The sequence below is a fragment of the Desulfitobacterium elongatum genome (assembly GCF_055378975.1).
In genome coordinates, this window is sequence record NZ_AP038772.1 from 115,343 (window position 1) to 173,013 (window position 57,671).

Genomic DNA, 57,671 nt, shown 5'->3' on the forward strand with positions numbered 1-57,671 from the left:
GATTCCAACTGCGAAGGTCGGGCATATTGGGCTTTATCGTGATCCAGAGTCTCTCAAGCCGGTTGAATACTATTGCAAGCTCCCAACCGATGTAGAAGAGCGTGACTTAATCGTGATAGACCCGATGCTTGCTACAGGTGGTTCGGCATCTGCCGCGATAACCTTCTTGAAGGAGCGGGGAGCCCGTAATATTAAGCTCATGTGCTTAATTGCAGCGCCGGAAGGAATAGAAGCGGTTCACTCTATCCATAATGATGTGGACATTTTTGTAGCAGCTGTGGATGATCATTTGAATGACCATGGATATATTATACCTGGCTTGGGAGATGCTGGAGATCGGTTATTCGGGACAAAGTGATGAACAAGGAACGACCAACCTGGGATGAGTATTTCATGCAGATGGCGCAGGTCGTGGCAGGACGCTCGACCTGTCTGCGGCGTCAAGTCGGTGCGGTCATCGTTAAGGATAAGCAAATTTTGAGCACAGGCTATAATGGAAGTCCTTCCGGGCTTACTCATTGTGTTCAGACCGGTTGCTTAAGACAGCAACTTGGCATACCTTCAGGTGAACGTACTGAGATTTGTAGAGCAGTTCACGCCGAGCAAAATGCTTTGGTGCAAGCTGCAAAGCACGGGGTAGCCATCAGTGGGGCAGATATCTACACTACCGTTCAGCCCTGTGTCCTGTGTACTAAGCTAATTATCAATGCAGGGATTAAGCGGGTATTTTACGCTTATACCTATCCGGATAAACTCGCTTTGGAAATGGCAACAGAAGCTAATTTGGAACTTGTTCATCTCATTCCGAACGATGTTACAGAGGGCTAGGGTTCCCCTAGCCCTTCTTGGCAAAAGGAGAGTATTTTAAGGTGAAAGAACAACAAAAGGTCATGGTGGTGTTTGGAACTCGCCCTGAAGCAATCAAAATGGCTCCGGTAGTTCAAGCATTCAAGAAAAGTACCTTGGAGTGTCAAGTTGCAGTGACAGCGCAGCATAGAGAAATGTTAGATCAGGTTTTGACGTTGTTTCAGATTGAACCTGATTATGACTTAAACTTGATGCAAGCGGGACAGACCTTGACAGATATTACGACCCGAGCCTTAAACGGACTAAAGGAAGTATTCCAGCAAGCAAAGCCTGATCTCGTCCTTGTTCATGGAGATACGACAACGACCTTTGTAGCCGCTTTAGCTGCTTTTTATGCCCACATCCCGGTAGGACACGTTGAAGCAGGTTTACGTACTGGAAATAAATACTCACCTTTCCCGGAAGAGATGAATCGGAAATTGGCCGGAGCCTTGACGGACTTGCATTTTGCACCGACGGAAACGGCAAAGAATAACCTTCTGCGTGAAGGGGTAGTAGAAAATAAAATTTTTGTAACTGGAAATACCGTGATCGATGCACTACTCGCCACCGTTCGCGCAGAGTATACTTTTTCCGATCCTGAGCTTCATCAGATTTTGATGAAAGAACAAGGAAGTCGGATGATTCTTGTGACGACTCATCGGCGTGAAAACTTGGGAGAACCGATGCGTCAAATCTATCGAGGGTTAGCGTCGGTCTTAGAAGAATTTCCAGATACCTATGTTGTTTTTCCTGTACATAAGAATCCTTCTGTTCGTCAGGTTGTCAATGAGGTCTTGGGGCATAATTCCCGTGTTCATTTAATTGAGCCCATGGACTACGAACCTTTCGTAAACCTGATGGCAAAGGCGAGTATCATTATGACAGATTCGGGGGGGATTCAAGAGGAAGCTCCTTCGTTAGGAATTCCTGTTTTGGTCGTTCGGGACACGACCGAGCGTCCTGAAGCAGTAGAGGCAGGTACCGTATCCTTGGTCGGAACCTCTTATGAGAAGGTCGTTGAGAAACTGAGCCATCTCCTTTCTGATCAGGATGCCTATCATAAAATGGCACATGCGATTAACCCCTATGGAGATGGGAAGGCTTCAGAGCGAATTGCGAAAATCACGGAAGAATTCTTTGGACAATTAAACCGTGGAAAATAATTCGCTACGAGGCATTATTGTATTTCCTGATAGCTTTATTTCGTCTGGTTGTTGCTAGAATGACCAAAATAATGTTATTATACTGAATAAGGCTACAATCTGGTAAAAAGCTAGACAATTTGACATTATTTTACAAAAACCGGTGACGAAGAGGAAAGCTGTAAATGAGCGAAAACCGTATGACATTAGTCAAAGCGATGGCTTTCGGAACCAGCATTGCAACAACCCTGGCTGGTCTGGTCGGAGGAGGATATTTTCTCGGACGTTTCTTGGATCACCGTTGGGGTACACAGCCATGGTTGCAAATTCTTTTAATGCTACTGGGTTTGGTTCTAGGAGGTAGTTATTTGATCGTTACTCTAAGAAAGTTTGGCGTTTCGGATGACAAAAAGTAATTCTATTCCCCTGCTTATAGGTACTTCTCTCCTTCTTCTAGGAGTTGCATTTACAGGAAAATCAAATCTGCTGGGTGCTCTTCTGGGATATTGGTTAGGATTTGTGTATACTCAATGGTTACATCGAGATACTCTGCGCAGCGTGGATGATGAAGTTTTTACTGCGATAAAACGCATGCGTCGGAGTTTTTTCGCGCGTTTAGGAATGATAACACTTGTTGTCGCCGCAGTCGGACGTTTTCAAGCGGACTGGCTGTTTACATTAGCGATAGGGATTGCTCTAGGACTGGTGGTTTCTCTTTTTTTTGGCGCCAAGCAAATTGTAAAAGATAGAAAGGGGGGAATTTAAACGAAATGCATGAAGAAACCGTAATGTGGCATCTATGGGGAATGAGCTTTAATGCGAAGACACTTATAATGACCTGGATGGTAATGGCCATAATCATTGTTCTCGTACTTCTCGCTGTGCGAAATCTTACGAGCGGCAAACCGGGTAAGGGTCAGAACATACTGGAGTGGGTTATCGACTTTGTCCGGAAGATTGTTGCGGATAATGTAGAGGATTACGAAAAGGCCAAACCGTTACTGGGCTACTTATTAACTCTGATTTTATTTGTTTTTGCATCAAATATGTTTGGGCTTATACCTAACTTGACCTTCAACCTTCTCCATAATGTCCATTTCGCTGAGCTCGACAAGATCTTCGAGGGACCTTCCTTCATGTCCCCAACGGCAGACATTAACACAACCTTAGCCTTGGCTCTAATGACGATTATTATCGTTTTAGCCATGGGGATTAAGCATAAAGGAATCCATTATTTTAAGCACTATGTAGAACCATTTCCGGTGTTTGTGGTTATTCATCTAATTGACCTGATATCAAAGCCGATGACACTTGCTTTCCGTCTTTTCGGAAACATCTATGCGGGTGAGATTTTGCTTAAGGTAATTCTTATGCTCCCAGGAATATGGGTACTTCCGGGTATCTTGCCTGATACTATTTGGCTTGCATTTAGTATTTTCATCGGGGCAATCCAATCCTATGTATTCACGGTGTTGACTACTGCCTACGTGGCTCAGGCGATCGCAGAAGATCACTAAAGCCAAACCAACCAAAATTTCAATGCTGATTTTCGGTGGACCTAATGGGTACACTGAGGGAATAATTCTTAAAAATTTATGGAAAAAACGAAAGGAGGAAACTCTGTGGACGTATCTGCTGCAGCTGCACTTGGTGCAGGAATTGCTGCTGGATTAGCAGCCTTCGGAGCTTCACTTGGTAATGGGAGTGTTATTTCAAAGACAATTGAGGGAATCGCTCGTCAGCCAGAGGCAAAGAGTACTTTACAATCAACAATGTTTATTGGCGTCGGCTTGGTTGAAGCATTGCCGCTTTTGTCTTGGGTCGTTGCCCTACTTCTTATGTTCACGAAATAATCCGTCCAAATTGGGCTTGAGTCTTTAGTTCCAGCCCGTCAGGAACAAGGGGGAACGGAAGTTCCCCCTTGAAAAAAATCATTCACAGGTGGACAAGACTTGAGAGGGGGGTAAACTGTGAATCCCATTAACATTAATTTTACGATGATCGCCCAGGCCTTATCTTTCTTACTGCTTGTTTATATTCTCAGAAGGTATGCTTGGAATCCACTCATGAATATCATGGAAGAACGCCGCAGCCTTATTGAGTCGAATATTGCACAAGCCGAGAAGGAACGTCAACAGGCGGAACAAATAAAGCGTGAATATCAAGAAGAGATGCGTAAAGCTCGTCAAGAAGCCCAAGAGGTGATTGCAAAAGCGACAAAGTTAAGCGAAGAACGAGCTGCTGAAGTTCTTTCTGGTGCCCATGAGGAAGCAGAGAAAATTAAGAAATCTGCTCTTATGGATATCGAACGCGAACGTGATCGTGCGGTTGCCCAGGTACAAGCTCAAGTTGCTGGCTTATCTGTAGCTGTTGCCGAGAAAATCATTCGCAAAAATCTGGATGTTAAAGGCCAGGAAGATATGATTGAGCAATTTATTCAAGAAGTAGGGGAATTGCCATGTTAAAGGGAGCGCTAGCCCATCGGTATGCCCAAGCCTTATTTGAAATCGGGGTTCAAAGCGATTTGAATACGATTGAGGCTGAACTTCAGGATCTTACGAAGTTAATCGAACAGAATACTGAGGTCGCTCATTTCCTTTACCATCCGCATATTTCTCTGACAGAAAAAAAGTCGCTCATGGAAAAACTGTTCGCCGGACAATTAAGTGTGACCGTGCGAAATTTCCTCTACTTACTTATTGACCGGAGACGCCAGAATTATCTCCCGGACATCACTCGGGAGTTTAGTTTGCTTACCGACAAAGCTCGGAATGTTGTAGAAGCGAAGGTGGCTAGCGCCACACCCTTGAACGAAAGTCAAGAAGAGCGTCTGCAAAAAGAGTTAGCTCGGATGACCGGGAAAGAAGTACGGTTAGTTAAGGAAGTCCGCCCGGAGCTTATCGGTGGAGTGCTCGTTCAGATTGGAGACCGAGTGATGGATGGAACTGTGGCTTACAAGCTTCAGCGTATTCGCCAAAGCCTTAGCCACGCTTAAGAAGGTATGGAAAAGACCTCAGAAAATAGGGGTGAAAAGACAGGATGAATTTACGTCCAGAAGAAATCAGTTCAATCATTAAACAGCAGATCGAACGATATGACAGTGCAATTGAAGTCGTGGACGTGGGTACTGTAATCACCGTTGGAGATGGAATTGCCCGTGTTCATGGATTAGAACAGGCAATGGCAGGAGAACTCCTGGAGTTTCCAAACGGAATTTACGGGATGGCCATGAACCTAGAAGAAGATAACATTGGTTGCATTATTTTAGGGCCTTTTACCTCAATTAAGGAAGGAGACCAAGTCAAGCGTACAGGACGGATTGTGGAGGTCCCTGTAGGGGAAGCCATGATTGGACGTGTCGTAAATGCACTCGGTCAACCTGTCGACGGAAAAGGGGAAATCAAAACCGAAAAGTTCCGTCCGATTGAGTCTAATGCCCCAGGGGTTGTCTATCGGAAATCTGTTCATGAGCCCTTGCAAACGGGCCTAAAGTCAATTGACGCGATTGTACCCATTGGCCGGGGTCAACGGGAACTTATCATCGGCGACCGTCAAACCGGTAAGACTGCGGTTGCAATCGACACGATTATCAACCAAAAGGGCCAGGATGTCATTTGTATCTATGTAGCTATTGGTCAAAAGGCCTCTACTGTGGCTGGAGTTGTAAAAACTCTTCAAGACCATGGCGCAATGGATTACAGCATTGTCGTTACGGCGACAGCATCTGAGCCTGCTCCAATGCTTTACATTGCCCCGTATTCGGGCTGCGCAATGGGTGAAGAATTCATGTATAATGGCAAGCATGTTTTGATCATTTATGATGATCTCTCCAAACAAGCGGCTGCCTATCGTGAATTATCCTTGCTCCTGAAGCGCCCACCAGGCCGTGAAGCATACCCTGGTGACGTTTTCTATCTACACTCCCGTCTCTTAGAGCGGGCTGCGAAATTATCCCCCGATCTTGGAAGCGGTTCGATGACGGCACTTCCGATTATTGAGACACAGGCAGGGGACGTATCCGCATATATTCCAACGAACGTGATTTCTATCACGGACGGTCAGATTTTCTTAGAGACTGACTTGTTTAACTCAGGTTTCCGACCAGCTATTAACGTCGGTATATCCGTATCCCGTGTTGGGGGAGCGGCTCAGATTAAGGCCATGAAACAAGTTGCTGGACAATTACGTTTGGACCTTGCACAGTATCGTGAGCTCGCGGCCTTCGCTCAGTTCGGGTCAGATCTAGATAAAATCACCCAAATGCGGCTATCTCGTGGAGAGCGGACGATGGAAATTCTGAAGCAACTCCAGTATCAACCGATGGTGGTTGAAGAGGAAGTCGTAGTCATTTATGCCGCGGTTAAAGGGCTCGTAGACGACATTGAAGTGGACAAGCTTGGTCAGTTTGAAGAAGAGTATCTGCGTTTCATGCGCTCCGTTAAATCCGATCTCCTCACTAGAATCCGCACGGAAAAGGCGCTTTCGGATGAGTTGAACGCTGAGATTGAAAAGGCAATCAACGAATTCAAGCAAGGTTTTTTGGGGTAAAGTAAATTGGCTTTAGTTGAGCTTTATCCAGCGGAAAATATTAGGGGGTAGGTGAACGAGGTGGCAGGAGTACGCGATATACGTCGCCGGATTCGTAGCGTACGTAATATGCAGCAGATTACAAAAGCCATGAAGATGGTCGCTGCGGCGAAATTGCGTAAAGCTCAGGAAAAGGTCATCGCTGCCCGGCCTTATGCCCGTCAATTGCAAGAAGTCTTGGCTCGCCTTGCTCAGGCCCATGTGGATGTTACACATCCATTGTTGGAAAACCGGCCTGTGCAACGAGTGGGCTATGTCATCATCACATCTGACAGAGGCTTATGTGGTGGGTATAATGCGAACCTAATCCGGATGACCAATGGAATGATTTCTGAAGAAACACGAGAGGTGAAACTCGTTGCGGTAGGACGTAAAGGACGAGATTTCTTTCGGCGTGGAAAAGTAGAGACGATAGCAGAGTTTGTTGGTCTAGGGGATAATCCATCATACGCCCAGGCCAAAGAGATCGCGAGTGAAGTCATTAGTCTCTATGAAAATGGGGAGCTTGATGAAGTCTACCTGGTTTATACTGAATTCGTCACCGCGATTTCCCAGCGTCCGACAAAAATCAAGCTTTTACCAATTGAGCAACCGAAGGGAACACCTGGTAAAGAATACATTTTTGAGCCCACTCCTGAGGAGATTCTCACGACGTTACTCCCTAAGTATGTCGAAACGCAAGTTTTTCGAACATTGTTAGAGGGTAAGGCGAGTGAGATGGGAGCAAAGATGACGGCGATGGGTTCTGCAACGGATAATGCCAAAGAATTGATTGATCGGCTAACGTTACAGATGAATCGTGCGCGTCAAGCAGCGATTACAAAGGAAATTTCCGAAATAGTTGGGGGAGTAGCTGCCCTCGAATAGGCTACCGGAAATAGGCAAAAAGGAGGTTTCTCGCCTGTGAATATCGGCAAGATTGTGCAAATCCTGGGACCGGTAGTTGACGTTGAGTTCGCTTCCGACGCACTGCCGGAGATTTATAGTGCAATTCAAGTCACTGTACCCGAGAAAGAACTTGATCTCACGCTCGAGGTCGCTCAACACTTGGGAAATAATACGGTTCGTTGTGTTTCTATGTCCTCAACGGATGGGCTACAACGGGGAATGCAAGCCCTCGATACAGGGGCACCCATTACGGTTCCCGTCGGACCGGTAACTTTAGGGCGGATTTTTAACGTCCTAGGGAAAGCAATTGATAATGGACCAGAGGTTCATGCGGATACGAGCTATCCGATTCATAGACCCGCTCCTGCCTTCGTAGACCAAGACCCCTCGACCAATATGTTGGAAACAGGGATTAAGGTCATCGACCTACTTGCGCCTTACTCAAAGGGTGGAAAGGTCGGTCTCTTTGGTGGTGCAGGAGTAGGTAAAACTGTACTCATTCAAGAGCTCATCAATAACATCGCCATGGAGCATGGTGGACTTTCTGTTTTCGCAGGGGTTGGAGAGCGCACCCGTGAAGGGAATGACCTTTGGAACGAGATGAAAGAGTCTGGAGTTATCGATAAGATGGCCATGGTTTTCGGACAGATGAATGAGCCCCCAGGTGCACGTCTTCGCGTGGGCCTATCGGGACTAACCATGGCGGAGTATTTCCGTGATGTTCAAAATCAAGACGTCCTTCTCTTCATCGATAACATTTTCCGCTTCACACAAGCGGGTTCTGAAGTTTCAGCACTCCTTGGACGTATGCCTTCTGCAGTAGGGTATCAGCCAACTTTAGCAACTGAGATGGGAGCTTTACAGGAGCGGATTACCTCTACACGGAATGGTTCTATTACCTCCGTTCAAGCGATTTATGTACCGGCTGACGACTTGACGGACCCGGCACCTGCCACAGCATTTGCTCACTTGGATGCGACCACAGTATTAAACCGTGCTATTTCCGAGAAAGGGATTTACCCAGCAGTTGACCCGCTGGACTCCTCTTCACGGATTCTCTCTCCGCAAATTTTGGGAGAAGAGCACTATGAGGTCGCTCGGAGCGTACAGCAGATTCTCCAGCGGTATAAGGAACTTCAAGATATTATTGCAATTCTTGGTATGGACGAGCTCTCAGAAGATGAGAAACAAGTCGTGGCCCGTGCCCGTAGAATTGAGCGCTTCCTTTCCCAGCCGTTCCACGTTGCTGAAGTCTTCACAGGCTCACCGGGTAAGTATGTTCCGGTTAAAGAGACTGTACGAGGCTTTAAAGAAATCGTGGAAGGGAAACACGATAACTTACCGGAAGCAGCCTTTCATATGGTGGGTACCATCGAAGAAGCAATCGAAAAAGCCAAAGCATTGGGGGCATAAACATGGCAGGGACGTTTACACTCCGTGTCGTTTCCCCGGAAGGCAATGTGCTTAAGGAAGAAGCAGAATTTGTGGTATTACCCGGGGAAACCGGTGAAATCGGAATTTTGCCGAACCATACACCGCTGATTACAGCGATGAATATCGGTGTCATACGCTATACGGTAAATGGGACGATTCATAGAATCTCGACCTCAGGTGGATTCGTAGAAGTAGCCGATAACAAAGTCACGATTTTAGCGGATACAGCTGAACCGGGGGAAGTAATTGATCTCCAACGTGCCATAGCGGCGAAGGAAAGAGCAGAAAAGCGTTTGAATCAGAGGACTCAGGATATAGATATTAAACGCGCGGAATTAGCTCTCCATCGTGCTTTGGCTCGAATCAACGCCGCACAGAATAAGTAGTACTCCATGATAATTATGGATATTGCTTGGTAAAATCTGCTCATTATTATTCATTACAAAGAGGTTGTCTCTAAGTTGAAACTACGCCCGCGAGGGTTTAGTTACATTAGGAGACAGCCTTTTTTTTGCGCGTAAATTTTTCATCGAGTTGGAACAAATAACCGTTATCTTTTGAAGGCTTTGGCAAAACTAGTCATAAGAAAGAAAAGTAGAATAGAGGGATGTTATGAGCGCAGATGCTCATGGAATTGAAAATAAAATAACGAAGCATTACCCCTATAAATTACTCTGGATGACCGTATTATTTTTGTGCACTCTTTTTACCTATGGAGTTCTTGCGCCAACAAACAAGTTATTTAAAGATCAATCGAACCCCTTACTCCTTAATTCAGGCTTTACAAAGGCCAGCGAAGCGGAATTGAGAGTTGTCTTATGGTTTGAAGTAGAAACGCCACCTGTAAATTTAAGGACGGGCCTTCCCCAAGAGGGCTGGGAGTGGAAAGAGTCTTTTAGAAATACATCGAATGGAAGTGCCTACACATTATCAGGATATACGATCATCCAATCAGAAGAAGAAAAAGAGCTTTATCCATGGTTCCAGAAGCTTTCAAAACAAGTAAAGGAGCTTGGAGGGGTTGTATATTTAGATGAAAAAGTGTCGGAAGGAATAGATATTGCAAATTACTCTGTTCAGCAAGGGATAAATCCGATACAATGGTCTTTGTCGGAAAGCACAATCTCTGTCGCAGGACAGATGAAGGAGCTATATCCAATGGTGAGAGCCGGGGGAGATTTTGTTAATATCCAGGTGATAAGCCAGGCTAATGCCGGGAAGGGAAAAACGGCTGTTGCGATCCCTGTATTACTGGAAGAATTTTAGTATGACTAAAATTGTAATAAAAGCAGGAAATTCGGGTGTCTAAGGAGAATAAAAGCTAGTCGAATAGAAATTGACCAAACTATGATTTTCCAAGACTATTCATAGAAAATTGAGACAAAAAGGGGGTGCCTCAGCACTTGAGTAAACTATTCGTTACCGGCGGTGGTTCCTTAGAAGGAACGATTACCGTCAGCGGAGCAAAAAATGCAGTATTGCCTATCATTGCGGCCAGCCTGCTTTCTCCAGAACCTGTACGCATAGATGATGCCCCGCACTTGCTGGATGTCACTGTTATGTGTCAGGTGATTGGGGCTTTCGGAGCGTCTGTTCGGCGGGAGGGTTCGCAGTTATTTATAAACACACCTGAAATTACGAGTTTTGAAGCACCACATGACTTAGTTTCCCAGATGCGAGCTTCAATTGTTACTATGGGTCCAGTACTCGCACGGACTGGGAGAGTTCGGATTTCTCATCCAGGGGGCTGTGCTATTGGCTCTCGCCCAATCAATTGGCATCTCAAGGGGTTAGAAGCCCTAGGCGCTGAGATTCGAATGGATCATGGTTACCTCGATGTGAGTGCACCTGTTCTGAGAGGAGCACGGATTTATTTAGATTTTCCGAGTGTCGGAGCTACTGAGAACATTATGATGGCAGCAGCAGGTGCACAGGGAACAACATTTATTGAGAATGCAGCACAAGAACCGGAAATTATTGATCTGGCAAACTTCTTGAATCAGATGGGCGGAAAAGTTCGTGGAGCGGGGACAAGTGTCATTCGCATCGAAGGAGTTCAAGAGTTCCATGGAGCGATTCATACAGTCATTCCAGATCGTATCGAAGCAGGGAGTTACCTTCTGATGGCCGCTGCTGCTGGAGGAGATATTTTTGTCCAGAATGTTATCGCGGATCATTTAAAGCCCTTGCTCGCTAAAATGGATGAAGCAGGAATTTACTTCCGTGAAGAAGATGATGGAATTCGAGTGGTCGGTGAAGGGGTGTACAACGCGGTTGATATTAAGACCCAAGTTCACCCGGGCTTCCCTACTGACTTACAGGCCCCGTTCTTGGCCTTCCTAACACGCGCAAATGGCACAGGAGTAGTTACAGAGACTGTATTTGAGAATCGATTCATGCATGTTGATGAGCTCAAACGTATGGGCGCAGATATTAAGATCGAGGGCCGAAGCGCAATCATCCAAGGAGTCAATCGCTTAAATGCTGCTCCGGTGACCGCGACAGACCTACGAGCAGGTGCTGCCCTAATCCTTGCAGCTTTGACGTCTGAAGGGGAGACAGAGATTCAGGGTGTTCATCACATAGACCGTGGCTATGAACATATCGTCGAGAAATTGACGCGAATCGGAGCTCAAATACGGAGACAAGAGTAGCTTGCAGTTTTCATTAACGTAACGAATATAAAGTGTATAAGGTTGAAAGCAAATTCCATAAAGCAAGATTTCATGAGCAGAGATTCAGGCTGATAAAACACAGCAGGAGTCTCTGCTTTTTCTTCAGCATATTGTCCATTTCTTCTGCATAGTGTTTAGCGAAGGCTTGACCTATTGAGAGGAGGAGTGCATTTGAAAAAAGAAGGGATCACCATTTTGATACTCACGGTGATTATCATCATACTTATTCCCTGGACTATCTTGCGTTGGCAGGACGAGAAAGGATCGACCGAGGACTTTCAGATACGCATCAAAATGCCTAATGGCCAGGTTGATCAACTTCCCCTCGAGGAGTACCTCATCGGGGTAGTCGCTGCAGAAATGCCGGCTGAATTTGAACCGGAAGCCCTCAAAGCTCAAGCAGTAGCTGCCCGTACCTTTGCCGCTAAACGGTTAAGCCAACATCCTGTGCCTGATCCTGGATTTGATGTAGATACAACGGTGAATACGCAAGCCTGGATATCAGAAAATCAGATGAGAGACAAGTGGGGATGGGTTGGATTTTGGCGATACCATGGGCGTATAGAAAAGGCAGTAACAAGTTCGAAGGGTCAGGTGCTCGTAGCAAGTGGACAGTATATCGATGCCTTTTATCATAGTAGTACCGGTCGGAAACAAACGGAGCGAGCAGAAGATGTATGGAGCTCCGCCAGGCCTTATCTGCAAAATGTTGATTCTGAGGAGAAAGAGCCGAATCGTTATATCAAGAATTACACCTTTACTCCGAATACTCTTTATCAGAAATTAGGCATTTCCGGAACGGTGAAGGCCTTTACGGGAACTGACTTTGTAATCTTGAGCCAAACTGCTGCGGGAAGGGCAAAGACAGTCCGTGTAATGGGTAAGAATTATTCAGGAGCCCAGCTCCGGGCGTTGCTCGGATTGGCCTCAACAGATCTCGAGGTGATCATTAAACCAGAGGAAATTCAGCTCAGAACCTATGGAAATGGGCATGCTGTTGGAATGTCCCAGTATGGGGCCAATGATTTGGCCAAGAGCGGAAAGACCTTTGAAGAAATCCTGGAGCATTATTATCCAGGAGCAAAGTTATTGGCTTTAAGTAAGGGTTCATGAGAAACGAGTTTACTTTATCACCGCTTAGTTGTCTAAACCCGGCTGCTCTGGGTAAGGATATCTCTTGAGGTGATTTTTTTATGAATTCATGGAGATGGAGAACCGTTATTATTTGTTGGGTTTTAGGAGTTGTACTTTTTGGAGCCAGCTCGTTCTTTTTTGGGGAGCAGAAAAACGTCGATAATCTGCCAACGGGTACTGAGGTCATTGGACAAGCATATGAGGAGAATCCTCAAGTCACTGAAGACGTAGAGAAGGCTAAGGAATTAGAAGTGTCAAGTGCCTCTAACCACTCGCTTACGTCGGAAGAATATAGAATTAAGTCTGAATTAGCACTTGTCGGCATTAAAAGTGAAGGAAGTGCTACGAATGATTTCCGTTCAAAGGAGGATGCTTCTAAGAACGATACTTCTAAGAATGGAAAAGCAAAGACTATAAAGGATTTTCCAAGCCCCGTTCAGGGCGTACTGATTAAATCAGCAGGAAATTATTACTCAGAATCCTTACAGGCTTACCTCTTTCACGCCGGGACAGACTATGCTCAGGCGGAGGGAGCGGTCATTCGAGTAAAACAATCAGGTAAAGTAATCTATGCAGGGCCTGACCCCATTCTCGGCCAAAAAGTTGAGGTGGATTGTGGAGAGGACTGGAACGTAATCTATGGTGGACTCGAAAATCTCCGGGTTAAAGAAGGAGAGCAGGTAGAGGTTAATCAGGCCATAGGACAAGTGGGATATTATCCTGGCGCGGATGGAGTGAAGGATCAGCCGCAGCTTCATTATGAAGTTTGGCATGGGGATCAAGTACAAATTCCGAGTGTGGGAGACTAAAAAAAGAGGTCGAGTAGGCTCATAGCAGCTCGGCCTTCTTGTAAATTGGATTGCCAGGATTTTTCCAATCCAAATTAGACAGGATGCTAAGAGAAAGAGAGCGGGAATTTTTAAAGTTCCCGCTCTCTTTCTCTCAATATAGACCTATTCTCCCTTAGGACAAGGAATTCGTATCTACCCATTCCTTGGCTTCAAGTACGGATTCTTCGCTTGGAATGGGTACATTCGATTCAGGCTTCGCACTTTCGATATGCCCGCGCCAGGCAGCTGTGTCGTGACGTTCTATAGGGTTAGCTTGAAATTTTTCTTTCGACTTATTTTCTTCGTTCATAAGAAGACCTCCTTGGATAACTTTTTTAGCTCAAGAACACTCATTCTGACTTAATATTGCATCTCCGAGAAGCGCTTTAAGGTCTGATATTTTTCATGGGCATGTTTCTCGGCCACGTCGAACATCTCTTGGGCATGCTCAGGGAAGACGGTCTTGAGGGAGGAGTAACGAATTTCACCCTTTAAGAAGTCTTGGAAGCTCCCCTTGGGTTCTTTGGAGTCGAGGATAAAGGGGTTCTTTCCTTGGTCCTTAAGGCGTGGGTCATGACGCCAGAGATGCCAATAGCCAGCATCGACCGCTTTTTTCATCTCAATCATGCTCGTACCCATACCGGATTTGATCCCGTGGTTGATACAAGAAGCGTAGGCGATAATGATGGACGGACCGTGATAGCTTTCCGCTTCGGTGATCGCTTTAATCGTTTGATTCATATTAGCTCCCATAGCAATCTGGGCGACGTAAACATAGCCATAGGTCGTGGCGATGAGTCCGAGATCCTTTTTACGGACTTTCTTTCCAGCAGCCGCAAACTTGGCGATAGCGGCTGTCTGAGTCGCTTTCGAGGACTGACCACCGGTGTTGGAATACACTTCGGTATCCATAATAAAGATGTTGACATCATCCCCACTGGCAATGACATGGTCTAAACCATTATAGCCGATGTCATACGCAAAGCCGTCCCCGCCGAAGACCCAGACGGAAGGTTTAATGAGATAATCTTTTTTCGCTTTAATCTCCGATAGAATCGGGTTGCCAGCAACATCTTCATTTTTCATCGCTACGAGCACACGAGCTGAGGCCTGCTTTGAACCTTCCCCATCATTCATATTTTCAATCCAATCACGGAAGGCTTCTTTGAGATTATCACCTAGGGAGCTCTCTAAGCCTTGTTGCATTAGTTGAGCAATTTTATCACGTATTTGTCTCGAACCAATATATATGCCGTACCCGAACTCCGCATTATCCTCAAAGAGCGGGTTCATCCAGGCTGGTCCTTTGCCATCTGCATTGGTGGTATAAGGAATCGAGGGAGCACTGCCTCCCCAGATGGAAGAACACCCTGTTGCATTGGCAATAATCATCCGTTCACCGTATAGTTGTGTAATGAGTTTTGCATAAGGTGTCTCGCCGCAGCCGGGGCAAGCTCCATTAAACTCAAGCAGCGGTCTGGCGAACTGGCTACCGACAAGTGTTCTCACATCCATGAGATCACGTTTTTCAGTAACATTCATCGCAAATTCCCAGTTTTCCGATTCCATCTCAATCTCATGATCCGCAGGCTTCATAACTAGAGCTTTGCCAGGTGCTGGGCAGATATCTGCGCAGTTGGCACACCCGGTACAATCGAGCGGAGAGACCTGAATCCGATAATGGTAGCCTTCGAGTTTCTTAGCCGTTGGCTTCTTCGTCTTAAAGGTATCAGGGGCTTTGGTGTACTCATCCTCATCCAAGAGGAAGGGTCGAATGGTGGCATGGGGACAGACATAGGAGCACTGGTTACACTGGATACATTTATCAATTTGCCATTCGGGAATATAGACGGCAATTCCTCGTTTCTCGTACTTCGTGACGCCGAGTGGGAAAGTCCCATCCTCAATCCCGACGAAGGCACTCGTCGGAAGGTCATCCCCTTCGTGGCGGGCCATCGGTCGTTCAATGTTTTTAATAAAGTCAGGGAGTTCTTTGACCGGCATAGCTTCATCAGGGGCATCTGCCCAAGAAGCAGGAACCTCCACTTTATGTAGGGCTTCGATCCCGCGATCGACCGCTTTTTGATTCATCTCTACGATATTGGAACCCTTTTTGCCGTAAACTTTTTGAATGGAATCCTTCAGGTAGCGGATAGCATCCTCGACGGGAATCACGTTAGCAAGCTTAAAGAAAGCAGACTGCATGACCATGTTAATCCGACCACCGAGCCCAATCTCCCCGGCGATGGAAATCGCATCGATGATATAGAAGTTAATATTGTTTTTGGCAATATAACGCTTTAGCAAGGCTGGAAGGTGATCTTCCACTTCCTCAGGCTTCCAAGGGCAGTTTAGGACAAAGGTTCCATTCTCCCTTAAACCTTTTAAGAGATCATAATTATAGATAAAGGATTTATTGTGGCAGGCGATGTAGTCGGCATCGAAGACAAAGTAAGAGGACTTAATCGGCTTTTTACCGAAGCGCAAGTGGGAGATTGTCGTTCCGCCGGACTTTTTACTGTCATATTCAAAGTACCCTTGAACATTGAGGTCCGTGTTATCCCCAATAATTTTAATGGCACTCTTATTGGCACCGACTGTACCATCTGAGCCTAGTCCCCAGAACTTACAACGAATCGTGCCTTCTGGAGAGGTATCAATAATCTCATCCAAAGGCAAGGAAGTGTGGCTTACATCGTCGATGATTCCGATTGTGAAGCGGTCTTTGGGCTTAGCTTGTTTTAGATTCTTATAAACAGCCAAAATCTGAGATGGAGTAGTATCCTTTGAACCCAGACCATAACGCCCACCGACAATAATCGGTCGTGTAGTTTCATGATTAAACGTCTGTACGATATCTAAGTAAAGAGGTTCACCGGTAGAGCCAGGTTCCTTCGTCCGGTCGAGAACTGCAATTTTCTTAACGGTCTTCGGAAGAACGTCGAAGAAATATTTTGAGCAGAAGGGACGATAAAGGTGAACTTTAAGAAGTCCTAATTTTTCCCCTTTTTGACCTAGGAAATCGATGGTCTCTTCTATCGTATTGCACACCGATCCCATGGCAACGATAATGTTTTCAGCCTGAGGATCCCCGTAATACTGGAAGGGGTGATATTCCCGTCCAGATATTTTCTTAAACTCTTTGAAATAATCCTCGACGATATCAGGAATGGCTTCGACGAAGGGGTTAGAGACCTCACGTCCTTGGAAATAAATATCTGGATTCTGTGCGGTTCCTCTTAGCACGGGATGCTCTGGGTTAAGGGCACGGTCTCTAAACTCTTGAATTGCATCATAATCGACGAGTTTGGCGATCTCTTCATAAGGGGTGACCTCAATTTTCTGAACTTCATGGGAGGTTCTAAACCCGTCGAAAAAGTGGAGGAACGGTACCCGTGATTTGATTGCTGAAAGATGTGCTATAAAACCTAGGTCCATAGCTTCTTGAACATCATCCGAGCAGAGCATAGCAAAACCGGTCTGACGGGCTGCATTAATATCTTGATGATCTCCAAAGATGGATAGGGACTGTGTTGCTAAGGCCCGAGCACTAACATGAAAGACTGCTGGAACTAGATTTCCAGCCATTTTGTACATTTCAGGAATCATGAGTAATAATCCTTGGGAAGCTGTGTAGGTCGTCGTTAAGGCTCCAGCTTGAAGGGAGCCATGTGTAGCGGCAGCTGCGCCCGATTCGGATTGCATCTCTACAACTCTCACGGGCTGATCAAATAAGTTCTTTTTACCATGAGCCGCCCATTCGTCGACGCCCTCAGCCATAGGAGATGAGGGGGTAATCGGGAAGATGGTTGCAACCTCAGTTAGAGCATAAGATGCCTCAGCTGCGGCTTGGTTCCCATCCATCGTTTTCATTTTCTTTGCCACTAGAGAACCTCCTTTAAAAAGCGTTGAACATTAAAGTATAGGCTTAGTATTCGTTATTGAAAGACTCTCATACCTATTTTTATATTTTAATTTGAAACCGATAAGGGAAACTGAAATTGAGACAAGGGATATTGAGTCGTACCTTATACATCATTTACCAGTTAAAGACATCTATTAAGGATGTCTTTTTTAAATTTTCCGTGCATATAAATGTATAAAATTTTGGTGCAGAAGGAGGGCTCAGCGTGCAAGAATACATTCGCAAGCGGGTACTCGATATTGGAAATTACATCATGGAATCGAGCGCCACAGTAAGGCAAACCGCTGATATTTTCGGCGTCAGTAAATCCACTGTGCATAAAGATGTAACGGAGCGATTGCCCCTAATCAATGAGAAGCTCGCAATGGAGGTTAAGCAGATTCTCGAGAGTAATAAAGCCGAGCGACATATTCGCGGTGGAGAGGCGACTCGGAAAAAATATCAGGAGAACTAGGGAAAAGGTTATTATTTTCGCATATCGGGAAGCATAATATAAGGGTGCATAAGTGCAACAGCTAAAGCGCGATAAGTCGCACTGTGACTTATCGAGGCTTCTGCCTTCGCGAACTCAGCACAAGCCAAGTTTTCTTTAGAAAAAAGGGTAAATACTTAAAGGAATTAGTCTATTTTTAGCGAATAAGAGAATGTGGTATATTATGTATAATCTCCCGCAGGGGAGATTGTACTTTTGCTTTAAGGGGATTAAGTCGTACTGGTTTTTCCAGAGAGCTATGAGTGAAGGCTGACGTGTTCATGAAAGCTGGACAAGCCAGAGAGAAAGAAAGGGGCACCTCTACGAATGTTCGGGATTGATTTAGGAATTGATTTAGGGACGGCGAGTGTTTTAGTGTACGTAAAGGGAAAAGGAATTGTTATGCACGAACCCTCCGTAGTTGCGATTGATAAGAATACGAATAAGCGGATCGCGGTCGGAGAAGAAGCTCGGATGATGCTCGGTCGTACTCCGGGTAATATCGTAGCCGTTCGCCCGATGCGGGATGGCGTCATTGCAGATTATCAAACGACGGAGTTAATGCTCAAATATTTCTTAGAAAAAGCGGGCGCTCGGCGTTGGCCCTTCTTTAAGACCCGTGTTGTTGTATGTATCCCTTCTGGTGTTACAGAAGTTGAAGAACGCGCTGTGAAACAGGCGGCTTATCAAGCGGGAGCAAAACAGGTAAAGGTTATTGAAGAACCTTATGCAGCAGCGCTAGGAGCGGGACTGGACATCGCTGGGCCGACGGGGAACATGGTCGTGGATATCGGCGGAGGGACCTCGGATATCGCGGTACTTTCCCTTGAAGGAATCGTAACCAAACGTAGTTTGCGCGTAGGTGGAGATAAATTTGATGAAGCGATTATTCGGCATATTCGCCGCGAATATAACTTGATGATCGGAGAGAGAACCGCCGAAGAAGTTAAAATAGCGGTCGGAGCTGCTGTTCCTGAGGGTCGTCCGGATCATGCCGAAATCGATGTGCGCGGAAGAGACCTCGTAACTGGGCTTCCCAAAACAATTAATGTGAATTCGAAGGAATGTTATGTTGCCCTCGAAGAATCGATTGAGGCGATTGTCGGAGCGGTCAAGGAAGTCCTAGAGCGGACGCCGCCTGAGCTTTCTGCAGATATTTTGAATAAAGGGATCGTCATGACAGGTGGGGGATCACTTGTTTATGGTTTCGATGCCCGAATTTCCCGAGAGACAGGCTTGCCAGTAACTCTAGCGGATGATCCTATTTCCTGTGTCGCTTTAGGGACAGGGAAGGTATTAGATCACAGTTTTTAAGTCTTTGGCATAGATATCTGGTTCCATATGCTTGATGATCATAGGCCCGAGGAAAGAGGCTGATATCCGGTTGAAAATGCCGGGATAAGCACCCGCCTCGGTTTCTTTCTTTTTACCTACCCGATGACTAAGTCTAAGAAGACTTTCTTATTAATCGAGAAAAATAGCGCTAACATCTTGAGTAAGGTAGTTAGCATGTGCAAAAAGTCTTAGCGGGCTTTTGGGAATACGGATCAACTGCCTAATGAAAAATTTGCTTAATGTGGAGGGCTCAAAGGTGAGAGTCGATATACTTGGGGTAAAGATTGACCGTGAATCCATGCAACAGACGGTAACAAAAATCCAAGATGCCATCGAAAAGCATCAAGACATCCAAGTGATTACAGCAAACCCTGAGTTGATCTATGCTACGGGTAAAGATGCCCGGCTCAAGCAATTAATCAATTCTGCCCAGATTGTTACTCCTGATGGAGTAGGAGTCGTGTGGGCTGCGAAGCGTTTAGGCTACCCGGTGGCCGAGAGGGTTACTGGAATCGATCTAGTAGAAGCGTTATTTCCCGTGGCCGCAGAAAAAGGGTGGCGGGTATTTTTGTTAGGGAGCAAGCCAGGAGTCGCGGAACTGGCAGCGCAGAAAGTTGAAGAGAAACATCGGGGTTTTGTCTGGCAAGCGGAGGATGGCTATTTTAGCCGTGAAGAGGAACCCGCCTTGCTGGAGAAAATTCGTAACTTCAAACCGGACCTACTCCTAATAGGATTAGGTGCACCACGGCAGGAATTCTGGATGTTTTCCCACTTGAATTTAGCAACGGTCAGCATGGGGGTAGGAGGCAGCTTTGACGCACTTGCTGGGTTTAACAAACGCGCTCCGAAGTGGATCCAAGATATTCGCCTTGAGTGGCTCTATCGCCTCGTAAAGCAGCCACAGCGCTTTAAACGCCAACTTGTACTGCCTCGTTTTGCCTGGGCAGTGATTCGGTCCAGTAAGGAGCAAGTGAGGTCACGGAAAGCACGGTAGAGCTGATAAATTCTGAGAAAAGTACCTTGTAGAGTACTTTGCTAGTTGAGTTATGTTACAGACGCTCGGGAGAATTAGGCTTGCAAAGCAAACTTAGAAAACAAACCAAGGATTTTGTTTTGCAGGAGTGAACGGCTTCTAAGCCAGCGGTAACCAATCTTCGCGAAAAGTACGCAGCGGAGACGGGTTGGAAACATGGACGTTTCCAACCGGCCACGAGGCAAACAAGTGCGATAGTCTACTACGACTATCGGGAAGCCGATTTGGCCACGAAAGCCTCCAGTGACGAAAGCCTCCGGTGGAGGGTTTCGCCCGAAGCCGCATGCTCAAGAGATAGCTAAACGGCTGAAGGTGGGTTTTGCCAAAGCCGCAAGCTTGTGATGATTCTAAACGGCGAAGGATGTACCCGTAGTAGCGGAGAACTTGAGCGTTAGATTGGTCCGCGCAGCTTACTGAGTACGAAAGTGTCCGTGGACATTTTCGCCCGAAGCCGACTGCTTAAAATGAATTCAATACGGCGAAGGTCCGGTGTAAAACAGAATCCTGGAGATATTATTCTGAAAAAAGTACCTGGAATATTTACCAGCGAAAAAAGCTCACCAAGACCGACTAAAACGCTACGCTCTAAAACGTACTTAGGAATGGGAGGTTGGAAAATGCCTGAGTGGGAATTCAAATGGTCCTGGGAGAAGATTACGCTTGATCCACAGGCCAGGGAGGACTTCTTGCAGGAATCCCAGCCTTTTATTCGCCATGTCTCCGTTCAGACGTGCCGCCGTGCCTTAGAATGGGGTAGGGATGAGGAATTATCCGAGGCTTTGATCGCATTCAATGAAGCCATTGGACACTATGAAGAAGATCGTGGGGTTCCTTTTCTCGCCTATGCTCGACTTCTTATCAAACGACGCTTAATTGATTATTACCGAAAGCAGCGTCTGCGGGAAGCTTTACCGATGGATCAGGATGAGGTAGGGCAAGCCGTGGAGATTCACGTGGGAGTTCATGAGTTCAGAGAACGGCAACAGAACCAAGAACGGGCGGGTGAAATTCAGGAATTCGCTAAGGCCCTTGAAAAATATGGCTTATCTTTTCAGGCACTGGTGGAGGTATCCCCAAAACATCGGGATACCCGAGGAACACTTTTAAGGGTTGCCCGCACTCTTGCTTCTGACAAGAAATTATGGAGTCAAGTCGAAAAGACAGGGAAACTCCCTATGCAAGCATTGACTCTGAAGACACAAATTCACCCTAAAGTTCTTGAACGGGGAAGGAAGTTCATTTTGGCAGTGGCCTTGCTCATTGTAAACCAGCATGATTATATCTATCTAAGGGAGTATGTGCTCCCGAGTGAAAGGGGGGATGAGGGATGAGTGGGTTTAAAGCGGTTGTCTTAGAAAAAAATGGGACACTGCTGACGGTGCTCACTTCAGATGGGGCGTTTCAGAAGCTTCGCTATAAGGGCGCTGTGGTCATTGGAGAGGAAATCGAAATTCCCGCGGTACAAAAAACGCCAATTTGGCGGATCGTCGCAAGTATCGCAGCAATTTTTCTTATGGTTTTCACGGGAGTATTCGGGTGGAACGCTTATCAACCCAGGACCGCAGTTGCTATGCTTTCTGTAGACATTAACCCCAGTCTTCAGCTTACCTTGGATCAAAAGGGAAGGGTGCTTGAGCTGGAATCTCTTAACCCTGATGCTGAACAACTACTCTCAGGACTTCCGCTTAAAGGAGAGCCGTGGGAGAAAGCCCTTTCACAGATCATTGAGCAGTCCGTGAATTTGAACTATCTGAATGCTGACCATACTTGGGTGCTTGTAGGCTATTCGCCTATAAAAGCAGACAGTGATCTTTCCTTGAAGGAGATCAATGAGGGTGAGATAACGAAACAAGTTGAGGGAGCCGCAAAGGGGATTTCTCCTCAAGTGGCTGTCTACGAGCTGACAGCTGAAGAAAAGGTTCAAGCTCAGGAAAAAGGCTTAACGCTAGGGGAATATGCCTTGGTGAATACAGCCGAAAAAGCGGGAGTTAAAGTTGAACCAGAGGCTATTAAGAAGACGGATGAACGTGCATGGTTACTCGAGAAGCCTGAGATTCAAGAACAAATAAAAAAAGAGAATCAACTCAAAAGAAATAAGGCGAAATCTCTTCCGTCTAACGCAGATCCTAAAGTAGAAAAAAGTCAGGAACAAGAACTGGACAAAGCGGATCAGCCGAGTCGTGGTTTTGAAAACAACGACGCTGGAAATAACGAGAAAAAAGCATGGGATGAAAAGAATATTCTTAGCTTCCCGGGGCAGTCTGCTCATTACGATTGGAATTCTAGTCGTGGCAATGATCAAAATGATTCCGATAAAAGCAAAGATAAAGTTAAAGACAAGGACAAAGATAATGGCAAGTACAGAAACATGGATAATAGTAACGGCAAGGGCAATGATGATAACCGTGACAGGAGCAGTCGCCGCTAAGGAGCGGACAAGCTGTAAGAATGTGAAGTGTTGATTCACGATTAAAGCCCTCCCGTTGTAGAATTTTCTACAACGGGAGGGCTTTAACATCTCTAAGCCTAGAGCCTTGTTTCATCACGTAAGAGCTCTCGATAGAAGGCTTGTGTTTGTCGTAACATCTCATGGACACTGAATTCCTGCCAGCGTTCTACTCCAGCTTCTGTCATGCTTCTCGAGAGCTCAGGATTCTCTAAGATTCGCAAGCACGCCTCGGCGAGAGCTTCAGGATTCATGGGAGGTACGAGAAGTCCTTCCTTACCATCACGGATGACCTCAGGTATGCCTCCCACTTGACTTGCAACAATGGGAATATGGGCTTGCATGGCTTCAAGGAGAACAAGTCCCATCCCTTCGCTGATAGAAGGGAGAATAAAGAGGTCCATGGCTGGAAGGGCCTGATAGGCATCAGGCAGAAAACCCGTTAGGGTATAAGGAAGACCGATGGAATTTAATTGAGCTTCAAGCTCCAAGTGAAGGGGACCATCTCCTACAATCAGAAGGTGGACTTTAGGGAAGCGCATCTGGAGTAGTTTTGCAGCTTCAATAAGATAGTTAAGACCCTTGGTGGGATGCAAACGTGCAATGGTACCAAGGATAAGGGCATCGAAGGGAATTCCCCATGAATGCCGAAAACTCTGTCGCAAATCTGCGCGATTGTGAGGATCCTCCAAGTGAAGAAGGGGTTGGATTCCATTATAGATGGTTCGAATGTTTTCCCCTCCCCGATCAGCGACTTCGTAAGCTAGAGCTTCCGAAACAGTGATGATGCCGGAGGTAAGTGGAAGGGTCATTCGGTCCAAGGCAAGTGCGAGGAAGGCTGCTTTGGGGGAGAGATAGTCTTGTTTCAAAGAACTATGGACAGTACTAACGACCGGAATCTTTAGCCAACGTCCAGCAAGACGTCCAAGAAGATTTGCACGTGAGCCGTGGGTATGAATGAGAGATAGGTTTTGACGTCGCACTTCTCGAATAAGGTGTGGGAGAGGCGATAGATCAAGGGTATACTTCATTGGGAATCGGAGGGTGGGAATTTCCATTTCACGAGTGAGCTGAGCAAAGGGACCGTCGATTAGGCAGCCAGAGACTACAGAAAAATGCTCAGGATCAATTCCTTTGAGAAGGGTTAAGACGTGCTGCTCAGCTCCTCCTATCTCTCCTCCACCAATGAGTTGTAAAATACTGTAGGATTTCACGGGACTTTCTTCCCTTCTTGCTCAAACTCGGGTATAATTACAAAGAGATCAAATTAGGACCAGGTGCTAAGGGAACTTCGTCCGAAGGATTTATTGCCCGATTTCAGTACTTGGTCTAATGTTTTCAAGGATGGCATATGTTTAGTCTTACGGGATGAGTTATTATTCCATGGACAATATACATGGAGGATATACATTTTAAGGAGTCATAGATATAATCTAGTTCTCATAATAGGGAAAAGTATGAAAACATTCAAGTGATACATTGAGGAGGTCGTCTTAATGCTCGACAGCAAGGAAATTCAGAAAATCATCCCTCATCGATACCCTTTTTTATTAGTGGATCGGATTCTTGAACTGGAAGAAGGCAAACGTGCTGTAGGCCTAAAAAATGTATCCGGGAATGAGCCTTTCTTTCAAGGGCATTTCCCGGGTTATCCAGTGATGCCTGGAGTTCTGATTATGGAGGCATTGGCCCAGGTCGGAGCCGTTGTCCTCCTAAAAATGCCGGAATATGCAGGACATATTGCCTTATTTGCTGCACTTGAGGAGGTCCGCTTTCGGAAGCAGGTTATACCTGGAGATCAGCTTCGCTTAGAAGTTGAACTACAAAAGCTTAAACGCGGAATCGGGGTTGCGCAAGGGAAGGCTTACGTTGGAGAGGATTTGGTCGCCGACGGAATTCTCAAATTTGCGATAGGCCCCAAACAAGAAGGGTAATGAGAGTCCGATGATGGGGACAACTTTACAAAGAAGTAAGACAACCAGGGAAAGCAAAGTGCGAACCCTGGTTTTTTTCTTAACTTTGAGTGTGCTTATACATGGAACGTTTTATCCCCGGGAGTGGTTGCTCCTTGGTGCAGGGATGGTTATTTTTTATGCTTTGACGCTTAAGAATTCCTCGACGTTCCAAATCTCCCTTACGGATATAGTGTTCACGGGGCTTATCGCTCTCACCTTTGTGGGGCTACTGAATCCCATAAATGTAAGTGAAGGCTGGTTGGATGCTGTTCGCTGGCTCGTCTTATGGATGGCTTATCGTATATCCTCCAACCTTCAAGAAGGGCAGAGCCGATATGTCCTACGCTGGATCGAGGGGATAGGGATTTTGATCGCGATTATTGGCTGGATTCCAGCGTTTAGTCGTTTGTGGCCAGGGGGCATTTCGTTAGTCGATGGGCGTCTTGCCTCTTTTTTTGGGTATCCGAATGCCTTAGCAGCTTATTGTGCTGCAGTACTCCTTTTAGGGCCCCAATCAAAATGGATTCGTGCCCTGATGTTTACTTCCCTTCTTAATACCGGTTCCCGAGGTGCTGTAGGAATATTTATACTGATCTGGGTCTTCAGGGAAGCCCTTTTGTGGAAATCCCGAAGCAGGCAGAACCTAGAAAGGGGAAAGAGGAGTTTTCAAAGATTCCCTAGGGGATTCTTAAGAGGACTTGGGGAGTGGGGTTTCTTACGCGGTAATAAGGTAAATTTCGGCATAGTTAGAGCGCGTAAAGAGGGTGTTCTTCTCATTCTGCTACTGAGTCTTGGAGTTCTCCTCACCCTTCGTTGGAATCAACAAGTGATGGTGCACTTGTTTAATTGGGGAATTTCTACTTCATTAGGGGAACGACTGCTTTATATTCGTGATGGCTTACACCTCGCTGTCCTTAACAAAGGATTGCCAAGGGCTGGAGGGTGGTATGCTTTTCCAATCGTTCAAAACATCCCTTATTGGACGACAGACCCTCATTCATTGGGAATCCGCATTTTACTCCATCAAGGAATACTGGGAATACTCTTAGCTGGAGGGTGGGGAGCTTGGGCTTTAGCTGGTTTAAGTGGAAAAGTGCTGAGAAAATTACGTGAGAACTCGGAGAAAAATTTGACCTTTATCAGGGGGGTTAGCGCACTTCTCTTTTTAGCGATACACGCTCTTTTAGACACAGATTTTTTATTTGGCGCTCTAGGCTTATTATTCTGGACCCTCTTCGGGATATTCTCTTCATCTACACTAAAAAAATGGAGCTGGAGAAAAAACTCCACCTCGATTGAATCTTACTATACACAAAAGCTGGGCGCCCCAGTGAAAAAGGGAATAAGCTTCTTATCGAGTGCGCTTCTGTTGGGAATCGGAGGTTTACTGCTTGCCACGGCAGCACATCCTCAGTGGATTGAACGGGGGGATCAAATCCAACCGAAGATTCGCCAAGAAGCTGCACGCCTTGAGATTGAGAAGAGTGGAAGCAACGGTCTTGTAGCGATAGAAAATATCCTGGCGTGGGAAAAGTTCGATCTGCGTATGTACGAATGGGCTCAGGGAATTGTCTTTGAAGAAGCTGAAAAGCGTAAAGTAAGTAACTTTGAGGAAGCGGTAGAACTTTATCGCTGGGTAGAAAATGTCCCAGGAAGGATTGCGGCTATTCATCAGATCAGTGCATTTGAGAAAAAACTATGGCCTGAGGCTGAGAGCTTTCAGCCCTCCGAGTATAATTTGCTTTTAGCGGAGTATGCAAGAAAGAGACAAATTACTCTTCGTTAACCCCTGACATAGTCTAAGGTTAGGGGGGAAGAACATGGGTGTACAGCTTACAGGTTTAGGTGCCATCTTGGCCTTGCTTTGGGTACTTTCAGATTCTTGGGAGTGGTCTATCCCGGAAGCATTTCAAGGGAAGATTCAAGACTGGAAAAAGAAATGGTATATCTCACAGGCCATCGTACGGTTTGTTATTAGGAGTTCAGTCTTTGAGCAGGAGCAATTTGCATATTCTATAAGACATCTACTACCCAAACTTGAACGGGAATTTGGAGCTCCGGTTCATGTCGAAATAGAAATAGAGGGACAGGACATCGCTCTATCTGAAGAGGAAATGCGCTATATTCGCTGTTTGACTCGTTCCTTTTCTGAGTTTACATGGCATATCAGTGAAAGGGTAGAGTGTGAGGCAGAATGAAAAGCAGAATCCCCCAACCAAAGCTGGGGGATTCAGGGACATGTTTCCAGTTAAAAAACAGGTGTTCAGTTCTTCAAAGTCAGTTTGTGCCTAGTGAAGGTTATTTGTCGGGAGTGGTTTGATGATTGCGATCGGCTTTCTTGTCGCAATCCTTACCATGTTTCTTCCCAAAGTCATACTTTCCATTAGCCATATCTTCTTCAGCTTTCTTCTTGTGATTTTCCATTGACTCTTTGATCTTGATGGCTTTTTCTTTTTCAAGAAGGCCAGCCTCGACCCGTTTGTCAATCATTTGCACGCGAAGATCATACATTTGCTGGTGTAGAACTTTGAGTTCCTGTAATTTGGCAGGATCGGGCGCAGTTGCACCGAAAGCAGCACCAGCACCGAAAGTTAGAAAGGCTAAGGTCAGTAAACTTACAGCAAACTTCTTCAACAATTCGCACTCCTCCTTTGTTTTATTGGACAAGCTTTTTAACTGGAACATTGAATAGGATACCCGAAAAGTCTAAAAAAGATTTAGGAAATTCAAAGTATCTCCATTAAAGCAAATTGAGCGTGTGGATAGCCTGGCTTACAAATCACAAAATTTCATGTGGTTTTTGGAAAAGGACGGAGTGTCTTAGGAGGATATTCGAAGAATAGAGTAGAAGGTTCTAGATTAGCTTAGGGGAGATTAAAATAAAACGATTCCATTAAGGCATTACAGGAGGGGCGAAATGTGCGAAAATTAGCATTCGGTCTATGCCTGGTCCTCATGCTCCTAGGATCCCCAAGCGGGGTATTGGCGGCAGACGCACTCTATCGGATGCTTCATGCCGATGAAGTAGAGTCCTTCCGTGAGGATCAGGATGCCATGATCGTCGGACAACTGATAGAGAAAAAGGATGAGGACTTTGAGGTGAAGGTTTTAAAGGTTCTCAGTGGAAAATTGAATTCTGATAGAATTATCGTCTCAGACGATTTCACGTATGGGTGGAATAAGGAAAACCCTTCAGTAAGCGATTTCGGAGTCTTTTCACTGAAGAAGACAGGAAGTTCGTATAAAAAGGCATGGGGAATCTTCAAAGCAGATAGTGGAGACTTTGCGACCTTGAAGCTTCTACCCAGCAATTCACCTACTCCAGGACTTCTAGCCGATCTAGCGAGCATTGAATGGTATGTCAATTCCGGTGGTCGAGAAAATGACTTCTCGTTTGTGGGGAATGGCTATGAAGTAAATGCCTATGTAAAAAGGCCTAATGGGGAAAGCTTGCAAATTTATCCAAAGCAGGGGGAGAAGCCACGCTTTACGGAAATAGGTAATCAAACGACTCAGAAAGTAAAGTCTACTCAGGGAGAAAATATAGCGGCTTTCCTTGCGCGATGTCTAGTAGGGTGGCCTGGTATCATAACCTCTTTCCTTCTCTCAGTTTTAGGGCTTATCTGCAAACGAGCCCGCTGGTTAGTACTCGGTGCGATTTTTGCTCTGCCGATTTCATTGTATTTAAGTGCAACTCCAAGGTTCCAGTACTTTATGGCGTTACTTCCTTTGTTTCAATTCGCTGCTGCATACATGGTTTATAAGAGGAAGAGGTCGTGGGTTGCCTGGCTTCTTCTAGTACCTTTTGTCCTTGTAATGACATGGTTGGGGATGAATATAGGCTAAGGGTTAAGGGGAAGGTTCATCCATAAGTCGGAGGGGCGGATTCGATGCTTTTTTATATCGTGTGCAGGGGTGAGGGAGAACTTCATATATCCCCTATAGTAGAAGTGGACAGGCATGGAGAGAACTCCGAGGTTTTATTGCCTGGCTTACCGCTGGCATTTGCCCAGAATCTGCTTAAGCCTACTAAGCTTAGCGGAAAACAGAGAGAAAGAAACGATATCCTCAAAGCCTTGCAGAGTGCTCCTGGATTATCTGCCCAGAATTGGCGATGGGAGCGCGTAAATACTTCAGACTCAAAAATGAATGACAAAAGAACAATTCAAAAGGAAGAAAAATTATCTATACGCATTGAAGGGCGACAACTCTCTGAAGTTGATCTGCAACGATTAGGAAATGAGAGCGGTCTTACCTTCTCGGAAGTTATCGAATTCTGTGAGAAGCAAGTCTGGCGCGGCAGAGCTGAATGGATTCCCGCTGTACATAAGGAAGGGAGCGGTTGGAGCTGTCAGCGCTGTGGGGAGACTCATATCGAGGAATGGCCAAGTATTTATGGTGTAGCAGCAACCTGCCCCTCCTGCGCGTCCATTGGTGCCTTGAGCTCACTTCAAGTGCTCTACCGATGTCATCCAAGCCGAAGTTGTTCTAGTGAACGTGAACCACTCGAGAAACTAAGTAGCCATGGCAGTCAAGCTATCTCAGGGTGTAGGAATGAATCCATTGGTTTTTCTCCACACTGGGAACTTAGCTCAGCACAAAAGCAGGCAAGTCAGGAAGTATTAGATTATGTCTCAAAGGATGTTTCGCTAGAAAGTAAAAAGCATGAAAAAAAGATCTTACTCTGGGCAGCCTGTGGGGCAGGAAAAACAGAGGTGTGTTTTCCTGCGGCAGCTTGGGCCTTGAACCAAGGACTAAAAGTCTTGTTCGCCGCTCCACGCCAAGATGTAGTACTTGATGTAGCACCGAGACTCAAGAGAGATTTCCCCGGCTTAGATCTAAGTGTCTTAACTGGGACAAGCCAGGAACGCTTTGCATCGGCAAAATTCGTGCTTGCAACGACACACCAAGTTCTACGTTTCTATCAATCGTTTGATCTCATTTTCCTAGATGAGATGGATGCTTTCCCCTACCACGGAAATACGGCCTTGGCTTGGGGCCTTCAGCAAGCCTTAAAACCCTCTGGAAAAATAGTCTATCTCACTGCAACTCCGTCCTCAGATAGCTTGGAGAAGGTAAGGCAAGGGGAAATGAGAATGGTTCGCCTTCCAGCGCGGCATCACCGAAGGGCGCTCCCTGTCCCAAAATGGATTAAATTTTCTTGGGATGTTGAGCATGAAAAGCCCTTGAAAATAGGGAAGGAAATCGGAATACTATCCCGTTCGATCAATGATTTAGCACAATCAGGGCCCGTTCTTCTCTTTGTCCCGAAAATATCCTGGGTCGATCCCTTGGTGGACCTGCTACATAAGGAGTTCCCCCAGTGGGGAATCTCAGGGAGCTATAGTTCAGATCCGCAGCGAAGGGAAAAGATTGAAGGGCTAAGGAAGAAGGGCTTTCGCCTCTTCGTAAGTACCTCCATTCTCGAACGAGGGGTAACAGTACCCGATGCCCAAGTCATCGTTCTAGCAGCGAATCATGAGGTTTTTGATGAAAGAGCCTTAGTGCAAATGGCAGGTCGAGTAGGTAGGACGCAAGAAAATCCTGAAGGAAGCGTACTTTTTCTAGCCAAGAAGCAGACACCTGCGATTGAAAAGGCAATTCGCTGGATTGAGGAGCAGAATGCTCTGGCGATGAAGCAGGGGCTAATCGACTAGCAAAGTAAAATTTGTGACTAGAGCAAATATCTCAAAAACTACCTAAGGATTTTGCTTTACATAAGGGAACGCCTTTTAAGCGAGCGGCTACCAATCTTCTCGAAAAGGTCGTAGCGGAGTCGGGTTGGAAACATGGACGTTTCCAACCGGCTATGAGTCAACAAGTGCGATAGCAGTACTATCGGGAGACGATTTAGCCACGAAAGCCTCCGGTGACGAAAGCCTCCGGTGGAGGGTTTCGCCCGAAGCCGCACGCTCAAGAGATAGCTTAACGGCTGAAAGTGGACCCGACGGAGCGGAGAACTTGAGCGTATAGATTGGTCCGTGTAGCTTACTGAGTAACCGTTGTGAAGCAAAATCCTGGAGACAAACTACAAGGCTAACTTCTGAACCCGAGAAAGGAGGCCACTCAAAATGCCCCTTAACCGTACATCCACCCTCTGGACTGACCTCAAAGAGCTCACCCAGTCCCTTCTATACGAGAAGCAAAGAAACTGCCTCCTCTGCGACACCCCAATCATCGAGGGCAAGGAAATCTGCCCACTCTGCGAGCAGAACTATTTCCATCCAGAACTAGGTCGATGTATCCGCTGTGGGAAGTTAATTTTACAAGACCATATAGAATGTAAAGACTGTGAAGAAGGACGAGGACCAAAGGGACTCGACAAAGTCGTTGCCTGGGGACACTATACCGGAGCTTGGCGAGAGTTCATTCAGGTAGTCAAGTTTAAGTCCCAGCCTTATCGGTTGAAAAGGATAGCACAGCCCTTAGCAACTTGGGCAATAGATAAACTTCCTCCCCCGAACTTTCTAGTTCCGGTGCCCATGCATCTTGAACGCATAGCCGAGCGTGGCTTCAATCAAGCCGCGGGGATTGCCTCCCTCCTCCATTGGGAGCTAGGAATTCCATTGCTAGAAGTGCTGGAGCGGACCAGTATAAATGTTCCGCAAGTGGGGTTAAGTCGTAGTGAACGATTGCAAAATCTGAGAGGCGCATTTTATGTCCCTTCACATGATAATGTTCGGAGAATTCGCGACGCAAGAATCTGGATAATCGATGATGTTACTACAACCGGTACAACACTGGAAGCCTGCGCCACAGAGCTAAAGCAAAGCGGGGCAAAAGAGGTTTTTGGCTTAACCTTGGCAGCAGGGCTTGAAAAAAAGTAGGGAATAGCATGAAAAAAGGCTCAATAAGGGACTCGAAAAAGGACTGTTCAGTATAACCAATCAATGGTATAATAGGGAACGGATAGGCGTAAGTCTGTTACTATTTTTTAATGTATGGGGGATTTTCTTCATGGCGTTTCAAGACAAAGAGCTAGTATGCAAAGACTGCGGAACTACCTTCACTTTCACAGTGGGAGAGCAAGAATTCTATGCTGAAAAAGGTTTCGAGAACGAGCCACAACGTTGCCGCGATTGCCGCAATGCACGCAAAGCAAGCCGGAACAATGCTGAGCCTCGTCAACGCGAAATGTACACTGTTGTTTGTGCAGAGTGTGGCGTAGAGACTCAAGTTCCATTTCAACCAACTTCTGATCGTCCCGTTTACTGCCGCGATTGCTACCAAAACCACCGTGTAGCTCGCTAATCATTTAAACGAGAATATAAGAGAGAGCATTGGGATTTTCCCAGTGCTCTTTTATTTATTACATTATAGTATTTAAAAAACCTCTAAAAATTTTAATTGAAGGGTATTGCATAAAATTACATTCATATGTATAATAATAAACATCGAGACGGTTCAAATACAGATTTCAAACAAAAGAAGAGGAACTTTGAGAAAAAAGGGAGATGTGGGATAGATGAAAAAGTTATTTCGCGTTGGAATTGTTAGTGTTGTTATGATGAGTTTACTTGCCCTCACGGGTTGTGGAGGTCAACAAACTGCCGCTCCTGCAGGGAATGCTGCAACGGGTGGAGGAGCACCCTCTGAGAAAGTATTAAAAGTTGGTTCCGCAATTGAATATGCTCCTTTTGAATTTATGGATGTTAACCAGAAGCCCACAGGATTTGATATCGATTTAATGACTGAGATTGGTAAAGACATGGGGTACAAAGTTGATTTCGAATCAGCTTCCTTCGATGGTTTAATCGCAGCTCTCACGAACGGGAAATATGATGCTATTGTCTCTGCGATGACTATTACAGAAGACCGTGCAAAATCTGTGCTATTCAGTGATAAGAATTTTGAATCCACTCAGTATATCGCCGTGAAGAAAGGCTCAAGCATTAAATCTGAAGCTGATTTAAAAGGTAAAAGGGTAGCAGTCCAACAAGCAACAACGGGTCAGGATGTCGTTGAAGGGTTGGGAATCACTCCTAAAAAGTTCGAAACCGTGGGTGATGCGATTAATGATATGATCAATGGTGGAGTAGATGCAGTAGTAGCAGACGCTCCTGTAATCCTCTACTTTAACAAGCAAAACCCAGATAAGAATATCCAAGCCGTTTCTGGAAACTTCCCCAAAGAATATTTTGGAGCTGCCTTCAAAAAGGAAAACAAGGAACTCGCAGATAAATACAATGCGACTCTGAAAAAGTTTAAAGAAAACGGGAAATATAACGACATCTATAAGAAATGGTTTAACGAAAACGCACCCAAATTCTAAAAGTTTCCCTAATATCAAAATGAAAACGTCTTGAACGCCTAGCTTCGCTAGGCGTTTTTCCTTTCTCTAAAAGTCTTTAAAATATCTACATAGGTTCATGCTAAAAAAAACCTGTTGAATAATATTCCGTTACTCTGTATAATTACTTCCGTTCCATACTTATACTTTTTAGAAATAATATAGTTTTTCAAAAGTTAAGGACCATGGAAATAGTATTACAAAAGGAGAAAAGATCATGAAAAGGAAATGGTTTAAGCCATTAGCAGCTATTGTAGTTCTAACTTTTGCATTAACAGGATGTGGTAGTTCAAGTGCTCCGAGTACTTCAGGCCAAGGGGCTACAGGTGGAAGTACAGATAGCGCTAAAGTACTTAAAATTGGGACTGATCCTACCTTTGCTCCGTTTGAGTTTACGGATGCTCAGAATCAGCCGATTGGTTTTGATGTGGACTTGATTAAGGCAATTGCTACAGATATGGGGTATACTGCTCAATTCGAAAATTCTTCGTTCGATGGGTTGATGCCCTCGCTTCAAGTTGGTAAATACGATGCAGTGATTGCAGCTATGACAATCACACCCGAACGTGAAGCAAGTTTAGACTTCAGCGATAAATATCTTATGGCTACTCAATTGATTGCTGTTAAGAAAGGCTCTCCCATTAAGAGCGTTGAGGACCTAAAAGGAAAGCGTATCGGGGTCCAGAATTCAACAACCGGTCAGACTGTTTTGGAAGCAATGAACATCAATCCAAAGAAGTACGAGGCCATTCCGGATGCTATGAATGATCTCATCAATGGTGGACTAGATGCAGTGGTTGCAGACTCACCTGTTGTACTTTATTTTATTAAGCAAAATCCGAACGCAAATATCGAATACATCAAAGGAGACTTCCCAAAAGAGTATTATGGAATTGCTGTCAAGAAGGGGAACTCCGAACTTCAGGCAAAACTAAATGCTTCTTTGAAAAACCTTAAGTCTTCAGGGAAATATAATGAAATTTATAAGAAATGGTTCAATGAGGATGCCCCTCAATTCGAATAAAGTGAGCAAGTTCTCAAAGAAAATTGATCTAGGCGTTCAGAGTAATTTCTGGGCGCCTATATTTCTTTAGCGTTCGATAAAAATCCTGAAACAGGGACAAACTTCTTAGAACATAGTTTTTAAGCGTATTGAATAGAATTCCGATGAAATGTATAATTATCGGAAGAGCACTTAGAATGAGATATTGATATAAAAGGAGGATTTTGGTGTGGGGACACTTCGTTGGGAACTAATGGCTGAGAGCTTTAAGCCCTTACTTAAAGGAACAGTCATAACCCTAGAACTTACAGCCGGAGCCGTGCTAATAGGGATAGTTATTGGCTTGTTCATTTCTTTAATGCGCTTATCCAGTAACCGTTTATTTCGCGGATTTGCCATTGCCTATGTAGACTTTTTCAGAGGAACACCGCTCCTTGTGCAAATCCTCATGGTCTATTTTGCAGCTCCGCAGCTTTTAGGATTTCAAACGCCTGACAATTATCAGTTTATCGCTGGAATCTCAGCAATGGGGCTTAACTCAGGAGCATATATTGCAGAGATTTTCCGGTCGGGGATTCAGTCTATAGATAGAGGACAGACCGAAGCAGCTCGTTCCTTAGGAATGACACAAGGTCAGGCCATGCGTTACATCATTCTTCCTCAAGCCTTTAAGAGAGTCATTCCTCCATTAGGAAATGAGTTTATTGCCTTGCTAAAGGATTCTTCCCTTGTTGCGATTATCGCCCTAGAGGATCTGATGTATACTGGAAAGATTATTGTAGGTCGGACAGTTCAGCCTTTCGTGATTTACTTGGAGGTTGCCTTATTCTACCTTGTCATGACCTTGGTCCTTTCTCGATTCGTGAATTATACAGAGAGGAGACTTGGTAAGAGTGATTCACGTTAAAAATTTGCATAAAAACTTCGGCAAACTTGAAGTTCTTCGAGGAATAGATTGCCATATTGAAGAGAAAGAGGTTGTCGTCGTCATTGGCCCGAGTGGATCAGGCAAGAGTACGTTTCTAAGGTGCCTAAATAAGTTAGAGGAGACGACCCAAGGTAAGATTATAGTCGATGGAATCCCCCTGAATTCTGACACAAATGTTAATGCCATTCGACGGGAAGTGGGAATGGTCTTTCAACGCTTTAACCTTTTTCCCCATATGACGGCATTACAAAATGTTATTCTTGCCCCAGAAATTGTCCGTAAGACGAATAAGAAAGAAGCAGAATCAGTGGGACTTGCACTTTTACAAAAAGTTGGGCTGGAGGATAAAGCTAATGAGTACCCCGACCGCCTTTCCGGCGGACAGCAGCAACGGGTCGCAATTGCTCGAGCTTTGGCTATGAAACCGAAAATTATGCTCTTTGATGAACCGACCTCTGCCCTTGACCCCGAAATGGTCGGGGAAGTTCTAGCAGTTATGAAGGATCTCGCCCGGGAAGGAATGACCATGGTGGTAGTGACTCATGAAATGGGCTTTGCTCGTGAAGTGGGGGATCGTGTAATCTTCATGGATGAAGGGGTTATCATGGAGGAGGGCTCCCCAGAAGAGCTTTTTGGGAATCCTAAGAATCCTCGGACTCAGTCCTTTCTGAGTAAAATTCTATAAGGAATTAATAAAGCACTCGAACCTTATCGGGTGCCTTTTTCATTAGGTCTTTCTGGACAGTTTTTCTGGAAATAAGGTTTAAAATATCCATACATTGGTTATCCTCTCATAAGAGGCTTAGGGGATAGTTTTCTAAAAAGGGAACCCCCTGTAGGTGCCAAGTATCAAGGAGGGTGTTTTTTAGTGTTGGGTAAAGTGAAGTGGTTCAGTAAACAAAAAGGGTATGGATTTATCGAAGGTGAGCATGGAGCGGATATATTTGTGCATTTTTCTTCGATTTCGGGGGACGGTTTCCGTACACTTGAAGAAGGTCAGGGTGTTGAATTTGATATCATCCAAGGGCCCCGTGGAGAACAAGCTTCTAACGTGAGTATCAGATAATCTCGAGCGGACTATAGTTTGCTTTAAGAATTCTGGAGTCATTGCTTTATAGCAGAACGTAGATTGTTCAAACGAAATTATTCAATACATTACTTACAGGATTTACAAGTAAGGAAAAGAGCATAAAAAAGAGAATTGTTGTAATAATTTACAACGATTCTCTTTTTTTATTCACTGGAAAATAAGTTCAAGAGAGGAGAAAAATGTGGAAGGATTTTTGTCTTAAAGCGGGAATATTATATTTAAGCAGATAAAAAGGGGGTTTCACTATGAACATCAGTATTCGCGGTAAACAAATGGAAGTAACCGATGCCCTAAAAGAGTATGTCTTGAAAAGGGTAGGAAAACTCGAGAAATACTCCGATGAGTTTATGGATGTTAAAGTAACCCTGCTAGTCGAAGAAGGTCGCCATCGCGTCGAGGTAACTGCACCCATTCACGGGATTATTCTCCGTGGGGAAGAAGAAAGCGCTGATATGTATGCGTCGATTGATTTGGTCATCGAAAAGTTAGAACGCCAAATTGATAAGTACCGTACTCGGATTAACAAGCGGATGCGTAGCAAAGTCTTAAAGGATCATGAGACCGAACATCCTACGCTTCCAGACGATGATAAGGAAGAAATCGTACGGAACAAGAAGTTTGGGGTTAAACCAATGTCCGTTGAAGAGGCGATTATGCAGATGAATCTTGTTGGACATAATTTCTACGCTTTCACTAATATGGATAGTCAACAGATTAATGTGGTCTATCGGCGGAAAAATGGAGACTATGGGTTGCTCGAACCTGAAGTTTGATCGAAGGATCGAACAAATCGATATTTAAATCCTAAATTACTGGAATGGCCCACTTAGGTGGGCCATTTTTGTTAGTGTATATGTGAAGGATTTCTTATGTTATAATGTGGCATTGGAGTTGCGCCACGTAAGTGAGAATGCTAAAATGAGATGATACCCTTGGACGGATGGAAAGGTGGATCAGTAATGGGGTTCTTAGATAAATTATTCGATGATAATGGCCGTGAGATCAAGAAATATCAGAAAAAGGTTGAAGTGATTAATTCACTTGAACCAGAGATTAAGGCACTGACTGATGATGAGTTGCGTGCAAAGACCGATGAATTCAAGCAACGACTTGAAAATGGGGAAAGTCTAGATAGCCTCTTACCCGAAGCATTTGCAGTGGTACGAGAGGCCTCGTTGCGTGTCAATGGACAAAGACATTATGATGTTCAGCTCATAGGCGGAATGGTTCTTCATGATGGTCGGATTGCTGAGATGCGTACTGGTGAAGGTAAAACGCTTGTCGCCACACTACCTGCCTATTTGAACGCGTTAACCGGTAGGGGCGTTCACATTGTTACCGTGAATGATTACCTTGCCCGGCGTGACAGCGAGATGATGGGACGAATCCATCAGTTCTTAGGGTTATCTGTAGGGCTCATTGTACACGGCTTAAACTATACTCAGCGGCGTGATGGTTATGCTGCTGATATTACGTATGGAACAAACAATGAATTCGGCTTTGACTACCTTCGGGATAACATGGTTACTCGTCCAGATGGACTCGTTCAGCGTGAACTTCACTTTGCGATTGTCGATGAAGTAGACTCCATTTTAATTGATGAAGCACGAACTCCATTGATTATTTCGGGTGAAGCGGACAAGCCTACCGAGCTTTACTACCGAGTGGCTATGGTGATTCCTCGTTTGAAGCCTGAAGAAGATTATAATGTAAATGAAAAGGATCGTGTGGTTACCCTCACTGAGCAGGGGGTTAGCCGTGTTGAAACCATGATGGGGGTTGAGAACCTCTATGATGATATTCATACTGAACTGTCTCACCACGTAAACCAAGCTCTCAAAGCCCATGGTCTATTTAAACGCGATCGGGATTACGTAGTCAAAGATGGTCAAGTTATTATTGTCGATGAATTTACGGGTCGACTTATGTTTGGACGTCGTTACAGTGAGGGCCTACATCAGGCCATCGAAGCGAAAGAAAAGGTTAAGATTGAGAAGGAATCACAAACTCTGGCGACGATTACCTTCCAGAATTATTTCCGGATGTTTGAAAAGCTTTCCGGGATGACTGGTACGGCGATGACTGAAGAACCAGAGTTTAAGAAAATCTATAAATTGGATGTCGTTGAGATTCCGACCAACATGCCTATGATTCGTGAGGATATCCCTGACGTTGTTTACCGGACTGAAGAAGGTAAATTTAAGGCGGTTGTTGAGGAAATCATAGAGCGCCATAAAAAGGGACAACCCGTACTTGTAGGAACGGTTTCTGTTGAAAAGTCAGAGCGCTTAAGTGGAATGCTCGAACGGCGTGGAGTGCCCCATCAGGTCCTCAATGCGAAGTTCCATGAGAAAGAGGCCGAGATCATCGCAGGTGCAGGCTTGAAAGATATGGTCACGATTGCAACGAACATGGCCGGACGGGGTACAGATATTATCCTCGGTCAAGAGGTACCATCCTTGGGTGGTTTGCATATCATAGGAACAGAGCGCCATGAATCCCGCCGGATTGATAATCAGCTGCGTGGTCGTGCAGGTCGTCAAGGGGACCCGGGATCTTCTCAGTTCTTCATTTCTTTGGAAGATGACCTTATGCGTCTTTTTGGTGCAGAGAACATCATGGGAGTCATGGATAAACTGGGTATGGATGATAGCATCCCGATTACATCCAAGATGATTTCTCGCTCCATTGAAACGGCTCAGCGTCGGGTAGAAAACCGGAACTTTGAGATTCGTAAGAACGTCCTTGATTATGACGATGTCATGAACCTGCAGCGTGAAGTTATTTATGCCCAACGCCGCCAGGTTCTCATGGGTGAAAACCTCCGCGATAGTATTCTGGAGATGTTGGACAAGGTCGTCACAGATACCGTAGAGATATTCAGTGCTCAAAGTCCTTACACGGAAGAGTGGGATATGACTAGTTTCCTTGAGTATATTGATAACATCTTCTTGCCGAATCATGATATTACTGCAGATCAAATTATAAACATGAACAAAGAAGAAGTTGTTGAATTGCTCCTCGATAAAGCTCATGCTCACTACGACGCGCGTGAGAATGCTTTCGGAGAAAACCTTATGCGCGAAATCGAGCGGGCTGTCACGCTTCAAGTCGTGGATACTAAGTGGATGGATCATCTTGACGCGATGGATATGCTGCGTGAGGGAATTGGTCTTCGCGCCTACGGACAGAAAAATCCGTTGGTTGAGTATAAGCATGAAGCGTATGATATGTTCCAAGGTATGATTAGTATGATTCAAGAGGATACTGTTCGTTACTTGATGAGAGTGACTCCACAAGTTGCGGAGCAAGCACCTGAAGAACCTCAGCATGTTCACACGAACCGAGATGAGGAACAAGCTGCTCGTCCAGTTCATAATGAGGGTCCACAGATTGGACGCAATGACCCCTGCCCTTGCGGTAGTGGTAAGAAATATAAGAAATGCTGTGGAGCAGAAGAGTAATAAAGCAAACTTACTTTAAATGGAGTTTTTTATGACCATTTGAAGTCCCACTGAAATAGATATAGGGACGGTGAACGTTAAGTGATATTCGATTGGAAGAAAGAGCTGGAAAGCTTAGAAGTGCGCTTGGCAGATCTGAGGGTTTCTCTTTGACGTCGCTCAGCGAGAGGATAAAGTAAGCCTTTTGGAGATAGAACTCCAGAGACCGGATTTCTGGGATGATCCAGAATCAGCCCAGAAAACGATGCAAGAGCTCTCCTTTAATCAAGGTAAGGTTAAGATGTATTATGAGTTACAGAAACAGTTAGAAGATCAAATGACTCTTTATCAATTGGCAGTAGAAGAGAACGATGAGTCTCTTGAACCGGAGATTGAAGACGGAGTCAAAAAGCTTCAACACCATTTAGATAGTTTAGAGTTAGAGATTCTCTTAAGTGATCCGTATGACAGGAACAATGCAATTCTGACCCTCCATGCAGGGGCAGGTGGTACGGAAGCACAAGATTGGGTTTCAATGCTTTACCGTATGTATGTCCGTTATGGGGAGCGTCAGGGCTACAAAGTGGAGACGATGGACTTGCTCCCAGGTGATGAAGCAGGAATTAAAAGTGTGACCTTATCTTATTCTGGTGAAAATGCCTACGGCTATTCCAAAGGGGAAAAAGGGGTTCATCGCCTTGTGCGGATTTCCCCATTTGATGCTTCGGGTCGACGTCATACCTCGTTTGCCTCTGTAGACGTTATTCCCGAAGTCACGGAGGATGATCAAGAGATAGCGATTAATCCCGAAGACCTAAAGGTGGATACCTATCGTTCTGGAGGTGCAGGCGGTCAGCACGTCAATAAGACAGACTCTGCAGTACGGATTACTCACTTGCCAACTGGAATTGTTGTTCAATCTCAGAGTGAGCGTTCCCAGATTCAGAATCGGGCCTATTGCATGCGTATCTTGCAGGCAAAGCTGTTAGAATTGAAGCGCAAGCAGCAGAAAGAGGAAATTTCTGAGATCCGAGGCGAACAGCAAGAAATTGCTTGGGGCAGCCAAATTCGCTCTTATGTCTTCCATCCCTATAACATGGTGAAGGATCATCGGACGAATGTTGAGACAGCAAATACTGGCGCTGTCATGGATGGAGAGATTGATGAATTCATTGCCGCTTATTTGCAAATGACTAAGACGGTTCAGTAAATAATAGGGCTTGGCGTAAAAGCCAAGCCTTATCGCATGGAATTATCTTTACATAGGATTTTTTAGTAGCTACGAAACGTGAAAGCTCGGGCAAGTAGCTTTTCGCGCAGCGTTCACTCATTAGCTCCAGGGCTAGCTTACTTGCTTCCGAAGGAGCACCTTCAGCGGATGAGTATCATTTGTGGAATGCCGCCTCGGGCGAAAATGTCCACTGGACACTTTCGTTGCAAAACCTTTCTGCTTACTGCAAGTGAACCGGTGGCGCCGCTAACCTTCGAAAAGCTCCGTTCGCTGTACCGCCCATCCGCTAGAAGTCGTTCAGCTAAGGCCGAAATCCTACGACGGATTTCGTTCTGCGCGAAAAGCTACGTTATCGGGTCTGTTGAAGTCTTTTTAGCTAGATATTCATGTAATTACCAAGCAAAAACGAATTGGAGGGATTCTCTTGTCAGTTCTTGAACTGAAACGCAAGGCTAATCAAATTCGCCAGGACATCATTACCATGCTTTTACCGGCTAAGTCAGGCCATCCGGGCGGAAGTTTATCTTCTGCAGATGTACTTTCTGTGTTGTACTTCCATGAAATGAAGGTGAGACCAGAGGAACCTCATTGGGCGGATCGTGACCGCTTTGTCTTGGCAAAAGGGCATGCTGCACCGGTGCTATATGCGGCATTAGCGGAGAAAGGATTTTTCCCTAAGGAAGAGCTATTAGGACTCCGTCAAACTGGTCGTATGCTACAAGGTCATCCCGATATGAAGAAAACGCCAGGAGTTGACATGTCTACGGGTTCACTTGGCCAGGGACTTTCCGCAGCGAATGGAATGGCTCTCGCTGGGAAGCTGGACAAGAAGGACTACCGGGTTTACGTTGTACTCGGTGATGGGGAAATGGCTGAAGGGCAAGTCTGGGAAGCAGCTATGGCAGCTGCTCACTATAAACTGGATAACGTGACTGCCGTTCTTGATTTTAACGGTCTGCAAATTGATGGGACCACCGATAGCGTCATGTCCTCCAATCCACTTCCGGATAAATGGCGGGCGTTTGGTTGGAATGTCCTTGAAGTGGACGGGCATGATATTGAAGGCCTACTTGCTGCCTTTGCCGAAGCAAAAGCGACCAAAGGAAAGCCAACGATTCTCATTGCAAAGACAATCAAGGGAAAAGGAATTTCCTTTATGGAAAACCAAGCGAGTTGGCATGGCAATGCACCGAGTGCAGAACAAGCAGAACAAGCTCTAACAGAATTGAGAGAGGAGGCGGCTCACCTTGGCTAAACAAGCAACACGCGATGCCTACGGGAAGGCTCTGGTCGCCTTAGGAGAAGAGAATCAAGATATTGTCGTTTTAGACGCAGATCTTTCCAAGTCCACGAAAACAGCAGATTTTTCAAAGCAGTACCCAGAACGCTTTTTCAATATGGGAATTGCGGAAGCTAACCTTATCGGAACAGCGGCTGGTTTCGCTGCAGCGGGTAAGATTCCCTTTGCAAGCACTTTCGCTGTCTTTGCTACGGGGAGAGCATTCGAGCAAATTAGGAATTCCGTCGCGTATCCAAAGCTCAATGTCAAAATCGCAGCCACACATGCTGGTGTAACAGTAGGGGAAGATGGCGGATCCCACCAAGCGATTGAGGACGTTGCTATCATGCGTGCTCTCCCGAATATGACCGTTCTAGTGCCAGCGGATGGAGAAGAAACCCGTCAGGTAATCTATGCTGCAGCTCAGTATAAAGGTCCGGTCTATATTCGGATGGGACGGCTCGATGTTCCTCTCTTGTTTGACGAAAATTACACGTTTGAAATCGGGAAGGCTAATGTCGTTCGAGAGGGCTCAGATGTAGTCGTCTTCGCGAATGGGGTCATGGTTGTAGCTGCTTTAGAGGCTGCACAAGAACTCGAGGCTGAAGGAATTAAGGTGGCAGTGGTTAACGTCGCATCTGTGAAGCCCCTCGACGCAGAGACTATAATTTCCTATGCTCAAAAAACCGGAGCTGTTGTCACAGCCGAAGAACACAACATTATCGGTGGATTAGGTAGCGCTGTCGCAGAAGTTCTAGGAGAAAATGCACCGACTCCAATGGTACGTGTTGGACTTAAAGATACCTTCGGCGAATCCGGCCGACCTCTTGAGTTATTGGAGAAGTACGGCTTGACGAAGAAAGAAGTAGTAGAAGCGGTGAGAGCTGTTATTACAAGAAAATAATTTTTTCAGTCCTTGAGCGTAAATTCTTAAAAAGGGTAAGAGCCTGTCAATTGTACATTTGGCAGGCTCTTACTTCTGTTTTTTTAAATACATCCGTTACATCAAAAGAAGGGATGATTATTATCTATATAGAAATGATAAGAAAGCTTTTTGAGTCAGTTGCATGAATGGTCTTTAGTGAATATGCGTTATATAATTTGCCAAATCGGAGGTTAAATGATGTACTCAGAAATGATTAATAGATTGTCAAAGGACCCCATACGAAATATATCTGTACTGGGATTCTTCGAAAACTATCCGCTTGAGAAAGTGTTTCAAGTGGGTGATACATTCCTTCTACTAGGGGAGAGTGATCACCTATGGGGGTATATATCGAGTCATAGTAGCAGTGAATTGACCAAGATATTTGAAAAGTATCAGATTGATACAAGATATTTTGCTTCTGTTGAAGATTGGATGAAACCTATTATTTCGGAGGACTCAGAAGTCGAATGGGAATTAACAACCTTACGTTACGTGCTTCCCGATAATCATGAAATTGTGCCTTCGACAAGAAAAACATGTGCATTAGATACGTCCTTAGTAGATTACATATTCAACCACTCAGATTATCAAGCGTTTACATCAAGGGAATATATTAAGGATCAAATTGAAAGAGGCGTATCAGCCGGGATTATAGAAAGTAATGCTCTCGTCGCCTGGGGACTTACACATGATGACGGTGCGTTAGGATTTCTACATGTTCTCCCGGAGTTTAGGGGAAAGGGTTATGGAAAAGCTATCACGAGTTCCCTGATATATGAAAAGAGAAAAGAAAATAAACCCGTATTCTTGAATGTTGAACCGAACAATATCAACTCAATCAACCTTGTTAACAAAATGGGTTTTGTCTTTGACCGAAAAATCAGCTGGGTTAAAATAAGATAGCTAGTCGTAAATTTCTTCTAATTAGAGAATCTTCAAGGAGCAGAGGAGAAAAGCTAATGAAGAATCCCTGTGGTACAGCTCGGGCCAATATTCTAGAGAAGACAGAGATTAACGGGATTCCCGTTTTCTTTGGGACAGGAGTTAACCCGGTAAATTCTCCAGCTCAATTTTTTGTAGCTTGGGGAAAGGGAATATTAGAGGGTGGTTTGATCCATACCTTTAATTGTGAACGTAAAGACGAAGGATATCTCTGGTTTGTCGATGAAGATGAGGCTGAGGCTAAGTATACCTCCGTACAAAAGGCTTTGGAGGGTGGCAGATTATAGAGGAAGTGAGCAGTACCTATGAACGATCATGATAGAAAGGTCCCAGTGTTCAATATAGTGTTGCTGGCAGCCTTTATAGTTTTTCTTGCGCTTGTCACTGTGAAATATGCCCCAGTGGTAACGAAGCTAGCAAGTGAACCGGCAAAATTTAGAGATGTGATACACTCTTACGGATATACAGGGATTTTTGTGTTTATATCTGTACAGATTCTACAGGTGGTAATTGCAGCCATTCCTGGGGAAGTCGTGCAAATTGCAGGAGGCTATATCTATGGAGAGTGGCTAGGAGCTCTGTACCTGATCCTGGGTGCAATTGTGGGGTCAGTAATAGCCTTCTTTGCCTCTCGACTCTTGGGATATCCGCTTGTAAAAGCCTTTGTCTCTGAGGAGAGGCTTGTTAAGTTTAAATCTTTGCTGGAAAGACAAAAGTCGGATATTATTATGTTTATTTTGTTTCTGCTGCCCGGGATTCCGAAGGACATCTTGACGTATATCGCAGGACTAACTCCAGTGAAACCCTTGAAATTTTTAAGCATTGCCGTAGTAGCAAGGCTCCCTGCTCTTTTTGTCTGCGCCTATATTGGTGCGAACTTAGAAGAGAAAAATTACCTTAGGGTGGTTGTCTTGTCCGCTGCAGCTGTAGTGCTGTTTTTCTTGGGTGTTCTTTTTAAGGATCAGGTAATTGATAAGCTACACAAGCTGCTACATTCTCGTAAAACGAATGAGGGATAGCTATAATATTTGCCCGGGGACAGCAATGATGTCCTGATCAGAGAAGGATAAAGTTAAAGATAAAAAGAAAACATGAGTCCATGATTTGGTAGTAATGATCAAGTCATGGCTTTTTCTATTCTGCCAACTTATTTTTTTTGCAAGAAGTTTTGGGTGAGACTAAAATTTACTAACAGGAAATCAATGCCTAATGTCGAATAAAGTTATAGGTTTGGGAAAAAAGGGAGCTGTCACGTGTAATTCAAGGAGGATTAAGATAAAGATGATCCAATTGACGAATGTATCTAAGATTTATTCGAATGGTGCCAGGGCCCTTGTCGATATTAGTCTGAAAATAGACAAAGGAGAATTTGTTTTTCTGGTTGGGCCAAGTGGAGCAGGAAAATCTACACTTATCCGATTACTGTACCGTGAGGAGCTGCCGACCCGTGGACAAGTAACTATGAATGGCAAGAATTTGATTCGCATGCGTGAGCGCGAGGTTCCACAGCTACGCCGCAATATTGGGGTAGTCTTTCAGGACTTTCGGTTACTCCCGACCAAGACGGTTTTTGAAAATGTAGCGTTCGCTCTTGAAGTTATCGGAGTTGGACGGCGAGAAGCCCAAAAACGGACAATGGCTGCAATCGAGCTTGTGGGGCTAGGAAAGAAAGAAAAGGCTTTTCCTAATGAATTATCTGGAGGAGAGCAACAACGAGTTTCTGTGGCACGCGCGATTGTTAATAATCCCGCTTTACTTGTGGCTGATGAGCCCACGGGAAATCTCGATCCTGAGACCGCTTGGGATATCATGGAACTGCTTCATAATATCAACCGAAGGGGGACGACTGTTGTTATGGCGACCCATGCTCGGGATATTGTCGATCAAATGCAAAAACGAGTCATAGCGATTGAGGATGGAAAAGTAGCGCGAGATGAGCAACGGGGGGCGTATGGATATGACGCTTAATTCTTTGGATTACATCTTCCGTGAAGTGTTTAGTTCGATTCGTCGAAACGTCTGGTTAAGTTTAGCCTCTGTCCTAACCGTGATGATCTCACTTGTGATTTTGGGGGCATCTGTCTTCTTTTTACTCAATGCCTCAAATTTAGCCGAGAATTTTGAATCCCAATTAGAAATAGCTGTTTTTGCTCAAGATCGCCTGAACTCTACCGAAGTACAGACTTTGGGGAAAGAGATCGAGGGGTTAGCAGGAGTTACGACAGTCGAGCTTGTCCCTAAGGAACAAGCGCTGAAGGAGTTCTCTAAATCCATGAGTTCAACCTCGATTGTTTCTGATTTGGGAGAAACAAATCCCTTCCCCGATAAATTTACGGTGCAGGTCACGGATCCGCAACAAGTGAATAGCATCGCGGATTCAATTAAGGGATTCTCTGGCGTGGATAATGTTGTTTATGGTAAAGAGATTGTTGAAACTCTTCTGAAATTCACGAATTGGCTTCGTTGGGTCGGGATCTCTATCGTCCTTGCTTTTGCCATAGCATCTCTGGTACTGATTTCACTTAATATTAAAATGAATGTCTTTTCCCGTCGCCGTGAGATTCAAATTATGAAGCTCGTCGGGGCAAGTAATGGCTTCATCCGTTGGCCTTTCCTTATCGAAGGAATGTTTTTAGGATTAGTCGGAGGACTTTTAGCCATTCTCATCGTCGGGTTTGGGTACAATTGGCTGGCAGAATATATCCGATCGACTCTTACCTTCATACCCGTCGTGGAAGAAGCTAGCCTCATCTGGCGAGTCCTGGGGATACTTATTCTATCCGGCATGGGACTTGGTGCAGCAGGGAGTGTTATTTCCCTACGGAAGTTCTTGAGGGCTTAACGGTGAGCCTAACTTTCTTATATTGGAGGGAAAAAGATGCTACGAAAACGAGGGCCAATTGCCCTTTTACTCACAACCATCCTGATTGGGAGTTCAGTTATTCCTCTGCAAGCGGGAGAGCTTGAAGACGCCATGCAGAAGCAGGAACAACTTCGTCAGCAGGAGCAGCAGGCGCGTGGTCAGTTGAATCAACTTACGTATTCTGCAGATAAGTTAAAGAATCAAATACAGGATTTAGCTTCCCAGATTACTGTCGCTCAAAGTACGCTCACTCAGAAGCAGACGGCCTATAACAAGGCTCAGCAGGATGTTGCTCTCTCTGAGAAGGAGCTTAAAGAACGCCAGAAAGAACTCGATAATCGCCGGGAAGTCCTGAGACGACGAGTTCGGGAAATCTATCAAGAAGGACAAATTAGCTACCTCGAGATACTTTTCCAATCGGAAGATTTGAGCGATTTCATTACACGTTTAGAGTATTTTAATAAGCTGGTTGCGAATGACCAGAAGATACTTTCCGACATTGCCAAGGAAAAAGAACGAATTGAAGAGAAGACAAAGGAACTTCAGACCCGCCGAGATCAAGCTGCGAGCCTGCAGGCCCAAGCGGTACAGGCAAAGGCAGATTTAGATGGGAAGAAACAGCAGCATCAAGTGGCCTTAAATAATAATAAGAAAGCTCAGGATGCAATCTTTGAGCAAATCGATAAGATGCAAGCTGATTCGAATGCCTTAGGAGAAAAAATTCGAAAATTAACGGCTAATTCATCAGGTAAAGTCCATGGAACGATTAGCACCTATCCTCTTCCTGGTTATAAAGAAATTAGTGATTCTTACGGCTGGCGAATCCACCCGATTACCCACAAGAAAAGTCTACATACAGGAACGGATATTCCAGCACCCACTGGAACACAAGTTCAGGCTGCAGGTGCAGGCGTCGTTATCATGGCAGGCTGGTATGGTGCCTATGGAAACGCCGTAATTATTGACCATGGAGGCGGCTATACCTCTCTTTATGGGCATAACTCCAAACTGAACGTTTCTGTCGGGGATACTGTAAGTGCTGGAGACATTGTCGCTTATGTTGGATCTACCGGTTGGAGTACTGGACCCCATCTTCATTTTGAAGTTCGGGTGAATGGGGAGCCAACGGATCCATTACGATTTTTCTAGTAAGTATTTCCCGAAGTGGATAAGCATATAATATCCCAAGGATGTTTAAAAGATGGGTGATTGCCATCGGGTACTGGACGTTGAAAGAGACGAGGGCTCAACTTAGGAAGGGGTTATCATTTTGCAGGAGAGAAGTTGGAAAGAGTATCTGAAAAACTTGGGATGGGTTCTCATTATCGTCAGTCTGCTTTTTACCGTGATTGTTGGAGGATTTGTTGTAACCAATCTTGAACACGTTGGGCGATTAGCCCGGGTCGTTCAACTCATCCAAAGTGATTACTTAGAAAAGGCGCCGATTGATAAACTCCTTGATGGAGCGACAAAAGGAATTGTAGATTCCCTTGGAGATCCCTACTCGGTCTATATGAATGCCCAAGAAAATCAAGAACTCATGGAGCAGATCGAGGGGAAATTCGGAGGGGTTGGAATTATCTTAAGCATGAAGGACCCACAGAAACTTGTAGTATTAAGACCCATTAAAAATACTCCAGCCTCTAAGGCGGGGCTTCAACCCGGGGATGTTATCTTAAAGATCGATACCGTGGATGCCACAACCATCGACCAAGAAAAGGCTGTCTCTCTCATGCGCGGAGATCCGGGAACGAAGGTTACTCTCGTAGTTTATCGGGAAAGTTTGAAGCAGAGCGTGACAATTCCTCTGACCCGGGAACGAATTTCTGTGCCGACGGTTGAAGGGCAAGCCTTACCAGGAAATCCTGACATTGCCTATGTGAGTATTACACAATTCTCTTCGAATACCGCTCAGGAGCTTCATGAAGTCTTCAATAGCATGGATATTAAGAAGTATAAAGGTGTTATCTTAGATCTCCGCTATAATCATGGGGGAGAATTAGAATCCGCTGTAGGCGTTGCAAGCTATTTTGTCCAACCGGGGCCTGTGGTGTATATCGTGGACAAAGACGGAAACACCTTGACCAAAGCCTCAGAAGGGAACTACCTTGGACTGCCGTTTGTGGTTCTTGTGAATGAGGAAAGTGCCTCTGCAGCAGAGATTGTATCCGGAGCGATTAAAGATCGGGGGACAGGAGCACTTGTTGGGGTGAAAACCTTTGGTAAAGGAATCGTCCAAACGATCTACCAGCTAGACAAAGGGACAAGTGTAAAACTAACCACCGCAAAGTACTTAACACCTAATAAAGTCGATATTCATAAAAAAGGAATTGAACCCGATGTCAAAGTCGAACTAAAGAAAGGTGAAGAAGCCACTATTTCACCGACTACCACGAATTTCGATCCACAGTTAACTAAGGCACTACAGGTGCTTAGAGAAAAGACAAAATAAAAAGCAAAAGAGAAACAAGACCGCACGTTTGCTTTGAAAAGCAAGTGTGCGGTCTTCTAATTGATCTAGTAATTATTCTTAACAATTTACGACCCAAATAGAGGAAGGCACTAGAGGTGTACCGCCTCTATAACTACCTCTATAACTTGCATATGCTCATAAATTATGATATAAATAAACTAATTGTTTCTGAGCGGAGAGTCGGTTACTACGAGATGCATGCATATTAACACCGGGGCGTTTGTGTTTATATGTAGCTATCTCGTTATTTCTTGCTGCAAAAAACAAATAATTGATGGTCACCTGCACGAAGATTGGTGGCTTACTATTAAAACTATTAAAGATGTACATGGCGATCTACCATGATATACACGAGGAGGTAAATCTTGACTAAAGAAAACAAATTACAAATTATTCCTCTTGGAGGAGTAGGGGAAATCGGGAAAAATATGACCGTTATCCGGTATAATAATCAGATACTTCTTATTGATGCGGGTCTTTCCTTCCCCGATGACGACATGCCTGGGATTGACATCGTCATTCCTGACATGACGTATCTTATCGAAAACAAAGAGTTAGTACTCGGGATTCTGATCACGCATGGACATGAAGATCATATCGGAGCACTTCCCTATTTACTCAAAAACTTAAACGTCCCTGTCTACGGAACACGCTTATCCCTTGGCTTAATTCAGACCAAATTAAACGAAGCGAAATTAGGTCAAGTCACAACTCAAGAGATTGCGCCTCGAGATACTGTGAAGCTTGGTGTATTCAAAGTTGAATTTATCAATGTAAGTCACAGTATCCCCGGAAGCGTTGGTTTAGCCATTCATACTCCGATGGGAACCATCGTTCATACTGGAGACTTTAAGTTAGATCATACTCCGGCGAGCGGGGCAATACTTGACGTACACAAGTTTTCTGAGCTGGGAGACAGAGGAGTACTCTGTTTGATGTCCGACAGTACGAATGTAGAACGCCCTGGATTTACTAAATCCGAAAAGTTCGTCGGGCAAAATATCGATGAAGCCTTTGCGAGTGCGGATGGGAGAATCATCTTCGCCAGCTTCGCGTCGAATGTCAATCGCCTTCAGCAAGCTATTACGGCAGCCTACAAATACAATCGAAAAGTGGCTGTAGTTGGAAGAAGTATGGTCAATGTAGTCGCTATCGCCTCTGATTTGGGGTATCTGGATATTCCAGAAGGCACGTTGGTCGAAGTGGATGAGATCGTTAACTTGCCTGTTGATGAAGTATGCATCCTCACAACAGGGAGCCAAGGGGAACCCATGTCTGCCTTAACACGAATAGCTCAGCATGACCATCGTCAAATATCCATCAGTCCTGGGGACACGGTCATTATCTCGGCATCGCCGATTCCAGGCAATGAAAAGGCAATCGCTCGTAACATCGATATGCTCTTTAAGCTTGGAGCAAAGGTAATCTATGAAACGATTTCGGGGATGCATGTTTCTGGACATGCTGGTCAAGAAGAACTTAAGCTGATGCTTAGCATGGTTAAACCCCAATACTTTATTCCTGTACACGGAGAATATCGCATGCTAATGAAGCATGCAGAACTAGCTGGACAACTTGGGATTCCCCAAGAAAATACGTTTATTGCGGAAATTGGGAATGTCATCGAGTTTACACGTCAGGGTGCAAGAATTGCGGATAAAGTACCTTCAGGTCGAGTCCTCATCGATGGCTTAGGTGTTGGCGATGTAGGAAATATCGTCTTGAGGGATCGAAAGCAGCTCTCGCAAGATGGAATTCTCATCATTGTTCTGACTCTAAACGGTGCTACCGGTACTATCATGTCTGGCCCTGATATCGTCACTCGTGGATTCGTCTACGTTAGAGAATCTGAGCTGATGCTTGACGAGGTTAAAGAAATCACGCGTAAAACCATGACTCGTTGTCAGCAAAACGGCATCCGAGATTGGGCTAGTTTAAAAAATCAGATCCGCGATGTGGTGAGTAAAAATCTCTATGACAAGACAAAGCGTCGTCCGATGATTATCCCAATACTTCAAGAAATTAAATAATGGTATACTTGGGAACGGTCTTAACCGTTCCCCTTTTATTTAAGGGAATGTCCTTGCTCATACATAAGACCGCATTGATTATTTCTTAGGTTCAACCGTAACCCCCGCGGAGCCTCTTGCATACACTACACGGCGAGCAGACTTAACAGGGGGTAGGAACATGGGGAATAAACCAGGTGTTCGTCATTACTTTGCTGAGGGGGTTACCAATCGCGGGTACATATCACTCCTACCGAATATGATGTCAGAATGGAACCGTACTTATGTCCTCATGGGAGGCCCAGGAACTGGAAAGTCCACTCTCATTAAAATGGTGGGTTTGGAACTTCTGGATCGGGGCCATGAGGTCGATTTTCTGCGTTCAGCCCGAGACCCGGATTCTATTGCCGGACTGTTAATTCGTCGCTCTAACTTGGCGATGCTCGATCTTTATGAAATCGCCCCACTTCGCTGGCGTGCACCGGGAGTGGTCGAACGCTTTATCGACTTTTCCGCCTATTGTAATCTACGTAATCTAGATAAACAGCACCAGTCGGTGCTTGAGTTGGAGAGAGGAATCAATCAAGCTCAACAAAGAATCGGAGAAATACTGGCGGAAGAATTTGGAGAGAAAGTACGGGAAAGGCTCTATTTAAACAGGGATGGGGGAAGACCTTGGCTCCCCAGCCTCTACGCCTCAGACATTTTTAAAGAAGCTCAAGGACCTTGGACAAAGGCCCAAGATGCACTAAAGAAGCTACAGAAGAGTGCTATCAATTCATTTTTCCTCCATGGAATGGATTGTGAAGGATGGCTGAATCTTGCGCCCCATTACTTAATGGAATATGATCAGATACGATTCGATGGGGAAGAAGCCCGTGAGGCTATGGATTGGGTACTTAAAGAAGCCGAGCAATTGGGGCAAGTTATTGATATTGTGCTGCATCCTCTTTATCCGGATGAGATTCTAGGTATTATTTTTCCCGAACGTAAGCTCGTGATCTGGCAGGGAGATCCTGAACATTTAGAGGATCAAGGACTGGGTTGCCCCTTTAGCAAAGATTTAAAAGAGGCCTTAGTTCAAGCTCAGAACCTCAGAGGCCTTCTAAAATCAATTTATATGGATGTCATTGATTTTAATCAAGTGGATATAATAAGAGATGAAATAATGAATTCCATCTTAAGAGACATTGAACTTAAAAAAACGATTTGAAGACTTGAGCAGGATTGAGAAGCAGGAGCTTATGGACCGATGAGTCATCGGATAATTCATAAAATCAGGGGGAAACTAAGATATGGATTCGAGCCTGGAAAGGAGCGTGTCCCATGAAAAGAATTCTCCTGGTTTTTTTTGTTATCCTTTTAAGCTTAACCCTTACGGGTTGCAGTCTACAAGACCTACTGGGGAACAAGAAGCAGAAAACCTCCAGCAAATCTACTCAAGACAATCAGAAGCAGATTATTGCGGTTGCCTTGAATGATGAGGACCCGAATAAAGCTTTGATTCTCCGTGGGATTGAAGACATGGCAAAAAAGGAAGACATGGAAGTGAAAGTCCTCTCTGCGCAGGATACAGCAAGCGGGCAGCAGGCGGAAGGCAAAACGGGTTCACAGTCTAAAAGCAACGGAAATTCTAAAGACCAGAAAAAGGAATCTCCCTTAAAAGACGCTAAGATTCTTATCTACCAAGGTGGGAATAAAGAATTTCTCCAAAGTGCGCAAGAAGATAAGGTCCCTATTCTGGCTTTAAATGAAGTTCCCGCAGGAGTCAAAGCGGCTGGGGTAATTCTCCCAGACCCCAATCAAGCTGGAGAGTTGATGGCACAGCCCATACTAAACAAAGTCAATGAGGGACAAGTTGTCTTTTTACAAGGAGATCCTGGGGATAGCGCAGCTCAGGAAGCCTTAGCAGCGCTGAGACGAGTTCTGAACAAGAATCCAAAGATTACCGTTCACTCCATTTCAAACCCATCAGGTTCGGAATCTATTGCAAAGCAGGGATTGATTGAATACCTGAAAAAGAATCCGGACAAAGTGCAAGTCATTTGCGCCCAAAATGAAAAGCTAGCGGCTCAAGCGTATGAAGTTCTCAAGGCCCAGCAACTCGAAAAGAAGATTCTATTAATCGGAGGCCAAGCCAACATACAATCCCTTCAACGAATGGCGTCAGGCGGACAAATTGCCGATATTGATACCGCACCCTACATTCAAGGCGTGAATGCATTCCAGTGGGCACAAAAGATTGTCAAAAATGAAGCCCTAGATATAAGCGCATCGTTAACGGGTGACCAGGGAGAAGTCCCTGCGAAAATTGTTCCTGTAAAGACCGTGACTCCTGAAAATTTAGCGGTCGTTCAAAAAAGTTATACAAAGGCCGCAGAGGCTCAGAAGCAGGAAGAGGCGCAGAAGCAAAGTGAGAGCAAACAGGGATCTAATCAAAAGAATCAAGGAAGCTCGCAGAGCAGTGATAGCAAACAGGGTAGTTCACAGAATGAGAGTAAACAAGGAAGTTCCTCTTCTCAAGGAGGAGAACAGCAACAGCAAACGGGCGGGAATATGCCTCAAGGTGTAAGTAAAGTGACAGAGAAAATCCGTACTGAAATCACGCGGGAGTATCTGGACGCTCAAGGGAAAGTTATCGGAACTGAAAAGAATGCAAACGACCAAGTTCGGACGATTCCCCCGGAAATGCTCCTTCAAGAAATGCAACAGTCAAAGCAAGGAGGACAACAAGCAAGTAAGGATAGTAAAGATAGCGGTGGCGAAGAAAAAAAGGCAAGCGAAGGAGATAAGAAAGAGGAAAAGAAATAAGCAAGACGAAGGGAAGTATCAAATCCTCTTAAGGTTACCAGAAAATAGAATCTAAAAAGCCGAACATATTTTCGGCTTTTTTGTTTTGTTTCGGATAAATAAGTGATATAATTCTGTTTAGAATGATTTGAAGTGCGGAAGTTTCTAAAGCAGCATTATCGAAAGGAGATTGGAGCATCCCATGGAATTTAGCTTACATGCCCCATATCAGCCCGCCGGGGATCAGCCGCAGGCGATTGATGCTCTGGTCGCTAGTATTAATGATGGTAGACGCCATCAGACCTTACTTGGGGTAACCGGTTCGGGAAAGACCTTTACCATGGCGAACATTATCGAAAAGGTTCAGAGGCCCACACTGATTCTAGCCCATAATAAGACACTCGCAGCTCAGCTCTATAGTGAGTTTAAGGAGTTCTTTCCTGAAAATGCAGTCGAGTACTTCGTGAGCTACTACGATTATTATCAGCCGGAGGCCTATGTTCCTTCGAGTGATACCTATATTGAAAAAGACTCCTCGATTAATGATGAAATCGAGAAAATGCGCCACTCAGCGACAGCTGCACTCTTTGAACGGCGAGATGTCATTGTTGTAGCGAGTGTATCTTGTATCTACGGCTTGGGTTCTCCTGATGAGTATCGTGACCTCGTCGTCTCCTTACGTCAAGGGCAAGAGATTGACCGCAATGATATCTTGCGGAAACTGATTTCTATTCAGTATGACCGTAATGATATAGCTTTTCAACGAGGAACCTTTCGTGTGAGAGGGGATGTTGTTGAGGTTTATCCGGCCGGTTCAAGTGAGCATGCCATTCGGGTAGAGATGTTCGGTGACGAAATCGAACACATCTATGAAATCAATATTCTTACAGGGGAGATCCTCGGTGAGCGAAAACATATCTCGATCTTCCCGAACTCTCACTATGTTACCGCCCGAGATAAAGTGATGATCGCTGCAGAGAACATTGAGCAAGAACTAGAAGAGCGGCTTAAACTCTTTAAAGAAGAAAATAAGCTTCTTGAGGCTCAGCGCTTGGAGCAACGGACACGATATGATTTGGAAATGCTTCGAGAAATGGGCTTTTGTAATGGAATCGAGAACTATTCACGGCATTTGACCTTCCGCGAAGCTGGAGAAACACCCTACACCTTACTTCATTATTTCCCTGAAGACTTCTTAATGATGATTGACGAATCCCATGTAACCCTGCCGCAAGTCCGAGGAATGTATGAGGGGGATCGGTCGAGAAAAACCACCCTAGTGGATTTCGGCTTCCGGCTACCTTCAGCACTTGATAATCGCCCTTTGAAATTTGACGAGTATGAACGTCTTGTCACTCAACGCCTCTATATCACCGCAACTCCCGGACCCTATGAACTTGAACACTGCCCACAGATTGTGGAACAGATTATTCGTCCGACCGGTCTGCTCGATCCAGAAATTATTGTCCGACCCAGTAAAGGACAAATTGATGATCTCATCAGTGAAATCTTCCAACGGATCGAGCGGCATGAAAGAGTACTTGTTACGACCTTGACAAAGAAAATGGCCGAGGACCTGACGGATTACTTTAAAAATCTAAATATTGCAGTGAAGTACCTCCACTCAGATATCACCACACTTGAACGTGTCGAGATTCTTCGCGAATTACGTCTGGGTGATATTGATGTCATCGTCGGAATCAACCTCTTACGGGAGGGCTTGGACCTGCCAGAAGTTTCACTCGTCGCAATTTTAGATGCGGATAAGGAGGGCTTCCTCCGTTCCGATCGATCCCTCATACAGACCATTGGTCGTGCCGCGCGGAATTCAAACGGTAAAGTAATTATGTATGCCGATAAAATTACCAGATCTATGAAAATTGCAATTGATGAAACAAACCGTCGCCGGGCGCTCCAACAGGAACACAATGAGAAGCTGGGGATTACGCCGCAGACCATCATAAAACGGATTTATGAAGTGCCTGAAGCGACGAAAGTCGCGGAGAAGAAAGCCGCCTATGGAAACAAGCTTCCGCCTGAAGAACTTGCAGAACTTATCAAGGGCCTCGAGCAAGAAATGCGCCTGGCTGCCCGAGAAACAGATTTCGAACGCGCAGCAGAAATTCGTGATGCCATTATCGAGCTCAAGGGCGAGGAAAACAAATATAAGCGACCGACCCAAGGTCGCCCCAGGAAGAAGGATGCTTCAAGCGCTAAAGGAAAAGCACCAGCACAGAAGAAAAAGGCAAAATAAGCTTATATCATTAGATTCGAAAGGCCGTATCTGCAAGTCGAGTTGCGATACAGACGCTCGGAAATACGCTCGCAGACCGAACTAAGGGCTAAACTGCTTCATGCAAGCTGCGGGGTACCCGCCTAAATCGCTCCTGCTTAGTAGGCGGCGAGCCACATCGTGTGGCTCGCCCCGCTGTCTGGGGTGCAGTTTAGCCCAAGTTCGGTGGCTGCTCGCGAAGAAACCTCGCTTACTGTATTCGTAACTCATTTTGCAGTATGATTCGAGAAATGTTTGCTGAAGTTTGGCCCTGCTTTTTAGAGTTTCAGGAGAATACTTTGGAAACAACCCAAGGAATTTGCTTTGCAAAAGTAAACGGCTTCTAAGCGAGCAGGAAACAAAACTTCACGAAGAGTTTGTAGCGGAGATGGGTTGGAAACACGACGTTTCCAACCGGCCACGAGTCAGGAGACGATTTGGCCACGAAAGCCTCCAGTGGAGGGTTTCGCCCAAGCCGCCTGCTACAAAGATAACTTAACGGCGAAGGTGAACCCATCGGAGCGGAGAACTCGAGCGATTAGTTTTGTCCGCGCAGCTTAAAGAGTGAACGTTGTAAAGCAAATTCCTGGAGACAAATTCTTAAATTAAATTTTAAACTTTACGCCATCTAATCGAGGAGGAACTTATGACCCAAGAATTCATCAAAGTGCGCGGCGCCCGCGCCCATAACCTGAAAAACATCAACGTCGACATCCCCAGAGACAAACTTGTCGTCGTCACAGGACTATCCGGATCAGGTAAGTCCTCTTTAGCATTCGATACCATTTATGCCGAAGGACAGCGTCGCTATGTGGAGTCCTTATCTTCCTATGCACGCCAGTTTTTGGGCCAGATGGACAAGCCAGATGTTGATTATATCGAGGGGCTATCCCCCGCTATTTCCATCGATCAGAAGACAACAAGCCGTAACCCTCGCTCCACTGTAGGAACGGTTACGGAAGTTTATGATTATTTGCGCTTGCTTTATGCCCGAATCGGACACCCACACTGCCCACGCTGTGGACGCGAAATTAGTCAACAAACTGTTCAGCAAATGGTTGATCAGATTATGACCTATCCAGAACGGACAAAGCTTCAGATCCTTGCACCCTTAGTCAAGGGGAAAAAAGGAGAGCATGTAAAGGTTTTTGAAGACGCTCGTAAGGCAGGGTATGTACGTGTTCGCGTGGATGGCGAGAATCGTGATTTGAGCGAAGAGATTAAGCTCGAGAAGAACAAAAAGCATTCGATTGAGGTAGTCATCGATCGGATCGCTCTGAAGCCTGAGAGTGCAGCCCGTCTGGCTGACTCCTTGGAAACTGCCTTGAAACTGAGTGAAGGCAATGTCCTCGTGGATATCATCGACGGGGAAGAAATTCTCTTCAGTGAAAATTTTGCTTGCCCAGATTGTGGGATTGCTCTTGA

Annotated in this window: 57 protein-coding genes (2 of these 57 running past the window's edge); 53 read left to right on the plus strand and 4 right to left on the minus strand. The window is 45.2% G+C overall.

Translation table 11 applies throughout. The features are described from left to right. The 17 genes from upp to ACZ42W_RS00660 all read left to right on the plus strand — a co-directional run. Positions 1-358: the 3' portion of a uracil phosphoribosyltransferase gene (upp, locus tag ACZ42W_RS00580; protein WP_464167648.1), read on the plus strand. Its footprint begins 272 nt before the window's first position; the window shows 358 of its 630 coding nt (coding positions 273-630); its start codon lies off the left edge, out of view; it ends in the stop codon at positions 356-358. After that, positions 355-828: a deoxycytidylate deaminase gene (locus tag ACZ42W_RS00585; protein WP_464167650.1), complete on the plus strand. Its 474-nt coding sequence runs from the start codon at positions 355-357 to the stop codon at positions 826-828. The genes upp and ACZ42W_RS00585 overlap by 4 nt, the downstream gene beginning before the upstream one ends. A gap of 62 nt (positions 829-890) precedes the next feature. After that, complete coding sequence (gene wecB / locus ACZ42W_RS00590; protein ID WP_464170828.1) at positions 891-2,012, plus strand: non-hydrolyzing UDP-N-acetylglucosamine 2-epimerase; 1,122 nt, start codon at positions 891-893, stop codon at positions 2,010-2,012. A gap of 164 nt (positions 2,013-2,176) precedes the next feature. Further along, positions 2,177-2,407: an AtpZ/AtpI family protein gene (locus ACZ42W_RS00595; protein ID WP_464167652.1), complete on the plus strand. Its 231-nt coding sequence runs from the start codon at positions 2,177-2,179 to the stop codon at positions 2,405-2,407. Further along, entirely contained in the window at positions 2,394-2,756 is a 363-nt protein-coding gene (locus ACZ42W_RS00600; RefSeq protein WP_464167654.1) for a hypothetical protein, read from the plus strand. Before ACZ42W_RS00595 ends, ACZ42W_RS00600 begins: the two co-directional genes overlap by 14 nt. A 5-nt stretch (positions 2,757-2,761) precedes the next feature. Beyond that, positions 2,762-3,508 (plus strand): F0F1 ATP synthase subunit A, encoded by a 747-nt coding sequence (gene atpB / locus ACZ42W_RS00605; protein ID WP_464167656.1) that lies wholly within the window; start codon positions 2,762-2,764, stop codon positions 3,506-3,508. A 105-nt stretch (positions 3,509-3,613) separates the two neighbouring features. Continuing rightward, positions 3,614-3,844: a F0F1 ATP synthase subunit C gene (gene atpE / locus ACZ42W_RS00610; protein WP_464167658.1), complete on the plus strand. Its 231-nt coding sequence runs from the start codon at positions 3,614-3,616 to the stop codon at positions 3,842-3,844. A gap of 144 nt (positions 3,845-3,988) precedes the next feature. Then, positions 3,989-4,456, plus strand: a complete 468-nt coding sequence (gene atpF / locus ACZ42W_RS00615) for a F0F1 ATP synthase subunit B (RefSeq protein WP_464170830.1) — start codon at positions 3,989-3,991, stop codon at positions 4,454-4,456. Next, on the plus strand, positions 4,450-4,986 hold the full coding sequence (locus ACZ42W_RS00620; protein WP_464167660.1) for a F0F1 ATP synthase subunit delta: 537 nt from the start codon (positions 4,450-4,452) through the stop codon (positions 4,984-4,986). The genes atpF and ACZ42W_RS00620 overlap by 7 nt, the downstream gene beginning before the upstream one ends. A gap of 44 nt (positions 4,987-5,030) precedes the next feature. Then, positions 5,031-6,539, plus strand: coding sequence for a F0F1 ATP synthase subunit alpha (atpA, locus tag ACZ42W_RS00625; protein WP_464167662.1), 1,509 nt, complete (start codon positions 5,031-5,033; stop codon positions 6,537-6,539). A gap of 60 nt (positions 6,540-6,599) precedes the next feature. Next, positions 6,600-7,445: an ATP synthase F1 subunit gamma gene (atpG, locus tag ACZ42W_RS00630; RefSeq protein WP_464167664.1), complete on the plus strand. Its 846-nt coding sequence runs from the start codon at positions 6,600-6,602 to the stop codon at positions 7,443-7,445. A gap of 36 nt (positions 7,446-7,481) precedes the next feature. Further along, positions 7,482-8,879, plus strand: a complete 1,398-nt coding sequence (gene atpD / locus ACZ42W_RS00635; RefSeq protein ID WP_464167666.1) for a F0F1 ATP synthase subunit beta — start codon at positions 7,482-7,484, stop codon at positions 8,877-8,879. A gap of 2 nt (positions 8,880-8,881) precedes the next feature. Beyond that, a complete protein-coding gene (locus tag ACZ42W_RS00640) occupies positions 8,882-9,286 on the plus strand; it encodes a F0F1 ATP synthase subunit epsilon (protein ID WP_464167668.1) in 405 nt (134 codons plus the stop codon). Positions 9,287-9,512: 226 nt separating this feature from the next. Further along, entirely contained in the window at positions 9,513-10,166 is a 654-nt protein-coding gene (locus ACZ42W_RS00645) for a hypothetical protein (protein WP_464167670.1), read from the plus strand. Positions 10,167-10,303: 137 nt separating this feature from the next. Then, positions 10,304-11,554, plus strand: a complete 1,251-nt coding sequence (murA, locus tag ACZ42W_RS00650; protein WP_464167672.1) for a UDP-N-acetylglucosamine 1-carboxyvinyltransferase — start codon at positions 10,304-10,306, stop codon at positions 11,552-11,554. Positions 11,555-11,746: 192 nt separating this feature from the next. Beyond that, complete coding sequence (gene spoIID / locus ACZ42W_RS00655; RefSeq protein ID WP_464167673.1) at positions 11,747-12,688, plus strand: stage II sporulation protein D; 942 nt, start codon at positions 11,747-11,749, stop codon at positions 12,686-12,688. A gap of 80 nt (positions 12,689-12,768) precedes the next feature. Then, positions 12,769-13,518 carry a M23 family metallopeptidase gene (locus ACZ42W_RS00660; protein ID WP_464167675.1) on the plus strand — a complete coding sequence of 250 codons (750 nt, stop codon included), beginning with the start codon at positions 12,769-12,771 and terminating at the stop codon, positions 13,516-13,518. Positions 13,519-13,672: 154 nt separating this feature from the next. Here the strand turns inward: ACZ42W_RS00660 and ACZ42W_RS00665 are convergent, their stop codons facing one another. Together ACZ42W_RS00665 and nifJ are read right to left on the minus strand one after the other, a co-directional pair. After that, a complete protein-coding gene (locus tag ACZ42W_RS00665) occupies positions 13,673-13,849 on the minus strand; it encodes a CDIF630_02480 family spore surface protein (RefSeq protein WP_464167677.1) in 177 nt (58 codons plus the stop codon). A 50-nt stretch (positions 13,850-13,899) separates the two neighbouring features. Next, positions 13,900-17,424: a pyruvate:ferredoxin (flavodoxin) oxidoreductase gene (nifJ, locus tag ACZ42W_RS00670; protein WP_464167679.1), complete on the minus strand. Its 3,525-nt coding sequence runs from the start codon at positions 17,422-17,424 to the stop codon at positions 13,900-13,902. Positions 17,425-17,669: 245 nt separating this feature from the next. Between nifJ and spoIIID the strand changes: the two genes are divergently transcribed. From spoIIID to ACZ42W_RS00695, 5 genes are all read left to right on the plus strand, one after another. Next, positions 17,670-17,918, plus strand: coding sequence for a sporulation transcriptional regulator SpoIIID (spoIIID, locus tag ACZ42W_RS00675; protein WP_015263764.1), 249 nt, complete (start codon positions 17,670-17,672; stop codon positions 17,916-17,918). A gap of 345 nt (positions 17,919-18,263) precedes the next feature. After that, positions 18,264-19,250: a rod shape-determining protein MreB gene (mreB, locus tag ACZ42W_RS00680; RefSeq protein ID WP_464167680.1), complete on the plus strand. Its 987-nt coding sequence runs from the start codon at positions 18,264-18,266 to the stop codon at positions 19,248-19,250. Positions 19,251-19,527: 277 nt separating this feature from the next. After that, a complete protein-coding gene (locus tag ACZ42W_RS00685) occupies positions 19,528-20,265 on the plus strand; it encodes a WecB/TagA/CpsF family glycosyltransferase (RefSeq protein WP_464167682.1) in 738 nt (245 codons plus the stop codon). Positions 20,266-20,921: 656 nt separating this feature from the next. Next, positions 20,922-21,635 carry an RNA polymerase sigma-I factor gene (gene sigI, locus ACZ42W_RS00690; protein ID WP_464167683.1) on the plus strand — a complete coding sequence of 238 codons (714 nt, stop codon included), beginning with the start codon at positions 20,922-20,924 and terminating at the stop codon, positions 21,633-21,635. Further along, positions 21,632-22,732 (plus strand): anti-sigma factor domain-containing protein, encoded by a 1,101-nt coding sequence (locus tag ACZ42W_RS00695; protein WP_464167685.1) that lies wholly within the window; start codon positions 21,632-21,634, stop codon positions 22,730-22,732. Before sigI ends, ACZ42W_RS00695 begins: the two co-directional genes overlap by 4 nt. A 98-nt stretch (positions 22,733-22,830) precedes the next feature. Here ACZ42W_RS00695 and ACZ42W_RS00700 read toward each other — a convergent pair whose 3' ends face one another. Next, positions 22,831-23,964 (minus strand): glycosyltransferase, encoded by a 1,134-nt coding sequence (locus ACZ42W_RS00700; protein ID WP_464167687.1) that lies wholly within the window; start codon positions 23,962-23,964, stop codon positions 22,831-22,833. Positions 23,965-24,246: 282 nt separating this feature from the next. On the opposite strand from ACZ42W_RS00700, the gene fabZ reads away from it, so the two are divergent. From fabZ to ACZ42W_RS00715, 3 genes are read left to right on the plus strand one after another with little or no spacing between them, the layout of a single operon-like run. Then, positions 24,247-24,684 (plus strand): 3-hydroxyacyl-ACP dehydratase FabZ, encoded by a 438-nt coding sequence (gene fabZ / locus ACZ42W_RS00705; RefSeq protein ID WP_464167689.1) that lies wholly within the window; start codon positions 24,247-24,249, stop codon positions 24,682-24,684. A gap of 10 nt (positions 24,685-24,694) precedes the next feature. After that, entirely contained in the window at positions 24,695-26,491 is a 1,797-nt protein-coding gene (locus ACZ42W_RS00710) for a hypothetical protein (RefSeq protein WP_464167691.1), read from the plus strand. Positions 26,492-26,525: 34 nt separating this feature from the next. Continuing rightward, complete coding sequence (locus ACZ42W_RS00715; protein ID WP_464167693.1) at positions 26,526-26,903, plus strand: hypothetical protein; 378 nt, start codon at positions 26,526-26,528, stop codon at positions 26,901-26,903. Between the two features lie 100 nt (positions 26,904-27,003). Here ACZ42W_RS00715 and ACZ42W_RS00720 read toward each other — a convergent pair whose 3' ends face one another. Then, positions 27,004-27,342, minus strand: coding sequence for a DUF2680 domain-containing protein (locus tag ACZ42W_RS00720; RefSeq protein WP_464167695.1), 339 nt, complete (start codon positions 27,340-27,342; stop codon positions 27,004-27,006). A gap of 282 nt (positions 27,343-27,624) precedes the next feature. Here ACZ42W_RS00720 and ACZ42W_RS00725 point away from each other — a divergent pair, with 282 nt between their 5' ends. The 28 genes from ACZ42W_RS00725 to uvrA form a co-directional block, all read left to right on the plus strand. Next, positions 27,625-28,551, plus strand: coding sequence for a hypothetical protein (locus ACZ42W_RS00725; RefSeq protein ID WP_464167697.1), 927 nt, complete (start codon positions 27,625-27,627; stop codon positions 28,549-28,551). 44 nt (positions 28,552-28,595) lie between these two features. Then, complete coding sequence (locus ACZ42W_RS00730) at positions 28,596-30,362, plus strand: DEAD/DEAH box helicase family protein (RefSeq protein ID WP_464167699.1); 1,767 nt, start codon at positions 28,596-28,598, stop codon at positions 30,360-30,362. A 124-nt stretch (positions 30,363-30,486) separates the two neighbouring features. Further along, positions 30,487-30,678, plus strand: a complete 192-nt coding sequence (locus ACZ42W_RS00735; RefSeq protein WP_464167701.1) for a hypothetical protein — start codon at positions 30,487-30,489, stop codon at positions 30,676-30,678. Between the two features lie 98 nt (positions 30,679-30,776). Next, the gene (locus ACZ42W_RS00740; protein WP_464167703.1) at positions 30,777-31,532 is read left to right on the plus strand and encodes a ComF family protein; all 756 of its coding nucleotides are present in this window, start codon (positions 30,777-30,779) and stop codon (positions 31,530-31,532) included. 130 nt (positions 31,533-31,662) lie between these two features. Then, positions 31,663-31,956, plus strand: coding sequence for a zinc-ribbon domain containing protein (locus tag ACZ42W_RS00745; RefSeq protein ID WP_464167704.1), 294 nt, complete (start codon positions 31,663-31,665; stop codon positions 31,954-31,956). Between the two features lie 214 nt (positions 31,957-32,170). After that, positions 32,171-32,977 carry a basic amino acid ABC transporter substrate-binding protein gene (locus tag ACZ42W_RS00750; RefSeq protein WP_464167705.1) on the plus strand — a complete coding sequence of 269 codons (807 nt, stop codon included), beginning with the start codon at positions 32,171-32,173 and terminating at the stop codon, positions 32,975-32,977. Positions 32,978-33,212: 235 nt separating this feature from the next. Next, complete coding sequence (locus ACZ42W_RS00755; RefSeq protein WP_464167707.1) at positions 33,213-34,019, plus strand: basic amino acid ABC transporter substrate-binding protein; 807 nt, start codon at positions 33,213-33,215, stop codon at positions 34,017-34,019. Between the two features lie 232 nt (positions 34,020-34,251). After that, positions 34,252-34,905 (plus strand): amino acid ABC transporter permease, encoded by a 654-nt coding sequence (locus ACZ42W_RS00760; RefSeq protein WP_464170832.1) that lies wholly within the window; start codon positions 34,252-34,254, stop codon positions 34,903-34,905. After that, positions 34,892-35,611, plus strand: coding sequence for an amino acid ABC transporter ATP-binding protein (locus tag ACZ42W_RS00765; RefSeq protein ID WP_464167708.1), 720 nt, complete (start codon positions 34,892-34,894; stop codon positions 35,609-35,611). Before ACZ42W_RS00760 ends, ACZ42W_RS00765 begins: the two co-directional genes overlap by 14 nt. Positions 35,612-35,794: 183 nt before the next feature. Further along, positions 35,795-35,992 (plus strand): cold shock domain-containing protein, encoded by a 198-nt coding sequence (locus ACZ42W_RS00770; RefSeq protein WP_464167709.1) that lies wholly within the window; start codon positions 35,795-35,797, stop codon positions 35,990-35,992. A gap of 269 nt (positions 35,993-36,261) precedes the next feature. Further along, positions 36,262-36,789: a ribosome hibernation-promoting factor, HPF/YfiA family gene (gene hpf / locus ACZ42W_RS00775; protein WP_464167710.1), complete on the plus strand. Its 528-nt coding sequence runs from the start codon at positions 36,262-36,264 to the stop codon at positions 36,787-36,789. 186 nt (positions 36,790-36,975) lie between these two features. Beyond that, the gene (gene secA / locus ACZ42W_RS00780; protein WP_464167711.1) at positions 36,976-39,480 is read left to right on the plus strand and encodes a preprotein translocase subunit SecA; all 2,505 of its coding nucleotides are present in this window, start codon (positions 36,976-36,978) and stop codon (positions 39,478-39,480) included. A gap of 81 nt (positions 39,481-39,561) precedes the next feature. Continuing rightward, a protein-coding gene (gene prfB / locus ACZ42W_RS00785; RefSeq protein ID WP_464167712.1) for a peptide chain release factor 2 occupies positions 39,562-40,669 on the plus strand; the annotation gives its coding sequence in 2 pieces (ribosomal slippage) (positions 39,562-39,630 and positions 39,632-40,669; 1,107 coding nt in all). A gap of 445 nt (positions 40,670-41,114) precedes the next feature. Further along, entirely contained in the window at positions 41,115-41,945 is an 831-nt protein-coding gene (locus tag ACZ42W_RS00790) for a transketolase (protein WP_464167713.1), read from the plus strand. After that, positions 41,938-42,873: a transketolase family protein gene (locus ACZ42W_RS00795; protein WP_464167715.1), complete on the plus strand. Its 936-nt coding sequence runs from the start codon at positions 41,938-41,940 to the stop codon at positions 42,871-42,873. Before ACZ42W_RS00790 ends, ACZ42W_RS00795 begins: the two co-directional genes overlap by 8 nt. A gap of 216 nt (positions 42,874-43,089) precedes the next feature. After that, a complete protein-coding gene (locus tag ACZ42W_RS00800; RefSeq protein WP_464167716.1) occupies positions 43,090-43,800 on the plus strand; it encodes a GNAT family N-acetyltransferase in 711 nt (236 codons plus the stop codon). A 56-nt stretch (positions 43,801-43,856) separates the two neighbouring features. After that, positions 43,857-44,126: a hypothetical protein gene (locus ACZ42W_RS00805; RefSeq protein ID WP_464167717.1), complete on the plus strand. Its 270-nt coding sequence runs from the start codon at positions 43,857-43,859 to the stop codon at positions 44,124-44,126. Between the two features lie 18 nt (positions 44,127-44,144). Beyond that, positions 44,145-44,858 (plus strand): TVP38/TMEM64 family protein, encoded by a 714-nt coding sequence (locus ACZ42W_RS00810; protein ID WP_464167719.1) that lies wholly within the window; start codon positions 44,145-44,147, stop codon positions 44,856-44,858. A gap of 262 nt (positions 44,859-45,120) precedes the next feature. After that, entirely contained in the window at positions 45,121-45,807 is a 687-nt protein-coding gene (gene ftsE / locus ACZ42W_RS00815; protein WP_464167721.1) for a cell division ATP-binding protein FtsE, read from the plus strand. Next, positions 45,797-46,681: a permease-like cell division protein FtsX gene (gene ftsX, locus ACZ42W_RS00820; RefSeq protein WP_464167722.1), complete on the plus strand. Its 885-nt coding sequence runs from the start codon at positions 45,797-45,799 to the stop codon at positions 46,679-46,681. Before ftsE ends, ftsX begins: the two co-directional genes overlap by 11 nt. Positions 46,682-46,717: 36 nt before the next feature. Continuing rightward, a complete protein-coding gene (locus tag ACZ42W_RS00825) occupies positions 46,718-47,851 on the plus strand; it encodes a murein hydrolase activator EnvC family protein (RefSeq protein ID WP_464167723.1) in 1,134 nt (377 codons plus the stop codon). 115 nt (positions 47,852-47,966) lie between these two features. Continuing rightward, positions 47,967-49,154 (plus strand): S41 family peptidase, encoded by a 1,188-nt coding sequence (locus ACZ42W_RS00830; protein ID WP_464170833.1) that lies wholly within the window; start codon positions 47,967-47,969, stop codon positions 49,152-49,154. Between the two features lie 386 nt (positions 49,155-49,540). Further along, on the plus strand, positions 49,541-51,205 hold the full coding sequence (locus ACZ42W_RS00835) for a ribonuclease J (protein WP_464167724.1): 1,665 nt from the start codon (positions 49,541-49,543) through the stop codon (positions 51,203-51,205). Positions 51,206-51,365: 160 nt separating this feature from the next. Beyond that, positions 51,366-52,397 carry a hypothetical protein gene (locus tag ACZ42W_RS00840; RefSeq protein ID WP_464167725.1) on the plus strand — a complete coding sequence of 344 codons (1,032 nt, stop codon included), beginning with the start codon at positions 51,366-51,368 and terminating at the stop codon, positions 52,395-52,397. Between the two features lie 113 nt (positions 52,398-52,510). After that, entirely contained in the window at positions 52,511-53,995 is a 1,485-nt protein-coding gene (locus ACZ42W_RS00845; protein ID WP_464167726.1) for a sugar ABC transporter substrate-binding protein, read from the plus strand. Between the two features lie 181 nt (positions 53,996-54,176). Further along, positions 54,177-56,228 (plus strand): excinuclease ABC subunit UvrB, encoded by a 2,052-nt coding sequence (gene uvrB / locus ACZ42W_RS00850; RefSeq protein WP_464167727.1) that lies wholly within the window; start codon positions 54,177-54,179, stop codon positions 56,226-56,228. A gap of 411 nt (positions 56,229-56,639) precedes the next feature. After that, positions 56,640-56,807: a hypothetical protein gene (locus ACZ42W_RS00855; protein WP_464167728.1), complete on the plus strand. Its 168-nt coding sequence runs from the start codon at positions 56,640-56,642 to the stop codon at positions 56,805-56,807. Between the two features lie 85 nt (positions 56,808-56,892). Then, on the plus strand, positions 56,893-57,671 hold the beginning of the coding sequence (gene uvrA / locus ACZ42W_RS00860) for an excinuclease ABC subunit UvrA (RefSeq protein ID WP_464167729.1). 2,041 nt of this gene lie beyond the right edge of the window; only the first 779 of its 2,820 coding nucleotides appear in the window; the start codon lies at positions 56,893-56,895; its stop codon lies off the right edge, out of view.

Bases quoted from the DNA above. Each gene is read 5' to 3' on its own strand.
- wecB (WP_464170828.1), top strand. From the start codon at position 891: ATGGTGGTGTTTGGAACTCGCCCTGAAGCAATCAAAATGGCTCCGGTA.
- ACZ42W_RS00595 (WP_464167652.1), top strand. From the start codon at position 2,177: ATGAGCGAAAACCGTATGACATTAGTCAAAGCGATGGCTTTCGGAACC.
- ACZ42W_RS00600 (WP_464167654.1), top strand. From the start codon at position 2,394: ATGACAAAAAGTAATTCTATTCCCCTGCTTATAGGTACTTCTCTCCTT.
- atpB (WP_464167656.1), top strand. From the start codon at position 2,762: ATGCATGAAGAAACCGTAATGTGGCATCTATGGGGAATGAGCTTTAAT.
- atpF (WP_464170830.1), top strand. From the start codon at position 3,989: ATGATCGCCCAGGCCTTATCTTTCTTACTGCTTGTTTATATTCTCAGA.
- ACZ42W_RS00620 (WP_464167660.1), top strand. From the start codon at position 4,450: ATGTTAAAGGGAGCGCTAGCCCATCGGTATGCCCAAGCCTTATTTGAA.
- atpA (WP_464167662.1), top strand. From the start codon at position 5,031: ATGAATTTACGTCCAGAAGAAATCAGTTCAATCATTAAACAGCAGATC.
- ACZ42W_RS00640 (WP_464167668.1), top strand. From the start codon at position 8,882: ATGGCAGGGACGTTTACACTCCGTGTCGTTTCCCCGGAAGGCAATGTG.
- ACZ42W_RS00645 (WP_464167670.1), top strand. From the start codon at position 9,513: ATGAGCGCAGATGCTCATGGAATTGAAAATAAAATAACGAAGCATTAC.
- ACZ42W_RS00660 (WP_464167675.1), top strand. From the start codon at position 12,769: ATGAATTCATGGAGATGGAGAACCGTTATTATTTGTTGGGTTTTAGGA.
- ACZ42W_RS00665 (WP_464167677.1), bottom strand. From the start codon at position 13,849: ATGAACGAAGAAAATAAGTCGAAAGAAAAATTTCAAGCTAACCCTATA.
- mreB (WP_464167680.1), top strand. From the start codon at position 18,264: ATGTTCGGGATTGATTTAGGAATTGATTTAGGGACGGCGAGTGTTTTA.
- sigI (WP_464167683.1), top strand. From the start codon at position 20,922: ATGCCTGAGTGGGAATTCAAATGGTCCTGGGAGAAGATTACGCTTGAT.
- ACZ42W_RS00695 (WP_464167685.1), top strand. From the start codon at position 21,632: ATGAGTGGGTTTAAAGCGGTTGTCTTAGAAAAAAATGGGACACTGCTG.
- fabZ (WP_464167689.1), top strand. From the start codon at position 24,247: ATGCTCGACAGCAAGGAAATTCAGAAAATCATCCCTCATCGATACCCT.
- ACZ42W_RS00710 (WP_464167691.1), top strand. From the start codon at position 24,695: ATGATGGGGACAACTTTACAAAGAAGTAAGACAACCAGGGAAAGCAAA.
- ACZ42W_RS00715 (WP_464167693.1), top strand. From the start codon at position 26,526: ATGGGTGTACAGCTTACAGGTTTAGGTGCCATCTTGGCCTTGCTTTGG.
- ACZ42W_RS00730 (WP_464167699.1), top strand. From the start codon at position 28,596: ATGCTTTTTTATATCGTGTGCAGGGGTGAGGGAGAACTTCATATATCC.
- ACZ42W_RS00740 (WP_464167703.1), top strand. From the start codon at position 30,777: ATGCCCCTTAACCGTACATCCACCCTCTGGACTGACCTCAAAGAGCTC.
- ACZ42W_RS00745 (WP_464167704.1), top strand. From the start codon at position 31,663: ATGGCGTTTCAAGACAAAGAGCTAGTATGCAAAGACTGCGGAACTACC.
- ACZ42W_RS00750 (WP_464167705.1), top strand. From the start codon at position 32,171: ATGAAAAAGTTATTTCGCGTTGGAATTGTTAGTGTTGTTATGATGAGT.
- ACZ42W_RS00755 (WP_464167707.1), top strand. From the start codon at position 33,213: ATGAAAAGGAAATGGTTTAAGCCATTAGCAGCTATTGTAGTTCTAACT.
- ACZ42W_RS00760 (WP_464170832.1), top strand. From the start codon at position 34,252: ATGGCTGAGAGCTTTAAGCCCTTACTTAAAGGAACAGTCATAACCCTA.
- hpf (WP_464167710.1), top strand. From the start codon at position 36,262: ATGAACATCAGTATTCGCGGTAAACAAATGGAAGTAACCGATGCCCTA.
- secA (WP_464167711.1), top strand. From the start codon at position 36,976: ATGGGGTTCTTAGATAAATTATTCGATGATAATGGCCGTGAGATCAAG.
- ACZ42W_RS00800 (WP_464167716.1), top strand. From the start codon at position 43,090: ATGATGTACTCAGAAATGATTAATAGATTGTCAAAGGACCCCATACGA.
- ACZ42W_RS00805 (WP_464167717.1), top strand. From the start codon at position 43,857: ATGAAGAATCCCTGTGGTACAGCTCGGGCCAATATTCTAGAGAAGACA.
- ACZ42W_RS00810 (WP_464167719.1), top strand. From the start codon at position 44,145: ATGAACGATCATGATAGAAAGGTCCCAGTGTTCAATATAGTGTTGCTG.
- ftsE (WP_464167721.1), top strand. From the start codon at position 45,121: ATGATCCAATTGACGAATGTATCTAAGATTTATTCGAATGGTGCCAGG.
- ftsX (WP_464167722.1), top strand. From the start codon at position 45,797: ATGACGCTTAATTCTTTGGATTACATCTTCCGTGAAGTGTTTAGTTCG.
- ACZ42W_RS00825 (WP_464167723.1), top strand. From the start codon at position 46,718: ATGCTACGAAAACGAGGGCCAATTGCCCTTTTACTCACAACCATCCTG.
- ACZ42W_RS00840 (WP_464167725.1), top strand. From the start codon at position 51,366: ATGGGGAATAAACCAGGTGTTCGTCATTACTTTGCTGAGGGGGTTACC.
- ACZ42W_RS00845 (WP_464167726.1), top strand. From the start codon at position 52,511: ATGAAAAGAATTCTCCTGGTTTTTTTTGTTATCCTTTTAAGCTTAACC.
- uvrB (WP_464167727.1), top strand. From the start codon at position 54,177: ATGGAATTTAGCTTACATGCCCCATATCAGCCCGCCGGGGATCAGCCG.